General features: G+C 41.5%; 58 protein-coding genes and 1 tRNA gene (2 of these 59 running past the window's edge). 41 read left to right on the top strand and 18 right to left on the bottom strand.

The features are described 5' to 3' along the window. A protein-coding gene (locus AC2Q9J_RS14230) for a hypothetical protein (protein WP_499040934.1) crosses the window boundary here: on the bottom strand, positions 1-467 show its start. 658 nt of this gene lie to the left of the window's left edge; 467 of the gene's 1,125 nt are visible here — the first part of the coding sequence; the start codon lies at positions 465-467; its stop codon lies off the left edge, out of view. A gap of 53 nt (positions 468-520) precedes the next feature. After that, entirely contained in the window at positions 521-1,570 is a 1,050-nt protein-coding gene (locus tag AC2Q9J_RS14225) for a hypothetical protein (RefSeq protein WP_499040932.1), read from the bottom strand. Positions 1,571-1,706: 136 nt separating this feature from the next. Here AC2Q9J_RS14225 and AC2Q9J_RS14220 point away from each other — a divergent pair, with 136 nt between their 5' ends. Then, positions 1,707-2,261 (top strand): hypothetical protein, encoded by a 555-nt coding sequence (locus AC2Q9J_RS14220; RefSeq protein ID WP_499040930.1) that lies wholly within the window; start codon positions 1,707-1,709, stop codon positions 2,259-2,261. A 240-nt stretch (positions 2,262-2,501) separates the two neighbouring features. Here AC2Q9J_RS14220 and AC2Q9J_RS14215 read toward each other — a convergent pair whose 3' ends face one another. Next, positions 2,502-3,296 carry a DUF817 domain-containing protein gene (locus AC2Q9J_RS14215; protein ID WP_499040929.1) on the bottom strand — a complete coding sequence of 265 codons (795 nt, stop codon included), beginning with the start codon at positions 3,294-3,296 and terminating at the stop codon, positions 2,502-2,504. 174 nt (positions 3,297-3,470) lie between these two features. Between AC2Q9J_RS14215 and AC2Q9J_RS14210 the strand changes: the two genes are divergently transcribed. The 4 genes from AC2Q9J_RS14210 to AC2Q9J_RS14195 all read left to right on the top strand — a co-directional run bounded on the left by AC2Q9J_RS14210 (position 3,471) and on the right by AC2Q9J_RS14195 (position 7,573). Further along, positions 3,471-5,540 (top strand): penicillin-binding transpeptidase domain-containing protein, encoded by a 2,070-nt coding sequence (locus tag AC2Q9J_RS14210; protein WP_499040927.1) that lies wholly within the window; start codon positions 3,471-3,473, stop codon positions 5,538-5,540. Between the two features lie 304 nt (positions 5,541-5,844). Further along, the gene (locus tag AC2Q9J_RS14205) at positions 5,845-6,279 is read left to right on the top strand and encodes a DUF4181 domain-containing protein (RefSeq protein ID WP_499040926.1); all 435 of its coding nucleotides are present in this window, start codon (positions 5,845-5,847) and stop codon (positions 6,277-6,279) included. A gap of 298 nt (positions 6,280-6,577) precedes the next feature. Then, entirely contained in the window at positions 6,578-7,057 is a 480-nt protein-coding gene (locus AC2Q9J_RS14200) for a DinB family protein (RefSeq protein WP_101801888.1), read from the top strand. Positions 7,058-7,207: 150 nt separating this feature from the next. Next, positions 7,208-7,573 carry a hypothetical protein gene (locus AC2Q9J_RS14195; RefSeq protein WP_472484073.1) on the top strand — a complete coding sequence of 122 codons (366 nt, stop codon included), beginning with the start codon at positions 7,208-7,210 and terminating at the stop codon, positions 7,571-7,573. Between the two features lie 334 nt (positions 7,574-7,907). Here the strand turns inward: AC2Q9J_RS14195 and AC2Q9J_RS14190 are convergent, their stop codons facing one another. From AC2Q9J_RS14190 to AC2Q9J_RS14180, 3 genes are all read right to left on the bottom strand, one after another. Next, complete coding sequence (locus AC2Q9J_RS14190; protein WP_101801886.1) at positions 7,908-8,297, bottom strand: VOC family protein; 390 nt, start codon at positions 8,295-8,297, stop codon at positions 7,908-7,910. Positions 8,298-8,424: 127 nt separating this feature from the next. Beyond that, positions 8,425-8,697 (bottom strand): hypothetical protein, encoded by a 273-nt coding sequence (locus AC2Q9J_RS14185; protein ID WP_281863964.1) that lies wholly within the window; start codon positions 8,695-8,697, stop codon positions 8,425-8,427. A gap of 24 nt (positions 8,698-8,721) precedes the next feature. After that, the gene (locus AC2Q9J_RS14180) at positions 8,722-8,883 is read right to left on the bottom strand and encodes a hypothetical protein (RefSeq protein WP_158241158.1); all 162 of its coding nucleotides are present in this window, start codon (positions 8,881-8,883) and stop codon (positions 8,722-8,724) included. 314 nt (positions 8,884-9,197) lie between these two features. Here AC2Q9J_RS14180 and AC2Q9J_RS14175 point away from each other — a divergent pair, with 314 nt between their 5' ends. Further along, positions 9,198-10,052, top strand: coding sequence for a glycerophosphodiester phosphodiesterase (locus tag AC2Q9J_RS14175; protein ID WP_499041073.1), 855 nt, complete (start codon positions 9,198-9,200; stop codon positions 10,050-10,052). A 354-nt stretch (positions 10,053-10,406) separates the two neighbouring features. Here AC2Q9J_RS14175 and AC2Q9J_RS14170 read toward each other — a convergent pair whose 3' ends face one another. Further along, positions 10,407-10,748, bottom strand: coding sequence for a hypothetical protein (locus AC2Q9J_RS14170; RefSeq protein WP_499040923.1), 342 nt, complete (start codon positions 10,746-10,748; stop codon positions 10,407-10,409). A gap of 593 nt (positions 10,749-11,341) precedes the next feature. Between AC2Q9J_RS14170 and AC2Q9J_RS14165 the strand changes: the two genes are divergently transcribed. Both AC2Q9J_RS14165 and AC2Q9J_RS14160 read left to right on the top strand, forming a co-directional pair. Further along, positions 11,342-11,968 (top strand): YdeJ family lipoprotein, encoded by a 627-nt coding sequence (locus tag AC2Q9J_RS14165; RefSeq protein ID WP_499040921.1) that lies wholly within the window; start codon positions 11,342-11,344, stop codon positions 11,966-11,968. Positions 11,969-12,125: 157 nt separating this feature from the next. Continuing rightward, positions 12,126-12,905, top strand: a complete 780-nt coding sequence (locus AC2Q9J_RS14160; RefSeq protein ID WP_101801881.1) for a 2-keto-4-pentenoate hydratase — start codon at positions 12,126-12,128, stop codon at positions 12,903-12,905. Positions 12,906-13,027: 122 nt separating this feature from the next. Here AC2Q9J_RS14160 and AC2Q9J_RS14155 read toward each other — a convergent pair whose 3' ends face one another. Together AC2Q9J_RS14155 and AC2Q9J_RS14150 are read right to left on the bottom strand one after the other, a co-directional pair. Next, a complete protein-coding gene (locus AC2Q9J_RS14155; RefSeq protein WP_101801880.1) occupies positions 13,028-13,744 on the bottom strand; it encodes a 3-ketoacyl-ACP reductase in 717 nt (238 codons plus the stop codon). A 161-nt stretch (positions 13,745-13,905) separates the two neighbouring features. Beyond that, positions 13,906-14,412 (bottom strand): hypothetical protein, encoded by a 507-nt coding sequence (locus AC2Q9J_RS14150; RefSeq protein WP_499040918.1) that lies wholly within the window; start codon positions 14,410-14,412, stop codon positions 13,906-13,908. A gap of 252 nt (positions 14,413-14,664) precedes the next feature. Between AC2Q9J_RS14150 and AC2Q9J_RS14145 the strand changes: the two genes are divergently transcribed. Then, entirely contained in the window at positions 14,665-15,342 is a 678-nt protein-coding gene (locus tag AC2Q9J_RS14145; RefSeq protein ID WP_499040916.1) for a type 1 glutamine amidotransferase domain-containing protein, read from the top strand. A 3-nt stretch (positions 15,343-15,345) separates the two neighbouring features. Next, a complete protein-coding gene (locus tag AC2Q9J_RS14140; RefSeq protein ID WP_341202286.1) occupies positions 15,346-15,630 on the top strand; it encodes a putative quinol monooxygenase in 285 nt (94 codons plus the stop codon). 491 nt (positions 15,631-16,121) lie between these two features. Here the strand turns inward: AC2Q9J_RS14140 and AC2Q9J_RS14135 are convergent, their stop codons facing one another. Beyond that, positions 16,122-16,439: a DUF4190 domain-containing protein gene (locus tag AC2Q9J_RS14135; protein ID WP_499040914.1), complete on the bottom strand. Its 318-nt coding sequence runs from the start codon at positions 16,437-16,439 to the stop codon at positions 16,122-16,124. A gap of 45 nt (positions 16,440-16,484) precedes the next feature. Beyond that, positions 16,485-16,781: a DUF4190 domain-containing protein gene (locus AC2Q9J_RS14130; protein WP_499040912.1), complete on the bottom strand. Its 297-nt coding sequence runs from the start codon at positions 16,779-16,781 to the stop codon at positions 16,485-16,487. Positions 16,782-17,118: 337 nt separating this feature from the next. Here AC2Q9J_RS14130 and AC2Q9J_RS14125 point away from each other — a divergent pair, with 337 nt between their 5' ends. Then, entirely contained in the window at positions 17,119-18,336 is a 1,218-nt protein-coding gene (locus AC2Q9J_RS14125; RefSeq protein ID WP_499040910.1) for an aminotransferase-like domain-containing protein, read from the top strand. A 404-nt stretch (positions 18,337-18,740) separates the two neighbouring features. Here the strand turns inward: AC2Q9J_RS14125 and AC2Q9J_RS14120 are convergent, their stop codons facing one another. Then, positions 18,741-19,229, bottom strand: coding sequence for a DUF2975 domain-containing protein (locus AC2Q9J_RS14120; protein ID WP_499040908.1), 489 nt, complete (start codon positions 19,227-19,229; stop codon positions 18,741-18,743). Between the two features lie 345 nt (positions 19,230-19,574). Between AC2Q9J_RS14120 and AC2Q9J_RS14115 the strand changes: the two genes are divergently transcribed. The 11 genes from AC2Q9J_RS14115 to AC2Q9J_RS14065 all read left to right on the top strand — a co-directional run bounded on the left by AC2Q9J_RS14115 (position 19,575) and on the right by AC2Q9J_RS14065 (position 30,643). Continuing rightward, a complete protein-coding gene (locus AC2Q9J_RS14115; RefSeq protein ID WP_499041071.1) occupies positions 19,575-21,179 on the top strand; it encodes a DUF2075 domain-containing protein in 1,605 nt (534 codons plus the stop codon). 646 nt (positions 21,180-21,825) lie between these two features. Further along, complete coding sequence (locus AC2Q9J_RS14110; protein ID WP_499040906.1) at positions 21,826-22,215, top strand: hypothetical protein; 390 nt, start codon at positions 21,826-21,828, stop codon at positions 22,213-22,215. Further along, the gene (locus AC2Q9J_RS14105; RefSeq protein ID WP_499040905.1) at positions 22,212-23,342 is read left to right on the top strand and encodes a hypothetical protein; all 1,131 of its coding nucleotides are present in this window, start codon (positions 22,212-22,214) and stop codon (positions 23,340-23,342) included. The genes AC2Q9J_RS14110 and AC2Q9J_RS14105 overlap by 4 nt, the downstream gene beginning before the upstream one ends. Before the next feature lie 142 nt (positions 23,343-23,484). After that, entirely contained in the window at positions 23,485-25,026 is a 1,542-nt protein-coding gene (locus AC2Q9J_RS14100) for a RelA/SpoT-related domain-containing protein (RefSeq protein ID WP_499040903.1), read from the top strand. Next, on the top strand, positions 25,026-26,165 hold the full coding sequence (locus AC2Q9J_RS14095) for a DGQHR domain-containing protein (protein ID WP_499040902.1): 1,140 nt from the start codon (positions 25,026-25,028) through the stop codon (positions 26,163-26,165). Before AC2Q9J_RS14100 ends, AC2Q9J_RS14095 begins: the two co-directional genes overlap by 1 nt. A gap of 228 nt (positions 26,166-26,393) precedes the next feature. Further along, positions 26,394-27,191 (top strand): hypothetical protein, encoded by a 798-nt coding sequence (locus AC2Q9J_RS14090; protein WP_499040900.1) that lies wholly within the window; start codon positions 26,394-26,396, stop codon positions 27,189-27,191. A gap of 15 nt (positions 27,192-27,206) precedes the next feature. Continuing rightward, a tRNA-OTHER gene (locus AC2Q9J_RS14085) sits at positions 27,207-27,306 on the top strand. A 397-nt stretch (positions 27,307-27,703) separates the two neighbouring features. Next, the gene (locus tag AC2Q9J_RS14080) at positions 27,704-28,210 is read left to right on the top strand and encodes a YecA family protein (RefSeq protein WP_499040898.1); all 507 of its coding nucleotides are present in this window, start codon (positions 27,704-27,706) and stop codon (positions 28,208-28,210) included. Then, on the top strand, positions 28,194-29,027 hold the full coding sequence (locus tag AC2Q9J_RS14075) for a hypothetical protein (protein ID WP_499040897.1): 834 nt from the start codon (positions 28,194-28,196) through the stop codon (positions 29,025-29,027). The genes AC2Q9J_RS14080 and AC2Q9J_RS14075 overlap by 17 nt, the downstream gene beginning before the upstream one ends. A 44-nt stretch (positions 29,028-29,071) precedes the next feature. Beyond that, a complete protein-coding gene (locus AC2Q9J_RS14070) occupies positions 29,072-29,554 on the top strand; it encodes a tetratricopeptide repeat protein (protein ID WP_499040895.1) in 483 nt (160 codons plus the stop codon). A gap of 384 nt (positions 29,555-29,938) precedes the next feature. Beyond that, positions 29,939-30,643 (top strand): CBS domain-containing protein, encoded by a 705-nt coding sequence (locus AC2Q9J_RS14065; RefSeq protein WP_499040893.1) that lies wholly within the window; start codon positions 29,939-29,941, stop codon positions 30,641-30,643. A gap of 465 nt (positions 30,644-31,108) precedes the next feature. Here the strand turns inward: AC2Q9J_RS14065 and AC2Q9J_RS14060 are convergent, their stop codons facing one another. Continuing rightward, positions 31,109-31,678: a hypothetical protein gene (locus AC2Q9J_RS14060; protein WP_499040891.1), complete on the bottom strand. Its 570-nt coding sequence runs from the start codon at positions 31,676-31,678 to the stop codon at positions 31,109-31,111. Positions 31,679-32,089: 411 nt separating this feature from the next. On the opposite strand from AC2Q9J_RS14060, the gene AC2Q9J_RS14055 reads away from it, so the two are divergent. Then, complete coding sequence (locus tag AC2Q9J_RS14055) at positions 32,090-32,593, top strand: hypothetical protein (protein WP_499040889.1); 504 nt, start codon at positions 32,090-32,092, stop codon at positions 32,591-32,593. Next, positions 32,586-33,248: a hypothetical protein gene (locus AC2Q9J_RS14050; protein ID WP_499040888.1), complete on the top strand. Its 663-nt coding sequence runs from the start codon at positions 32,586-32,588 to the stop codon at positions 33,246-33,248. The genes AC2Q9J_RS14055 and AC2Q9J_RS14050 overlap by 8 nt, the downstream gene beginning before the upstream one ends. Before the next feature lie 434 nt (positions 33,249-33,682). Here AC2Q9J_RS14050 and AC2Q9J_RS14045 read toward each other — a convergent pair whose 3' ends face one another. Then, the gene (locus AC2Q9J_RS14045) at positions 33,683-34,843 is read right to left on the bottom strand and encodes a hypothetical protein (RefSeq protein ID WP_499040886.1); all 1,161 of its coding nucleotides are present in this window, start codon (positions 34,841-34,843) and stop codon (positions 33,683-33,685) included. Between the two features lie 376 nt (positions 34,844-35,219). On the opposite strand from AC2Q9J_RS14045, the gene AC2Q9J_RS14040 reads away from it, so the two are divergent. The 8 genes from AC2Q9J_RS14040 (at position 35,220) to AC2Q9J_RS14005 (ending at position 45,801) form a co-directional block, all read left to right on the top strand. Further along, positions 35,220-36,629, top strand: a complete 1,410-nt coding sequence (locus AC2Q9J_RS14040) for a Wadjet anti-phage system protein JetA family protein (RefSeq protein WP_499040884.1) — start codon at positions 35,220-35,222, stop codon at positions 36,627-36,629. Between the two features lies 1 nt (position 36,630). After that, the gene (locus tag AC2Q9J_RS14035) at positions 36,631-37,236 is read left to right on the top strand and encodes a DUF4194 domain-containing protein (protein ID WP_499040882.1); all 606 of its coding nucleotides are present in this window, start codon (positions 36,631-36,633) and stop codon (positions 37,234-37,236) included. Continuing rightward, on the top strand, positions 37,205-40,549 hold the full coding sequence (locus AC2Q9J_RS14030; RefSeq protein ID WP_499040880.1) for an ATP-binding protein: 3,345 nt from the start codon (positions 37,205-37,207) through the stop codon (positions 40,547-40,549). The genes AC2Q9J_RS14035 and AC2Q9J_RS14030 overlap by 32 nt, the downstream gene beginning before the upstream one ends. Further along, complete coding sequence (locus AC2Q9J_RS14025; protein ID WP_499040878.1) at positions 40,497-41,774, top strand: Wadjet anti-phage system protein JetD domain-containing protein; 1,278 nt, start codon at positions 40,497-40,499, stop codon at positions 41,772-41,774. Before AC2Q9J_RS14030 ends, AC2Q9J_RS14025 begins: the two co-directional genes overlap by 53 nt. Positions 41,775-41,936: 162 nt before the next feature. Beyond that, positions 41,937-42,833 carry an SAV1803-related protein gene (locus AC2Q9J_RS14020; protein ID WP_499040876.1) on the top strand — a complete coding sequence of 299 codons (897 nt, stop codon included), beginning with the start codon at positions 41,937-41,939 and terminating at the stop codon, positions 42,831-42,833. 184 nt (positions 42,834-43,017) lie between these two features. Further along, complete coding sequence (locus tag AC2Q9J_RS14015; RefSeq protein WP_499040874.1) at positions 43,018-43,452, top strand: hypothetical protein; 435 nt, start codon at positions 43,018-43,020, stop codon at positions 43,450-43,452. A 590-nt stretch (positions 43,453-44,042) separates the two neighbouring features. After that, positions 44,043-45,401: a PQQ-dependent sugar dehydrogenase gene (locus AC2Q9J_RS14010; RefSeq protein ID WP_499040872.1), complete on the top strand. Its 1,359-nt coding sequence runs from the start codon at positions 44,043-44,045 to the stop codon at positions 45,399-45,401. Positions 45,402-45,618: 217 nt separating this feature from the next. Next, positions 45,619-45,801 carry a hypothetical protein gene (locus AC2Q9J_RS14005; protein WP_101803582.1) on the top strand — a complete coding sequence of 61 codons (183 nt, stop codon included), beginning with the start codon at positions 45,619-45,621 and terminating at the stop codon, positions 45,799-45,801. A 98-nt stretch (positions 45,802-45,899) separates the two neighbouring features. Here AC2Q9J_RS14005 and AC2Q9J_RS14000 read toward each other — a convergent pair whose 3' ends face one another. Then, positions 45,900-47,429 carry an FAD-dependent monooxygenase gene (locus AC2Q9J_RS14000; RefSeq protein ID WP_499040871.1) on the bottom strand — a complete coding sequence of 510 codons (1,530 nt, stop codon included), beginning with the start codon at positions 47,427-47,429 and terminating at the stop codon, positions 45,900-45,902. Positions 47,430-47,902: 473 nt separating this feature from the next. Between AC2Q9J_RS14000 and AC2Q9J_RS13995 the strand changes: the two genes are divergently transcribed. Continuing rightward, positions 47,903-48,220: a hypothetical protein gene (locus AC2Q9J_RS13995; protein WP_499040869.1), complete on the top strand. Its 318-nt coding sequence runs from the start codon at positions 47,903-47,905 to the stop codon at positions 48,218-48,220. A 261-nt stretch (positions 48,221-48,481) separates the two neighbouring features. Further along, positions 48,482-48,793: a hypothetical protein gene (locus AC2Q9J_RS13990; protein WP_499040867.1), complete on the top strand. Its 312-nt coding sequence runs from the start codon at positions 48,482-48,484 to the stop codon at positions 48,791-48,793. A gap of 282 nt (positions 48,794-49,075) precedes the next feature. Here AC2Q9J_RS13990 and AC2Q9J_RS13985 read toward each other — a convergent pair whose 3' ends face one another. Together AC2Q9J_RS13985 and AC2Q9J_RS13980 are read right to left on the bottom strand one after the other, a co-directional pair. After that, complete coding sequence (locus AC2Q9J_RS13985) at positions 49,076-49,975, bottom strand: oxidoreductase (RefSeq protein ID WP_499040866.1); 900 nt, start codon at positions 49,973-49,975, stop codon at positions 49,076-49,078. A gap of 105 nt (positions 49,976-50,080) precedes the next feature. After that, the gene (locus AC2Q9J_RS13980; RefSeq protein WP_499040864.1) at positions 50,081-50,374 is read right to left on the bottom strand and encodes a hypothetical protein; all 294 of its coding nucleotides are present in this window, start codon (positions 50,372-50,374) and stop codon (positions 50,081-50,083) included. A 446-nt stretch (positions 50,375-50,820) separates the two neighbouring features. On the opposite strand from AC2Q9J_RS13980, the gene AC2Q9J_RS13975 reads away from it, so the two are divergent. From AC2Q9J_RS13975 to AC2Q9J_RS13950, 6 genes are all read left to right on the top strand, one after another. Beyond that, positions 50,821-50,910, top strand: a complete 90-nt coding sequence (locus AC2Q9J_RS13975; protein WP_499040862.1) for an SEC-C metal-binding domain-containing protein — start codon at positions 50,821-50,823, stop codon at positions 50,908-50,910. Next, positions 50,911-51,354 carry a hypothetical protein gene (locus tag AC2Q9J_RS13970; protein ID WP_499040861.1) on the top strand — a complete coding sequence of 148 codons (444 nt, stop codon included), beginning with the start codon at positions 50,911-50,913 and terminating at the stop codon, positions 51,352-51,354. Between the two features lie 3 nt (positions 51,355-51,357). Further along, the gene (locus AC2Q9J_RS13965; protein ID WP_499040859.1) at positions 51,358-52,656 is read left to right on the top strand and encodes a tetratricopeptide repeat protein; all 1,299 of its coding nucleotides are present in this window, start codon (positions 51,358-51,360) and stop codon (positions 52,654-52,656) included. Positions 52,657-52,763: 107 nt separating this feature from the next. Beyond that, positions 52,764-53,219 carry a hypothetical protein gene (locus AC2Q9J_RS13960; RefSeq protein WP_499040857.1) on the top strand — a complete coding sequence of 152 codons (456 nt, stop codon included), beginning with the start codon at positions 52,764-52,766 and terminating at the stop codon, positions 53,217-53,219. Positions 53,220-53,777: 558 nt separating this feature from the next. Beyond that, positions 53,778-54,104: a hypothetical protein gene (locus AC2Q9J_RS13955; protein ID WP_084242849.1), complete on the top strand. Its 327-nt coding sequence runs from the start codon at positions 53,778-53,780 to the stop codon at positions 54,102-54,104. A gap of 207 nt (positions 54,105-54,311) precedes the next feature. Next, a complete protein-coding gene (locus AC2Q9J_RS13950) occupies positions 54,312-55,490 on the top strand; it encodes a M20 metallopeptidase family protein (RefSeq protein WP_499040855.1) in 1,179 nt (392 codons plus the stop codon). Between the two features lie 874 nt (positions 55,491-56,364). On the opposite strand, the gene AC2Q9J_RS13945 is transcribed toward AC2Q9J_RS13950, so the two are convergent. Next, positions 56,365-57,357 (bottom strand): MsnO8 family LLM class oxidoreductase, encoded by a 993-nt coding sequence (locus AC2Q9J_RS13945; protein WP_499040854.1) that lies wholly within the window; start codon positions 57,355-57,357, stop codon positions 56,365-56,367. 221 nt (positions 57,358-57,578) lie between these two features. Here AC2Q9J_RS13945 and AC2Q9J_RS13940 point away from each other — a divergent pair, with 221 nt between their 5' ends. Further along, positions 57,579-57,671, top strand: the beginning of a protein-coding gene (locus AC2Q9J_RS13940; protein ID WP_499040852.1) for a hypothetical protein. 705 nt of this gene lie beyond the right edge of the window; the window shows 93 of its 798 coding nt (coding positions 1-93); it begins with the start codon at positions 57,579-57,581; its stop codon lies off the right edge, out of view.

Raw genomic sequence — 57,671 nt, 5'->3', positions numbered from 1 at the left:
TTGGTATTCGCAACTCCAGTGAAACCCAACTCTCCGATAGCAGGCAGAACAGGTTTTAGCTTTTGAAATTCTTTGTCTGCTTCTAAAGCAAAATGATAGTCATCTTCAATTACCGTAAAATTAGAAGGGTCAGTTACCACTCGGAAACTGATGTCTTTATTATTTGTCGGTGATACGATCACTTCATCCGGTGCGCCAACTACAGCCCAGTCATCTTCGACAACATCCACTTCAAAGCCATATTTTTCTTCCGCATAATCTTTCGCCAATTGCTCGGTCTCAGTCAACTCAGGTTCCGGTTCGATTTCTTCCGATGCTTCCTCAGCTTTGGTTTCATTTACTGTGGTTTCAGTCTCAGTTTTATTCGATAACGGAGTTTCCTTCGAATAGAAAAAACTAAAGGCAAGTGCGATTGTTGCGATAAAAAATCCGGCTATACATAAGAGGACTATCATTTTTTTGTTCACAGTTTTTATCCCTCGATTCTACAATTTAACATTGGCGGTACAGAGAGCGATTACTATTCATTCAATAAAAACGCAATCAGCTCATCCACATCCTCATATTTCATCCGCTCTTCATATCCAATTTCCAGGCTGTCACCCGACAGATCGTCTGCTTCCAGAGAAATGGTTTCCACCCGGATTTCTGGTTCCAGATGCGTTGCGATAAAGCCAAAGATTGTTTCCAGGTCTTCCGCAAAATAAAGGTTGCCCGAAGTGAAGCCATCTTCCTGGTACGTAATTGTTATATGAGCAGATGTGCATTCGGCAGTTTCGCTTACTTCTATACAGTGTAACCAAGGGTCTTCGTCATTTCCGTGCTCTTTGGCAAATTGATTGCCAAAATAGAAACGCTCGTTTTCAATAGCCGCTGCTTCATCTTGCAGCTGGCGCACCAATTCATGGGAAACTATTAGGGGATGGTATGTCTTTAAAATGGTCAAAAACTCTTCTTTATTTTTAGCTGCAGCGAGTGATTCCATGAAAAGATCCAGGGAATAGGAGGAGGATTCATCGGCGATAACAATATTATCAATGTCGGCCTGACTCTCCACGATCAACTGGTAGAGGGCGTAGTAACGGTCCAGTCCATCTGCCGCAAACATTTTAAAATTTATACCTTCATGATCCATCAAGATTAAAGAAATGGATTCGTAATTATAATTCAACCGAATATCGGGATGCTCTTCACCTGTGAAACCCATTTCCTCGATAACCGGAATAACGGTTTTTAATTTCTGAAATTCTTTATCTGCTTCCAGTGCGTATGAATAATCATCTTCGATTACTGAATGATCGGAAGAATCAACAATGACATTAAAGCGAATATTTTCATCTGTTTCAGGGGATACGATGAATTCAGGCGATGCGCCCATTCCATACGTCCGTGTCTCGATAATATCTATTTCAAAGCCATATTTTTCTTCTATATAATTTTTGACGACATAATCAGGTGGAGCATTGCCCATCAACGGAGAGAATTGAAAATAGAGATAGCCGATACTGACTGCAATCAAGGCAACGAACAGGCCAACCACACTTAGAATAATTTTCATCGTTTTGCTCACTATTATCCCCCTCCAGCTCTACTCTAATTAAACCACAATTCTGTATATTGTCATGGATTTTTTTGGTAATATTAACTGAAAGAAACGCGGCTTTTAAAAAGGCGTTTGAAAACGGAAATCAGGAGGGGGAGTAGCGATGCGGAAACGGTTTTTGATGGTCCTGGCTGGACTCGCTGCAGTATTTGCCGTCGGCTATCTTGCCATGTGGTTCATCGTGAGCTATGAACCGACACCCAATCAAGGCGAAGTCGAGGAAATGGTGCACGAACGGGATCTGGTGGAATTCGGGGAAGTCGAAGGGGCGTTTCTGCTGACTCCCCGAAACTATGGCTATTACGACAGTGAAAATATTTATGTGGTGGAGCAGTATTTGGATAAAGGCGGAGATTATGCCGACCAATATGCCGTCATTGAAAAAGGCGTGGCATTAACAGACGCTGATGAACTGGCTATCGCGGAGCTTGCCGCTAAAGAGACATTTCAGAATGATTATGTCGAAGATTTTCAAGTGCTTTCGAAACACCGTGTGACTGTCTATAAAAATGAAGAAAAGACCGAGGAGCATTGGTTTTACAAAGTTACCTATGAATATGATGGGAAATACTTTTTGACCTTTGTCCTTCCGGAACCCGCCATCGACAACAGGTTCAACTTTTTCGCGGAGGGTTACGAACAATTTCTGCATTTTTAATGGAATAAAAGAAAGCAGCTGTGACCATCCAGATCTTTTACTAGATGAATGGATTTATACGGGGATATTTCAGGCAAAAAAGTTTATACGTCACTATAACGCCGCTATACGACAACATAAGCAATCTATACGGCACTAAAAATCGGCTATACGACACCAAATCGAACCTATACGACATCGCCACCACCAAACCCCCACAAAAAAGCAGCTGCGGCGATCGCAGCTGCTTTCTTTTGGAGTTTACTCCAGTTTAAATTCACTCTCACCAACAAGCTCCCTCTCCCCAAGCCCGCTCTTCACCCGCTTCAGCTGGGCGACAATGATGATGCTGATGATGACCAATAGCGCCCAGGAACTGATCTTGCCGATGTGGACGATGGTCCAGGCGGCTTGCTGGTCGGGGTATTGCCAGGCGCCGAAAAAGGTGGTGATGTTTTCGGCGATCCAGATGAAGAAGCCGATCAGCACGAACGCTATCAGGAGCGGCATCTTGAAGACGCGGTCGAGCAGGCGGAACGACACGAACGTCTTGAAGAACACGACAACCAGCAGCGCTTTCAGCACCCAGCGCACATCATACGAGAAATGATGCGTGAAAAAGTTCAGGTAGATCAGCGCGCTGATGCCGCCGGCGTAAACGGCTTTCGGCCAGTGGATCATCTGCAGATCGAGTCGCCGCCACGACTGGATGATGTAACTCGCGACGCTTGCGTACATAAATCCGCTGTAGAGCGGCACGCCGAACACTTTGCTGTAGGCCTCCTCGGGATAGGCCCAGGAACCCATATGCACTTTGAAGATTTCGAGTGCCAGCCCGATCAAGTGAAAGACGCAGATCGTCTTCAGTTCGTCTTTCGTCTCGAGGCCGGACGCCAGCATGAAAACCTGTCCGAGAAGGCAGGCGATCAGCAGGAAATCATAGCGGGGCAAATAGGGAATCTCGACAAATTTCGAAACGGCCAGCGTAGCGAAGATGATGAGCGGGAAGATGCAGGCAAGCGCTTGCTGCCACGTAAAATGGATCAGGTATTTCACGGTTCGGCACCTCCGGTTTTATTTGCGTGCTAAAGCTCTTAACTTAACAGGACGAAAGTATGAATGGCAGGTTTCGGGGCAGAAAAATAAAGGATTATCAGAATTTACAGAGAACTTATATTTATATAGAATATGGGTAATGTCGCTTGAGCACAATTGAATGGAGGGAAACGGATGGACAAAAAACTTCTCGGGATTTTTGCATTTATACTTTTGATCATTCTCCTTGCAGGCTGTCAGGAAGAACCGGAAGAAGAAGCGACGCCGGACGAAGCGAAAGCGGAAGAGACGTCGCAGGCGGAAACGCGGGCGCAGCAATACATCGAGCTGTGGAATAACCAGGAATTTTCGAAGATGTACGGTTCCTTCCTGAACCAGGGTTCGAAAGACGTCTACGGTTCCCAAAGTTTTGTGGCATGGCAGGAAGAGATTTATGAACAGCTCGGCGTCAGTGATGTCAATGTGACCTATACACCACCGGAAGAAGCGGTGGATTATACGACGGATATGCCGGCGGATTTCGATATCCACGTCGAAATGGAGACGATGGCGGGGCCAATCGAATTCGACCAGACGCTGACGCTCTTGTACGAGACCCATCAGGAAATGGAGGATTGGTTCGTTGAATGGAACCCGACATATATTTTGCCGCGTCTTGAAATGGGCGATGAAGTCGAGGTGCGTTTGACCGAACCGAAGCGCGGTGAGCTCGTCGACCGCAACGACAAACCGATTGCCGTCAACAGCGATGCCATGATGGTCGGCGTCGTGCCGCAGAATTTCAATACGCCGGAGCAGAAGGAAAAACTTGCCCGGGCACTCGAGATCGATGTATCGGAAATCGAAGCCGCCATGAATAAAAGCTGGGTGCAGCCGCATTATTTCGTGCCGATCAAACAAGTGCCGTCGAGCGATCAGCTAACGCTTGACCGCGTCTTCGCGGTGCCGGGCACGAAACAGGAACCTTCGGCTTTCCGTGAATATCCGTATGGCGAAGCGCTGGCGCATCTGTCCGGTTATATCGGGCCGATTACCGGCGAGCAATTAGAACAATTGGAAGATCAGGGCTACGGCCCGAATGATATGATCGGCCGCCAAGGCTTGGAGCGGGCGCTGGAAGAACGGTTGCGCGGCAAACCCGGCATGCAGGTCATCGCCCATAAAACGGCATCAGGCGCAGATCCTGTAACACTGTACGAAAATGATGCAGGCGAAGGCGAAGTCATCAAACTGACGATCGACGCCGAACTGCAGAAATCGATATTCGAATCCATGGCGGGTGAACCTGGCGCCAGTGCTGCGGTCGACCCGGAAACCGGTGAAACGCTGGCGCTCGTCAGCTCACCATCCTATAACCCGAACGAATTCGTGAAAGGCATCACCGGCTCGCGCTACCAGGAGTTGAATGACGCCAAGAACAAACCGCTGTTCAACCGTTTTGCCGCTTCCTATTCACCAGGCTCGGCAATCAAACCGGTGACCGCGGCAATCGGGCTTGAAACGGGAGCCATCGATCCGGAAGAAGGCATCGACATCGAAGGCAAACGCTGGCAGCTGAACGGTTCATGGGGCGGCTTCCATATTACGCGCCTTCACGATGACGTCAAAAATCCGGTCGATTTACACAAAGCATTGGTCTATTCGGACAATATTTATTTCGCGCAAAAAGGGCTGGATATCGGCCGCGAAGACATGATCGACGACTTCAAGGACTTCGGCTTCACGGAAGATATTCCGTTCGTGCTGAACCTGCAGCCGTCACAGATCACCAATAACGGCTCGCTCGGTTCCGACGGCCAGACAGCGGACACGGCTTACGGCCAGGGGCAGATGCTCGTCAACATCCTGCATCTCGCGGCAATGTACGAGCCGCTCCTGAACGGCGGCACGATGTACGAAGCATCGATCTTCCTGGAGGAAGATGAGCCGACCGTTTGGAAAGAGGACCTGGTAAGCGACGACCATGCGGAGCTGTTGCAGACAGCGATGCGAAGCGCTATCACTGACGGCTACGCGAAGTCGGCCAATATCGGCGAAGTCGCCGTTGCCGGCAAAACAGGCACTGCTGAACTCAAGATGCGCACAGGTGACGCAGGCAAGGAAAACGGCTATTTCGTCGGCTACGATTCCGAGAACCCGAACGCCATCATCGCGATGATGATTGAGGGGATCGAAGACGAGTCGAACGGCAGTGATTATGTGGCCGGCAAAGTGGCGGGCGTGTTGAAGGCGCATAAGGAATAAAGACGAGAGGGAAGAAGCGGCTGCGGCTGCTTCTTTTTTTGAGGGTTTTTGGTGAGTTGGGCATAAAACGGGTGAAGTTGGGCATATTCGGGTCAAAGTTGGGCATAAAAGGAGTAAAGTTGGGCATATTCCGCATGAAGTTGGGCATAAATTTTTTGGTGGCAGCACCTGCCGTTTGTTTTCAAGATGAGATAAAACTTAATAATAGAATGACTGTATAAATCCTCCTCTTTTACCATTTTATTCAGAATATTTATGTTAAGCTTGAATTAGACGAAATAAGAGATAAAGGGGCAATTTATTTATGTATGAACAAGGAGGAGACCCGGATTTTTGGTGGAAATGGCTATTGCTGATGGCAGTTGTAATTCTTTCGCTTATGGCATTCAACTTCATCACAAGAAAAATATTCAAAGTGGAGCGGCAGAAACTCTTCTCCTATAACCATATAAATGAAAAACATAAGAAAGTTGATTGGACGATCAGGCTTTCGACGATTGCTCTTCTGATAATAGGATTCGCTATAAACAGCACACGGAATCCAACCGAGTGGTTCTGGTTTTTCCAAACCTGGTTTATTCTGCTTCTTTTTATCTTCAGTTCGCAAACAGCGAAAGCAATAATGGAGCATAAGTATGCGGAAAACAGAAACAGATATAAAGTGACAATCAGTGAAAGTGTTTTTATTATGTTCATTTTCTTAACGTTATACCTGACTGATTTCTGGGGATTATTATAATCTGTGAATGATGTTAAGGGTTATTCACCAGTCAAAACCCAAATGGATGCTTTTCGCAGGCGAAAAGCGAAAGTGCGAAAGACCGAAAACTGCCCTGGCCCAAGTGGCCCAGGGCAGTTTATTGCGAGTTGGGAGTAAAAGCGGTGAAGTTGGGAGTAAACACAGCAAAGTTGGGAGTAAATCGCATGAAGTTGGGAGTATTCGGACCAAAGTTGGGAGTAAAGCAAAATAGAGGAATATCTAGCTCACACAAGGAATAGATTATTAACAACACATCAACTTCAATTGGAGGTCTCTCATGAAAATGCTGTTTCATTACAATTGGAAAGTCAGGGAAGAATGGTACGCATGGTGCGAAGGAGTCAGTGAAGAGGAATTGCTGAAGAAACGGACAGGGGGCGTCGGCAGCATCCTGGAAACGCTGTTCCACAACATTGACGTGGAATGGAGCTGGATCCGCGTGTTAAAAGGGGAAGATGATTTCAAGGAAGACTTCGAAAGCTACCGAAGCTTGGAAAAAGTGCGCGAACTGGATGCCCGGTTCAAGCCGGAAGTCGAGGAGTTTGTCGCCAATTGGGACAGCAGCATGGAAGACCGCGTGCTCGTTTCCACCGGCAAAGACGGCACCAAATACACCGATCCGTGGGGCGAAGTGATGCGCCATATCATCGCGCACGAAATCCATCACATCGGCCAATTATCGGTCTGGTCACGGGAACTGGACCGCGAACCGGTGTCAGCGGATTTGTTGGGCAGGGGATTAAGCGATAATCAATAAAGCAGGGGGGCAAAGAGTGATATCTTTGTCCTCTTTTCATATGCAAAAACTTGACGCCCATCAAGGGAATCACCGATAAACAGGCATAAGATGAAATTAAAGAACGGAACGTTTCCACGAATACATAAAAATAAGAAAGGAAGGATTCACATGTTCAGTTTATCTTTCATTCCAACATTAACCCAGGACGTTTCGTTCTTGTCACTTATGCAGGGAAATTTATGGCTGTTCATCCCGGCGATTGTCGTGCTGTGGCTGTCGTTGCTCATGCGTGTGAGAAAAGTGCTGGCGGCACAAGTGCTGCTGCTGATCGGAATATTCATTGCGTGGAATATCGCTTCCGAAGCTTTATTCATCGGTATGATGGTGCTGCAGACAGCACTCTCCATTTGGATGCTGATCCGGGTGGTCATCGAAATTGAATGGTCCTACTCGCGCCGGCTGGAGAAAACGCATTTCATCCCGCGCAATATCACAAAAGGAGGGAACGCCGGCATCCGTGATTATCGGTTCTAACGTTAAAACGTCTGAGCAGTTGTTAGCTGGAAAATTATTAAGGTGTAGAGAATTTGCCAATTTCTAAATTTATTTTCAGATTTTCTTAAACTATAAAAAGGATCCTGAGATATGGAGTAAAATAGCGAAGACTCCCAAGGGAGTAGAAATGGAGTTGGTTTTCCAACTCCATTTCGGCGAAGTGTTGAGATCCACTCGGGCGAAGGGGACCTAGCCCGAGTTAGCTCAGCGCAAGCCCCCAGGAAAGCGAAGCTGTTTTACGCAATATCGTTTTTTACGTTACTTTATTCAAAAACTAAAACGCCCGGACACAAAAGTGTCCAGGCGTTTTAAATCACTCCTCCAACAGCTCCATCACCGCAAAATAATTCTCTTCATCATCCGCAAAATTGAAGCTGCGGCCGATGCCCATATTCACCAGCTCGCCGGTCACCACGCCACGTTCCTTGAAATCCGCGTACAGCTTGTCGACATTGTCCGTATAGAACATCAGCGAAGGCGTGCCCAGATTCAGCTCCGGTGACATCTTCGAAATGACTTCCTTGTCATGCAGAACAATCGTCGTCGCTGAATCCTCCGCCGGCGCAATCTCGATCCACCGGATGCCCATCTCCTCCGAACCCTCATCCGCAATCACCGTGAATCCAGCCTTCTCCGTCCAGAATTTCACCGCCTTGTCCTGATCCGCCACATACACCATCACTTGCCCAAGCTTTTTGATCAACCCAACCACTCCTTCGACAAATATCTTCTACGAAATAAAATTCGGGATGCCAATGCCAAAAACCTTCTATGAAAATAAAAAACGTCCGGACAATAACTCATGCCAGGACATCAACAAATTTTGCTCATTAATTCTCTCTCACCAGAGCCTGCTCTGCCTTATACTTATCTTCTTTCTTCACAAAAAAGTCGTATTCCGTAGTATCCACAATCGCGTTCCGCACAAACTGGTCGGCCATATGCGTGGATGAATCGTATGTTTTAGCAGTTATTTTCAATTTCGCATCAAAGTCGATCCCTGCGCCGTTCAAACGGCTCGACGCCCGGTAATAGCTGTCTTGCCCAAAAGCCGTATAAACCAAATGCTTCTTCTTGAAAAATAAAAACCTGATCAAATCCATCCGATCCATCCCCTCCCGGAATATCTACCGTCTGCGCAGCTCCTCAGCAATCTGCTTCAGATATGCATTGCGTTCCTTCGTCAAATTCAGCCACATGACAATTACAAATATCGCAATTACGATTGGCAATAAAGAAAGTAAAAGTCCTATAACCGGAAATATCGTAAACATCGCGTCACCCATCATCAATCATCCCTCCTTGTACTTACTATACGGCTATACTTGGAAAATGTTTCAATAAAAAGAAACTCCATCAGTTTAATAAAATGATGTGAGGTTACATAAAGTTGAACAAGATTTTATGGTTAATTTCATGTGCAAATCCAGGAATACAATATTGTTTATTTATTACGATAATCGGAGTAGTGTTTATAAGAACAATAGAAAAGCAGTAGTTTAATAAAATATTAAAAAGAAGATTCTCTCTGTTTTGGCTTTCAAAATAAAACGAGGAGATGAATTCTTTGAAAAAAATTTCGTATAGTCTGGTTATTTTATTGATGTTGAGCCTGGTATTTTTACTTTATTTGAATTTAAAATTTGGAAATGGCGAGCGCTCTACTCTCAATTCCAATGAAATTTTGAATGTGGCACACCGGGGTGCTTCCGGTCATGCTCCTGAGCATACATTAGCCGCATATGAATTGGGAGAGCAGATGAAGGGCGATTTTATAGAAGTCGATTTGCAAATGACTGAAGATGGAGTTCTGATTGCCATGCATGATGATACGGTCGATAGAACAACTGATGGTTCCGGATTTGTTAAAGACATGACATTGGCAGAAATTAAGCAGCTTGATGCTGGATCCTGGTTCAATGAAGCTTATCCGGATAAAGCGAAACCGGAATACGCAGGGCTTACAGTACCGACCTTGGAAGAAATTATTGGGGAGTTTGGCAGAGGGTCGAGATACTATATCGAAACCAAGGCTTCGAATGTATATCCGGGAATGGAAGAAGAGTTAATGCGGGTTCTTGATAAACATAAACTGATTGGAGAAAATGCTCGATCCAGTAAAGTTCTGATTCAATCTTTCAGCGCTGACAGTCTATTGAAAATGCATGAATTGGATCCGGAAGTTCCTTTGATCCAATTGATTTCCTATTCAGGACCGGCAACGATTACTGATCAGGAGATATCAGCGATTAAAGAATATGCACTTGGCATTGGGACCAGTTATACGAGTATTGATAAAGAGTACGTCGAAAAAATTCGGGAAAATGAATTGTTGATTCATCCTTTCCTCGTGAATTCAAAAGCTGACATGGAACGGTTGTTGGATTGGGGGGTCACTGGCATGTTTACAAACTTCCCGGACCGTTTGGATGAAGTGCTGAAAAACAGAGGGGATTAAAGAGATTTAATAGTAAAAAACCCGAGTGGCATTGCCGCTCGGGTTTTCAGCATGTTGAGAGAGAAAGCTAGGAAACCGACATTCCACAAAACAGCTCCGCTTTCCTGGTGGCTTGCGCTGAGCTAACTCGGTCTCGTTTCACTTCGCCCGAGTGGATCTTGCACTTCGTCGGCATTCGCCTGCTCACCTGGGAGTCTTCGCTGTTTTGTTCCATGTCTTAGAACCGCTTTCTATAAAGAAATAATCTAGCTATTTTTGTTTTCCAAGAGAAATAACCATGTGTTTTTTTAGATATAAAATGTAGCAGTAAGAAGCACCCTGCGGAACACGTCCGTCTGTCTCTTCATCGCTGCGCTAGCTTACGGACTGCTCCTCCGGCGTCCCCAGCCTGTCCGTCAACGTTCTGTAAATATCATCAAAATGCTTTTCTTCATAAAACATCTCCGTATAAGATGCGGAGCGGATAATCGCTTCCTTATCGACCTTCACGACTTCGATCTGCACTGAATTGCTCTTGCCGGTCTCATTAATCTCACGCCGTTTCTCCTTCGCAAACGCATCAACGTCACGCGGTTCGTACTGCCGGAAGGTCTCCACCACTTCATTGAAAACTGAAATCGTATCTTCTTCACTCTTGAACAGCCAATAATAATCCTTCTTCGCACTCGAAAGGTGCAGATTCAATTGATAATGCATATATACTCCTCCTTCGGGAATAAAAAACGTATTTTCAGTATGTTGTTCTATACCCGATTCTAAAGCGGGAAACCTTTTATATGAAGAGAGTGGGTTGAGCACATTCGTAAGATAGAGAGGCGAAAACATAAGATAGAAAGCTGAAACCGTAAGATAAGAAATCAAAAACGTAAGATAAAATACGAAAACCGTAAGAAAGAAAAGAAAATCAGAAGACTTCGTTCGAGAAGTGAAAACACCTATTGGCCGAAACACGGGCGGGGCCACCAGCCCCGCCCACAGCAGTCCGCCACGGCGGACTGCGACCAATCAGCTCTTTGCCCTGGAGCGAGGGGATGAAAATTGGGAGTCGTTAAGTAAAATGCGCTATCCGTGAGGAAAAACAATTTATACGACACTAAAACAGATCTATACGACACAATAATCAAGCTATACGACAACAACCATATTCTATACGTCATCACAAATCACAAATCCATCTTGAACCCTCCCTTGATTTGGGTTAAATTGGTAGAAAGGTGCTCACTCACCGACACAAGACCATACATAATTCATTGCACCAATAACAATATTGGGAAGGAACGAAAAAACACATGAAAAAGATGACGAGAGCCTTTTATTTCAGCGCAGCAATCGCCCTGTTGGCAGGCTGCGGCAACGATCCGGAGCCGGAAGTGACAGATTCCACTCCGAACGCTGCAACTGAAACGCCAGCAGAGGAAGCAGATGAAAACGCGGCAGCTGACCAAGATGAAAAAGAAGAAACAGACGACTCCGAGCCCGAAGAATCCGAGACGGCAGACGAAGAAAACACGGATGCTGAAACAGCGGAATCAGCACTGGACGCCTACTCCAGCGAACAGATCGAATACGCCAGAGTGTGGCTGCAGCTTGGGCCGAACCAGGAACTCGACGGCTTGTACGTGAAGCAAATCCCGGCGGGCACGCCGCTCAACCCCGATGATGAGACGAGCGGCGTTTATCCGGAAGACGTCATCCAGCTGGCCGGTTCGCGTCTGGTCGATGGATCCGTGACATACAGCGGCAACGGGGACGGCACGATTAATGTCTATAATGTGCCGCTGCGCTGGGACGGACAGTATCCGGCGGGGGAGGATTTCTATGAAGAAATCATCAACGACACCGAACTCGTGGCGATTGATACGGGAAATGATGAAGACGTCATACGGTTGATTGAACTGCAGGAATCCCAGCAGTAAACAAAAGCAACTCCAATCAGTAACAAAATATTTAACGCGAAATATTCTGCCAAATTAACACTGGACTCTCACCGGGAAATGAGGGATAGTTTATAGTTAAATGATGCATCCAGTAGAAATGATCATTTTTAAACCTTACTGAATTGGAGATGTGAAAATGACGAATCTTGTGAAGGAAGTTTCCGAAAAGATTACAGAAGCACATGAAGCGGGGGAGGCCACAGAATTTATCCGCCATCAGTATACGGTGGATGAACAGACGGCTTATGCTGTACAGGATGCAGTGGTCGATGCATTAAGCGCGGCCGGGCAAGGCGAGCTTGCCGGGTATAAGATCAGCATGACCAGTGCGGCGACGCAGGCGATCGCGAATACGCATGAGCCGGCATATGGAACGTTGCTGAAGTCGCACGTGCTAAAAAGTGGGGAGACGGTTTCACTTCCAAGCCTGTTTTCGCCGCTGATTGAAACCGAGATCATGTTCATCTTAACGAAAGATCTTTCTGCAGGAGCAGACGAGGAAGAGGTTTTACGGAAAAGCAAGATTGCCGCCGGTATTGAAGTTCCGGATTCCCGGTATAAAGACTGGTTTCCCAATTTCTCTTTGGCTGACTTGATTTGTGATAACACAGCGGTCGGATTGGTCGTAATTTCAGAACCTGTGTACCCGCCATCCTTCGAGGAATTGGCGAATATCCAGATGGAACTGTTTCACAACGGCGTGAAAATCAGTGAAGGAACGGCTTCTGCCGTGCTGGACAATCCCGCTTCAGCTGTTGCCTGGCTGTCCCGGAAGCTGGCGGCCAACGGGAAAGCCTTAACAAAAGGCATGGTGATTTCATCGGGCACATTCATCTCGCCGCTCGCCGCCGAAGAAGGCACATATACGGTGAAATACTCCACTTTGGGCCAAGCGGAAATCACTTTTTCAGCATAATAAAATCGCTTGTACATACTACAGAACTTTGCAGGGCTCTGCATTTATGTGCGCAAAAAAACACCTCCGAATCGGTACAAGTTTCGACTGTACCGGTTTGGAGGTGTTTTATTTATTTGAGATTAAGGATTCGTCGACCAAAGGCCAGCTGATTTCAACAGCACGCGCGGGTGCAGCTTCAACTGGGCAACCATCATCTGCGCCATATCTTCCGGCTGCATGACTTTGTCCGGATTGCCGTCCGTCAAATTAGACTCGATCGCGAGGTCAGTCGCAACAGTGCTTGGCGTCAAGGCAGTCACACGGATATTGTGCTTTCTGACTTCCAGCATCAACGATTCCGTGAGTCCCATCAAACCGAATTTCGATGCGCTGTATGCGCTTGTTACCGGCGCGCCTTTTTGTCCTGCAGTCGAAGCGATATTGATAATCTCGCCAGACTCACGCTCGATCATTTGCGGCAGAACGGCACGCGTCACATAATAAACGCCCATCAGATTCGTATCGATGATCGCTTTCCATTCTTCCGGCGACAGTTCCATGAACTTGCCGAATTTGCCGATGCCGGCGTTGTTGATGAGAATATCGATCGATCCAAGTTCTTCTGTTATATGTTCAACTGCTGCGTTGACCGCTTCCATATCCGCGACGTCCGCCACAGCGAATACCGTTTTCACGCCGTATTGTTCAAGCTCCGCAGCCACTTTCTCCAAATTTGCCGCCGTGCGTCCGACAAGTCCGACGTTGATGCCTTCTGCTGCGAAAGCGATTGCCGTAGCCCGGCCGATCCCTTTACCGGCTCCTGTAATTAATGCGTTTTTCCCTTTTATATCTTGCATAGTGAACAGCTCCTCTAATTTCAATCAGTTTCGTCCTCTAGTGTAGCAAAGAAGGCAGGTGGAAATCCAAGTTGAGAACTTGAGAGGAATAAAAAAGACAGCAGGGTGGGGGTCTGCTGTTAGTGGAAGGTGATTTAATTGTTCATATATGGTGGAAGAAATTATTCAATCAAATTATCTCCCTCATCATAAAAGGTTAAATCAACCGGAAAAGCTCTTTCCACCTCACTTGGTATCTTCGCGGATTGCAAAAATCTTTGATCATCCGATATATCGAATGTAATATCATACTCCCCGCTGAGAGCCGTTGCTAAAACATGGTCAACCGTCAAATCAGGATTTTCGCCGTATAATATCAAGTATTCCCCTTTATTGGTTTCAATGACTTGATAAGAAGAGTTAAGGAAACCGGAGCCATATCCTGCATGGTCGATCTTAAACTTTCCATTCAATCCTTTCAACAAGCGTGCATAACCGAAATCACCATCATCCAATTGAAAAAAGATGATATGGGAAGTGGTATCCGCTATTTGTTTCACCTCTAATACTTCAGGATTAAGCTCTTCGCTGGGTGGCCGGTTCAGCCAGGTATCCAGATTGGCTTGAATGGCTGCTTCATTATCTTCAATATAATATTCATTCGTATAATAAATAGAAAACCCTATCACCGCTACAGCAATTATAGCAGCGAAGAGCAGTATTATTTTTTTCAGATGAATGCCTCCTTTAGTAATGAACTTAACTTATGAGCGATTCTATCCTGCTCATCTGAAACACTCCTATATATGAATTGTAAGCATAATAACCAAATAAAGGAAGTGAATTATTATCAGTATTCTTAATACACAGTTTGTTTACACATGAAAAATTCGGGAACACTACCAGACAAGTTGATTTTTAATTTAAGGGAGGAAACATAAATGGCTAAAGTATTAGCAGTCCTATCAAGCGGACACAAAGACGAAGAGAACAATTACGAAACCGGCTGGTGGGGTGAAGAATTGTTTGCACCGATGGAGATTTTAGAAGATGCGGGGCACGAATTGGAACTGGCTTCACCGCTCGGCGGCAAACCGACAATCGACCAGGCGAGCCTGACGGAAGAAACGGATCCACAAGGGAAGTACAAGAAAATGTATGAAGCGGGCTTGGCTGACAATACCAAAAAGCTGTCGGACATCAATCCTGAAGACTATGATGCAGTGTTCATCGTAGGTGGCCACGGTGCCATGTTTGACCTGGCGAAAAACGAGACCTTGCACAAGATTATCAATGGCATCTACGACAACGGCAACATCGTGTCGGCCGTCTGTCACGGACCAGCTCCGTTAATCTGGACAAAACGTCCGGACGGCAAAAGCATCATCGAGGGACTTGACGTAACGGGCTATCCTGAAAACGTTGAACCCGAAGGTCTTCCGGCTTTATTGCCATTCAGCCTTGAAGAAGAAATGGATAAAGTGGGGAACTACTCAGCAGACCAAAAAGTGGTCTGGGGCAATGAGCAATTGTTGACGGGACGCGACCCGTTTTCCGCTGAAGAGCTGGGCAACGAATTGGTGAAAGCACTGGATAAACGCAGCAAAAAGGAAGACTGAGCGATGGACCCAATCGTCGTTACAGCCATCCTGAAGCCCAAGGAACACATGGAAACGCAGCTATTGGCGGAACTGAACAAAGTTCAGGAAGCGTCGCGCGCTGAAGCCGGCTGCCTGCATTATGTGCTCCACCAATCGATTGAAGACGACACTTTTGTCCTCCACGAAACGTGGCAGGACATCGACGCCCTGCAGAGCCACATCGGCTCCGCCCATTACCAGGAATACCGCACGAATACGGCGGATCTGGTGGAAAAGCGGGAAGTCTTTAAGCTGAAGGCACTTTAAATCAATAAAACCAAATGCAGAACTCCGCGAACGATTGCGGAGTTCTGCATTTTTTGTTGTCAGACGGAAGGGAGGGGCGAGCGGATATGAGAGTGCAAAAGTGGAGTGGATTCTCTTATATGACATTAAAAATGGTCTATACGATAATAACCGGAGTCTATACGACAACATCATCCGGCTATATGACAACAAATCCCCGCTATACGAAAACAACCCCTTTTATTAGCCGAAAAACGGGCGGGGCTGCAGCCCCGCCCAAAGCAGTCCGCCCCGGCGGACTGCGACCATTCAGCTTTTCATCAGAGCGTGGAGCTAAAAATGGATTCGTTAGATACCAAGGCGAAACCGTAAGATAAGACCACTAAACCGTAAGATAGAAGATGAAAAACGTAAGATAAAAACCGAAAACCGTAAGATAAAATAAAAACAACACCGCCAGAAGACGGTGCTGAATCAATTTTTTAATTTGCTTCCATATAAAATACCCAATATCAAAAAGTAGACCTGAATATTATTACACCCATTATCATAAACAATTGTATAAAAATCCCGACAATACTGAAATTGAGGCCCGCAATTGCTATACCTCTGCCGCCTTCTCCTGTCCACGCCATCTCATTAATGGCTTTTTTGTATAACACGATACCGAAGATGCCGATAGCTATCCCGAAAAAAGGTAAAACGTATGAAAAAATATCAAAAAATAAACCGAAAAATGGCAGCGGGATTGAAAGCAGCCCTACTATTAAAGTGGCTACAGCTTTGCCATTAGTCACCGAACTATTATCTGGAGGTGTATTATCGACCATTTTTATTCTCCTTAATATTTTAATGGAACAGCTTTAAAAGCGGAATTACATAATCGCCATGTCAAAGAATGCTATAGACGAAAACAGAAACCACATCAATACCATAAACAGCTGTGTAAGAATCCCGACGATACTGCAGATCAAGCCGGAAATTGCCAGTCCTTTGCCACCTTCACCAGTCAACGCTATCTCGTTTCTCGCTTTTCGGTAGACCACCAAGCCGATGATCCCGAGAAACAGCCCCAGCAATGGGATCAGGATTGAAAGGATCCCCAATGTTAACGTAATGATCGAATTGCTGTTGGTCTCCAGCTTCCTGCTATTGTAATTTTCTTCAACCAATTTAATCTCTCCCCCTCGTTCAACATTCTATTTCTTTTCAAAACTTCTTCTATTCATTGTACCAATAATATCCATCTAATATAGGGGAATTTTGAATTTTCATTCAAATAAAAACGCCCTCTTCAACGGAAGGAGCTTCAATTTGAATTCTATAAAAACTGCTGTGAACAGCTGCATCGGTGATTTCATTTCAACTCGAAAGCTTGTACAATGTGAGGAATAGCAAATTATACTGCTATATTTGCAATGCCCATTAAATGCATGCCACTAGTGAAGAATGCAATCTTATGAATCGAATGGAAATATGAAAAAGGATTTTCGGATGGAGGAATAAAATATGCAACATAAATATGCAAGAAGAGCCAATGCACTGGAGCCATCTGAAATGCGCTTGATCTTATCTTCTTCAGAACGGCCTGAATTGATTTCGTTTGCGGGCGGACTTCCGGCCTCGGAGCTGTTTCCCATTGAAGAATTGAAGGCAGCAAGCCATGCGGTCCTGACGGATCAGGGAGCTGCGTCTCTGCAATACACATCCACGATGGGGTATATCCCGCTACGACAAGCGGTGATGGAAAGAATGGAAGCCATCGGAATCCAATCGGATTTGCAGCAAGTGATGATCACATCAGGTTCCCAGCAGGCGATTGACCTGACAGGAAGAGTATTTTTGGATGAAGGCGATACCGTCATCTGCGAAAGTCCGACGTATCTTGCGGCCATCAACGCCTTTAACGCCTATCATGCAAATATCGTAGACGTGGAAATGGATGAAGACGGCATGAAGATGGATGCGCTGGAGCGGTGCCTGCAAGAAAATCCGCAGGCTAAATTCATCTACACGATTCCGGATTTCCAGAATCCGACGGGCAGAACACTTGCACTTGAAAGAAGAAAGCGGATGATTGAACTCGCCAATCAGTTCGATGTGCTGATTTTGGAAGACGATCCATACGGCGCCATCCGTTTCTCAGGAACCCCGATTCCGCCCATCAAACAATTTGATACAGAAGGACGCGTCATTTACCTCAGTTCATTTTCGAAAATCTTTGCACCTGGCCTGCGTTTAGGCTGGATTTGTGCAGAAGAAGAAATACTCGAAAAGTACGCTGGTTTCAAAGAATCCGCTGATATGCATACCGACGGCCTGGCGCAGCAGATGACTGCGAAGTATATGGAACTGTATGATCTCGATGCCCATATCGAAACCATCAAAGCCGTCTACAGGGAAAGATATGAAACCATGTTGGATTGCATCGCTAATTATTTCCCTGAAAATATTTCATTCAATAAACCAGAAGGCGGATTATTCATTTGGGCAGAGCTTCCTGACTCCATGAATGCCGGTGACATCGCGTTGAAGTGCATGGAAAATAACGTGGCATTTGTACCAGGTGCACCATTTTACGTCAAAGGAGCACAAAAAAACACGATGCGCCTGAACTTCTCCAATTCTAATCCGGAGCAGATCAAAGAAGGCATGAAGCGCATTGCTGAAGTGCTGCACCGTGAATTCAGTTCAGTGAATCGAGCTATTGAAGAATTAGTCAAATAAACGCTGTGACTCCAGCAGTGAGTCATATTGAAAGAGCCCCTTCCGCAAAGAAGGGGCTCTTTCTGTATAGATTTATAATATCGCTTCTGCGATCACTTTATCCAGCTTCGCCATGAAAATTTTCCTCTATATAAGTTGAAGTAAATAACCTGTAGCAGCCGATATTCCGCAAAACAGCTTCGCTTTCCTGGGGCTTGCACTGAGCTAACTCGGTCTCGTTCCACTTCGACCGAGTGGATCTCAGCACTTCGCTCGAAAGGGAGTTGGAATGCCAACTCCCTTTCTACTCCTCTGGGAGTCTTCGCTGTTTTGCTCCATACCTCCGATCACTTTCTATTAAGAAATACATGCTTAAGTTTTGCGGCTGATAACATGATACACCCTTCTCTACTTCGCGAATCCTGCTATACAATCATCTCATTATCCGACCGGATCCGAATTGCATCCTTTAACAGCTTCTGCAGCAATCCAGCAAAAACCGCAACGACAATACATGCAAAAGAGCCGAGGGCACCCAGCGTGATAATGTGGGTAATGTCCTCACCCCGAATCAGCGCAATCGTCGTCAGTTCGCCGAGTACGATAAACGCGATGACCGCATATGCGCAATACCGGATGAACTTCAGCGACTTCACCGCCATTTCCGAAAACGCCTGGTTCCGGTCGATGTAGGTCAATAACTTGAAAGCCTGGTACATAGCAATAAAGATGGGGATGAAGAACACATAAGCCGAGATCAAAAACGGATACTGCAGATAAGCCGTCTCCGGATGCAGCTTTGCATCCATTGCTGCCATTCCCGGCAACCCGAATACACACAAGGCAAGCACCGCACCGGCAATCAGCAGCAAGACCACTTTCAGGAAGAGCGTAGAAGCTTGTTTGCGTGTCATAGGAAACACTCACTCCGTTCGTTTGTTGGTAAGTAGAATATAGCATGTTATTTATTGAATATCAATAAATAAATGTTGATTTTTAATGCTTTTCAGCAAGATGAAAGAATTTTAGAGATTTCTACATAGAACGAGGAGAATACTTTATCACTATAAATTACTGTGAACAAGCTATAAAATTTTCCAAAAGAAGACAATTAACAACCAAATAATGCTAATATTAAGACATTAGTATCGCTGAGATGTTTTAACCAAAATTTTAAAAGAAATTGTAAGCGCTTGAATTATATATCTGACAGCAATCATTGAATCTGCTGCATCCAGAGAGGCTGAATATCTATGGGGATGACCGAACTAAAAACCTGGAACTTTGATAAAAACACCTTGGAAGGTATCAAGAACGATACTTACTTTGACTATCCGGTGGTTTATTTCTTGAACAACAATACGACGGTATACATCGGCGAAACGGTAGCCTTTAAAAATCGGATGAAGTCACACTTGAGTAATATCGAGCGAAAGAAATTAGAAAAAATGACGCTCATCATCCATGAAGAATTTCACCGGTCGGCTACATACAATATCGAAACCAAACTTATCAATTACTTCTTGGGCGATGATCGCTACAAGCTGCAGAACAAGAGTCAGACTGCGCAAAGCGTCACGCACAACTACCACAACAAGGAATTCTACGACAAAGAGATATTCAATGATATATGGAAAGAACTATTGAAAAGGAAGATGGTTAATAATCCTGCTCACGTAATTGAGAACAGGGATATATTCAAGCTTTCTCCTTTTAAAGAGCTGACGATGACGCAACTTGAGCTAAAAACGAAGATTCTGGAAGTTTGCGAAGAGCATATCGATGACGATGAGACATTTGTCTTCATGGTCCAGGGCGAAGCCGGTGTTGGGAAGAGTGTAGTTCTGAGTTCCGTGTTCAACAGCATCCAGGAGCTGGCGGCTGATAAAAACTCTAACCTTCATAATACAAAGAATTATCTGCTCGTCAATCATTCAGAGATGCTGAAAACGTATAAAAACATCGCTGCCAATGTGAAATTTCTCAAAAAGAATAACTTCGACAAGCCTACAAGCTTCATTAACAAACATAAGAATGCTGCTAAAAAAGCGGATGTTGTCCTGGTCGACGAAGCGCATTTATTGCTGAGCAGAGCCGATGCGTTTAATGGATTCAATGAAGATAATCAGCTGGAGGAAATCATCAAGCACAGCAAAGTCGTCATCGTCGTCTACGATGAAAAACAGGTCTTAAAACTGAAAAGCTATTGGGACAAGGAGCGGCTCAAGAAAATCGTGTCAGGCAATCAAAGAGAAGAGCCCTATGTTTTAAGAGAACAGTTCCGCATGAATGCAGGAGATGATGTAATCAACTGGATCGATAATTTTGTAGAGAAGCGAATTATGGAGCTACCAAAAGATAAGCTGTATGACTTTAAGATATTCGATTCCGCAAAGGAAATGCACGATGCCATAGTGGAAAAGAATGAAGAACACGGCCTCTCCAGAGTGGTTTCTACATTCGATTATGAACATAAGAAAGATGGCGAGCAGTACTACATCAGAGAAGACAGTCTCGAAATCCCTTGGAACTCAACCGATACCAAAAACACCTGGGCAGAAAAGCCGGAGACAATTAAAGAAGCGGGATCTATCTATACGATTCAAGGCTTCGATCTGAATTATGTAGGAGTGATATTGGGTCCATCCGTTACTTATGATAGGCAGAATGATTGTCTGAAGATCGTTACTGAAAGGTACAGCGACACCGAAGCTTTCAGAGGTAAAGAAGGCATTGAGGATGTTGAAAGAGCGAAAGAACAGATCATATTGAATTCGATTAATGTGTTGATGAAGAGAGGGATAAAGGGGCTTTATGTTTATGCGAGTGATGAGGGGTTGAGGGAGCGGCTTTTAGAGTTATAACAGTAAAATATTATATTCTATAAGACAGGAAGCGGACAAACACCTCGATAGCGATTTCGATTTCTAAATTGTCGATTCTCACTCTCTCCATGAAATTTATTAGAAGGTCGTCAAAGAAAAATGCATCGGAATATGCACCGACTTAAGTCATAAAAAGAATCGACGATAACCTTCTAAGGTACATAATGATTGAAGTCAATGACTTTACGATACTATGAAATGATTCGCAGCAACTGAGCCATTCATCCAGAAGATGCCCTAATTGGCTGCACACATATTGTTCAAGGAATTGAAATGATATACGTCTATATCATTATCTGAAACGCATTAACCTATAATCCAAAAACGCAATCGATTCAATTATATTGGAAGAACTTTAAAAAACAAAAAGGCTAGACCATCGAAACCAAAAGGGAAGTACAAAATTGATCTGTTTGGTCAGTAGGTGAGTAATAAGTAAAAAACGCTGATGTAACGGAGAATGAAGAGTTGATATTTTAAATGCATAGACTCAAGGTTAAATAAGAATCTAAAACAAAAAATTCTTGAATAAAAAACATCTTAAATAATTACTATGATTAAGCATTAAAAAAATTAATGTAAGTTTACATAGCTTATGTTAAAAATAGAAAGGATTTTATTAAGAATGGACTACCGAACAAAAAATTTGCCGCATCAATGTCCTCCAGCTGAGGCTAAAGAGCACTTAGTTGAAAATGTTTATAGGTTAGTCAAGTCCGAAAACTTGATCGAAAAAGATTTCTTATCTAATTTAGAAGAAAGTCCTAAAAGAAAGCCCAAAAAAGGACAATCAATTTGTGATCTTCATGCAATATCCTTTTTTAAGTCTAAAAGTGCTGTTATAAACATCCGAAATGGTATCGAAAGTTTCTCTCAAAGAAGAATAGCTATTGGGTCTCTTCAATCTAACTCTGGGGTTCAAACACATGATATAGATGGACATATAAATTTATGGGCTTACAAAACATTTACTTTTAGTGACAAATTCTCGGTGATTAAGGAGAATAAAGTATGATTTCTTTAAATGCTAATGAAATATACCAAGAAAGTGTTATGAAAAATGTATATTTGTACTATGATATGCCTCTTACATATATAAGTGAATACCGTGCTAAAAAGTATATTTTTCATTACATTAATACAGACGAAAATTTTATAGACAGTTGGCTATTCTCGGAAATATCACCTGAAGATCATTATAAATTGCATAATTTACAAGTTAATTTGAGAACGATACTTGATAATTTATATATGAAAAAAAGTTTATATTTAATAAAAACAAATTTTGAAAATGAACTTGATAATATTAACTTATTGACGAAGAATAATTTCAATTTGAGTTACTTTCCTAAAGAAGTTTTTGAAATTAAGTATGATTACTTAAGAAATGAGCAACTTTTAAAGGTTCCTGTTATTACTGGAGATACTATAACTTTGGCATTAAAGGATGAGAAAAATAGGCATTCTATCGACATCGGTAATTTATCAGAAATATTAATTAAATTTAAAAAGTTTTATGAGTCGATTTCTCCGGGAAGCCTTATTGTAAATGCATTACCAGCATCTTCTTTTGGAATAGAGGTTTCTGCAATACAAGACGATATGGATAATATAAGTTTATTCGCAAATGATTCTTTATCTGAAGTTATTGCAATGTTTGAAAATACAATAAATGTTGATTCAGAAGATTTGACTAGAAATATTGAGTCAATAGCTCAAAAGTACAGTAGAAATTCATTAATAAAATATAATGCATTTTTAAGTAGCCTTAAAAGTAAAAATTTCAGTTTAGATTTGAAAGATCAGAATAAAAACACTCTAATTAATTTCCGGAATGAAGACTATATAGTGATAAAAGAAATTGATAAGTTTATAAGTAGAAAATTATTAGAAGAAAAACAGGTAGTGATAATAAATGGCATCTTACAATCAATTAATATCAATACAAAAACATTTTCAATACAAGACGACAAAAATGTTTTCTACTCAGGTAAAATCGATAAAAATTATATTAAAACTATTACTTTCCAAGTACCTAGTATTGTAAAAGTCACTTGTGAGATGGAATCAAAAATAAATTCGAATGATGAAGTATTCAATAACTACACTTTAATTCAAATAGATGAGATAGAAAAAGACTAACTACGAAAGTAGCTACATTATCCAGCAATTTTTAAAATTAGCCTTAAATAAAAGAAAAATAAAGAATTAAAAACTTATCCGATTTAGAGTGGGAATATGATCATAGGAACTGAAATTCTTTCTTAGAAGGGGGAGAAGGTAAATGGAATTGCTAAATAACGAAGAAATAGTAAATGAAATAAGGACTCTCTACGATGCAAATTTTAAAAGCGAATATATCACTGCGAAGAATGAATTAGAAAAAATCTTTGAAGAAGTTTTAAAACTAAATAGAAATAAACATAACTTGTCTTTCGTTAACTCTGTTCACGAAGGTGATTATTATAAATTTTCAAATAGAGTTAAAAAGGAAAATAGTATAGGTGAAAAGTTAATTAGAAATAGCGATTTACTCGTCTTAAAAGAAAAATACGAATTAAATACAAGAGAATTAATAAAAGAAAAAGAGGAGGAACTTAAAGTTTTTTTAAAAGAATATCACGATATAATCGGAATAAAAATTTTAGGTGAACTAATTGTAGATTCTGTTAACATTTTTAATTTGATTAAAGAAAACTTGAAATTATTAGAGGATAAAGGAGTAACTTTGGCAGGTATAGATAAACAACCGAAAGAAATGAAGAATGGTCTACCAATTTATAAAATTCAAGCTCGATACAAAGATGAATTTTATTTTGAATTACAAATTAAGAGTCAACTTCAATCTGCTTGGGGTGACATGGAGCATCAACAATTCTATAAAAATTATGATTATAGTTTAGTGAAGAATTCAGCCAAAAGTATGATGAATAGAGTCGGGAAATTAATAGAAGAAGTAGACCATGTCTTATATAGTATCAGATCTGCTAGTAATAATAACCCGAGTGAGGAAGCATACTTTGCTTTTATTACAATGGTTCAAAAAGAGTATACAGAAAAAATAAGAGAAGTAATCAAAATTTCACCAGAAAGAAATTTAATGGAAATTTCATTGATTTTATTTAAAATTAAAGATTATATATCACCTAGATTCGATCTAGTGAATGACCAAGATTTACTAGAGCTTAACAATACAGTCAACATAGATGATATAAACTCCTATATGAAAAACTTTATGAAATTAAAGAAAACAAATTTCAGCATGCAAATTCTAGAAATGATAATTTTAGTTTGGATGAGAACAGTTGATAAATTCAATAATACTGCCGAATCTTACATAGATGCTATTGAATTATTTTTCAATTATTACAAAGAAATAATAATAGATACATTTGAAATTGATGAAGAGCAAAATGAATACATTTATTATTATGTTGACCAAATATTAAGTTTAGTTTCAGATGAGAAATTATTTTTTGAACCTGAGAAATTTAAAAGTATTATAGAGTATCATAAACTTTCATATGAACTCTATACTGAAAATAATGATGAAGATGAAAAAGAATATATATCTGAGAATACTGTGAAAATAATAACTGTTTTATTTGGCGTCTATAAAATAGAAAATAGTTTTGAAAATATTCACCTAATTTCTGAAGATCTGCTTACAGAATCTACATTATTAGTAACTCATTTTACGAATATACAAAACAATATTAATAGACTTAGATTGAGAAACGAAAATAGATATAATGAATTGAAAGAGATAATAGAAATAAATAAAGAAATTATTGATAAAGTTTTGAAAAAAGGAGGGGAAAGTTAATGGATTTAATTGCTCATAAATACTTCCAACATGACCAAAAGTATTATAGTTTAGTAATGAAACTTGAAGACATAAAAAGAACTTCTGAAGTACTAATATATGGAGAAAATAAATATGGATATCAAAGAAGATTGAATGAAAAGCATTACACAGATATAAAAAATACATTAATAAAAAATAGAGAAATCTTACCCACTTCAATTATTTTAAGTGTAAATGAAGAGGATATAATCAACTATGTTGAAAAACATGAAAGTTTTCATAACGTAGTATATCTAAGAATTCCAGATGAAAAAATATTTAGAATTGTAGATGGACAACATAGAATTGAAGGTTTATATGAGGCCTCACATCATAACGTTGATTTTCTAGACTTTTTGTTAAATGTAATCATCTTAATAGTTCCAAGTGAAAAGCGAGTGACAGAAGTACATGTTTTTAATGATATAAATGCAAAGGCAAAAAAGCTTCAAACTGATCTAACCCTGTTAGCTATCCATAATTACCAAATATTAGGTCAAAGTAAAATTTCCGATATTAATGAATTAATTGATCATATAAGTGTAAAGGTGGCTTATTTCTTAAACGAACCAGCAGACGAGGTAGGATCCCAAGTGTGGGAAAAAGCAATAAAATTTGGGTTTAATAATAAAAACGCATCTATTGGGATTGTGGGAGTAGCTGCTTTTAGAAATTCGATAAAAAATATAGTTAAATTATATATAAAAGATAATAATCCGTATTATGAAATAGAGGATATGGAGGAAGTAATACAATTAGCAAATAAACATGCGATGGAAATTGCATGGTTTATAAAAGAAACTTGGGAATCTATTGAAAATAAGTGGCCACTCTGTTTTGAGATACAAAGTGTTAACGATTATAATCAAATAGTAGAGTACTTTTATGATAAAAGTTATTATATTCAAAAAACTACTGGAATAAATGCTTTGCACAACATTCTAGTAGAATCCCTTGAAAAATTCGGTTTCACTATTGATACAATTAATGATTTCACAAAAAATATTAACGCTAGTAATCTTACCGAAGAAGATTGGGTGGTAGGCGGAGTATTTTCGGGCCTTACTTCTCAATCAGGATTTAAAAAAGCTACAAATATTATTAAGGGAATAATTTAGAGGTATAAAATAACACTAGTAAAACGTGTCTTCGAGAAATCGTGTCCTTGAAAAAGAAACAATTTTAAACCAATTTAAAAACACAATATAAATTATACTTTATACTTATCCACACTGGTTACATCAACATTTCGAGTGTGGTTTTTTCATTTTTTAGATTTAAAAATTTATAAGAATTGTGTTGGTCTTTAGAAATTGAAATAATTAGATTAGAAACGGAGGGGAAATATGAAATTTACTTATCCTTGTTATAAGACGTTAATAAAGGAACTAGGATATCTCGATTCAATAATCGAATTAAATGAAGTATCAAAAAGAGATTTTTTATTTCATTCTGGGGATCAAGGTGACTTTAGTCAGTTTTTAAAAGAAAAATCTCGAAAATATAAAATAAGAGTCGATTTTAACGATGTCCCTCAAGAATTTAATGCGATTATATCAAGAAGTTATATCACTCAAGTTTCTCAGTGTTTCGAAGAATTTCTTATAAAATTTAAAGAGGAATGTAAAAAGATCAAAGGAATTTCGTGGGTGGAACAAGAAAAAGAATCGAGACTTGAAACTGCTTTTAAATCTATTGCGAAGAGTATGAAAAAAGAAGAGGTTGTAGAGTATAATATTTGTAATTATTATAGACTAATTCGTAATTCCTCTTTGCATAGTAAAGATATAAGAAGTCTAGAGAAAGTTAATAAAGAACATCAAAGAATATTAGAAAATGGAGAAGTAAAAATAAAATATACTAATTTAAATGCCCCAAATGGATTTCAAGAAATTAGTTTCGATGATTTTCTTCTATACTCGAGAGCTGTTAAGAATCTAGCATTGCAGTTTTGTGAGCTAGCTTATCCCAATGTAGAAAACATTGTAAACTTAGTAGATATAAATAAATACGCAAAGTATTCAAATAAACCGGGGAGGATAGAAAAAGCAATTAAAACTGAGTTGAAGTCTACCTATGGAATACAAGAAAAAGACGCAAAATTAGTGCTAAAATTAGTTGAAGGAATAACGAAACAAAGTTAAAATTAGTTTATATTTATCTGGTTCGCTTAGTGGTAAAGCACCCCCCTCCATTGCTTCATGAAAAGTTCGTGAGTCAATGAAGGGGGAGCCTGTGGTTCGAATCCACAGCCAGATATTAATTTCCTTTAACTTGCTCACTATACGAAATCGTTGTTCTCGATACTTCGACGCGATTTTATACATGAAAAATCTCGGTTCTGGGAAAAAATTCAAAACGAATTTGACAATACACTACAATTGTAAAATCGCCTCCCTGTGTCAAACCCATTTCAATTTATTAACTACAATTGCATTACAAAATAGCCGAATTCATTAACCTCAAGGGTTGGCGAATTCGGCTTTCGTGTTTTATCTAAGAAGTAGAGTATTCCTAATTGCTCGCGACACAGGGACAATCTGGGGACTGTTGGAAAAGGAATACCCAATTCTCCGGGGAACAGTAACACACCCCCTTGCCACCCCCGAAAAACCCCGCTACGATTAAAGAAAAGTTGATGAATCGAGGGGATGACATGGTCGGACGAAATGATCCGTGTCCGTGTGGGAGCGGGAAGAAGTATAAGAAATGCTGCGGCCGGGAAGAAGCGGTGGATCTGCAGCAGGTGATTGATGCGGAACTGGAAACTATTATGATGGGATTTGCGGAACAGGGGCTGGAGCCGAAGGAGTTTCATGAATTGAATCAGCGTTTCGACAAGTGGCAATCGGTTTTATCAGACGTTTTTAACACAGATATGATTGAAGCGATGGCTTTCGAATCGTATGTGTTCCATGACCGTGTGGAAATATGGAAAGACTATCTCGGCCGCCAAAAGAAAACGCAGAAACGAAAGCGGGTACTGGACGTGCTGGAATTGTGGCAAGAGCCCTTCTACATGCTTGTCGAAGTTCAGGCAATCGAGAACGGGATTCTTCAGTTGCGTGATAAAGTGACGGGAGAAATCCATCAAATGGTGAATACAGGGTGGGGCGAAAAGGGGCGAATGGCTTTTCGGGGTCTTTTTGAGGAGTCTGCGTGACGGCAAGCCGGCTATGCAGCCAGCAGAAGGGTTGATTACAATTCCGGCTTTTCAGCAGACAGTCATTGAAGAACTGGCTGCCCGTCTGAAAAAAGGGGTCAGCGATCCGCTGGACTTGTACCGCTCTTTTGTGGAATCGATTCCAAAGCTGGACCTGACACCGTTTCAGGAAGAAGTCATGGGGCTGGTCAGCGGGTTTATTGATGACTACGGCTTGAAAAATGAAGCGATCGAAGGCATTGCGTTTGCGTTTCTGAAGGAAGTGCCTGTGAAGGCGCGGAAACCGGAAGGCGTGGCAGCGGGAATACTGCAGGCGGCAAGTGATTTCGGACTGTTTGAAGAAATTTACTTGACTCAGCAGATCATCGCGGAAGAGCTCGGAACAACCGTTGGCACCCTGTCGAAATACAGAGACATGGTCGGCAAGTTTGTGATCGAACGGGTGGACAAGGATGAAAATGCTCAACCTATGGATCAACAACAATATCGGCAGCCCTATATCATGCCGGAAGTTGTCACAGAGATGGGGACTGATCCCCGGCTGACGGAGCGGGGGCTGTGGGAAACGTTGATGCGTATGACATATGCGGATTCGGAAGCTGAAATGAATAAAATCCTGCAGCAGCCGAATCAGAAATTCACGCCGAAAACGGATGCGGAACGAGCCCAGCAGCTATGCTACGAAGCGTTTGAAAAGGACGGCAAAGAACGCGAACGGCTGGCGCGGGAAGCGCTCGAACTGGATCCGAAAAGCGGCGACGCGAATTTGCTGATGGCGGAATTTGTGGAGCACGATGTTGAGAGCTGCATTATTTAAATGCTTTGAACACCGGCTACCGGACCTTCGATAACAGTTTCGACGTGCTCTGGGGCTATGTGCCGAACCGGCCGTTCCTGCGGGCTTTATTTTCATATGGTGCCTGGCTGATGGAGCAGGGCAGATACGACAAGGCGATTGAACAGCTGACGGAGATCATGGATAAGAATCCGCTCGACCACCAGGGCGCGAAATGGCTGCTCCTGAGCGCTTATATCCATGCGGGAAAATGGGAGCAGGCGGGTGAATTCATAGACGGCTTTGCTCTGGAGGACAATACAGGAATCGGCATGTATTTCCACTATCTATCTGATCTGCATACCGGCGTTCTGAAACCTCACGAAAGGAGCCAAATGAAACAATTCATCAAGAAGCGCAATCCGCATCTTTTCAAACTGCTGAAAGAAGGCAAGAAGCCGGGTGCTTTTCCGAGGCGGCTCAGTCTGCAGGAGGGGAATAAGGATGAGGCGCAGCTAATTTATTGGTTGATTTATGGGATTTCGGAAGTTGATGGGTTTATGGGGTGAGGGGCACGTGGGTAACTCACAACAATGTGCAAAAAACTCTTAATCATACTGCTAGTGCATAACAATAGAAATCGTCTCCTTGGGAAAGAAAAAATTCTAAACGATTTTAACTATTCACCGCAATTGTATACAAAAAATACTCCATCCCTGTGAATATCTAGTTTCAGGAGAAGGAGTTTCACTGTTTATGCAAAAATTGAAATTGTCATGAATTGCGCTGCTCACAGAGAAGCGCAATAATTAATTCAAAGTTTAAAGTAGACGTCATTGATTCTGATAAGGGATGAAAAAGCTAGCATATTTACTTGGTTTGGAGAAAAAAGGAGTTTTACAATAAAAATGACCTAAGCAATCAAAACTTCAATGAGACAGGAGAGAAGAGAGATGGAAAATTCCAATAGATTCCTTGCTGCCTTCAATCGAATTGAACAGTTTATGAACAATGGAAATTCGAGCGAAAGATATATTACTTTCGCCCAGTTAGTGGAAACTCAAGCAAAAAGTAACGTCGCCGTAAAACGAAATGTAGATCGATTACACAAATTTGCAAAACTTCGAAATGCCATTGTCCATCAATCCACTAATGGAGCTTATGCGATAGCTGAGCCTCACCAATCAATTGTCGATGAAATTGAAAAAATTGAAAAAGAATTAACAAACCCACCAAAAGTATTAACTCATTTTAAGAAGGAAGTGGAAACATTTAAGCACAATAATTCAATTGTTGAAGTACTAAAGGTAATACGAGAGAGGGACTATACTCAGTTTCCTGTTTATCAGGAAAAAAAATTCATTGGCTTATTAACTGAGAACGGCATCACGAAATGGCTAGCAAGAAATATTGAAGAAGATATCATTTCTCTCGAAGAGACTAACCTTATAGATATCCTGGAATTTGAAGAAGAGGTAGATAACTATATTTTTATTGGAAAAGAACTAACTGTATACGAAGTTGAGGAGATATTTAAAGATTTTCCTCATACGAGAGAGAGGCTGGATGCTTTATTAATTACTCATTCAGGTAAAAAAACAGAAAGTTTGCTAGGCATCATTACAACCTGGGATATCCTTCAATTTTATAAATCATAAATCGCTCCCCAACTATATTAAATAGATAAACGACAATACAAAGAACCTTCAATAAATCAGATCCCAAGGAAAGAAACAATTCTAAACGATTCTGACTATGCACTACAATTTATAATAAACAGACTGCCTAAGCTATAAAATTAGAGGTTCTTTCGGCGCATGCTGCATTTTATTCAAGCTTATAAATTGTTTGAGAGCTGTGTCGTTCCTGGGGTAGTGGAATTAACAGAAACTTAATTGCTGGAAACGCAAGGCTTAAAGAAAGGGGGTATTTCTGTTGAAAAAGATAATGAAATTATTATGAATTGTACCGACTCCAAGGCAGCGGAATTCAAACCGACCGCACTTGCAGCATTTCAAAATGCAGTCGGCTTCATCTATATGTAATATTTATATATTAATAATCTCCTTCTAAGAAAGCAGGTGGTTGTTTCTATGCTTTGGTTAAATGAATTTGAAAGTATATTATCTTTCCTTTATGAAATTATTAAAGTAAATTCTATTGATCTTTGATAGATACTTAATTAAATCTTCTGATGTCTCTAAAGAAATTAGATGAGAATTGATTTCGGGTGATGTTCTAAAAAATTTTGATTCTTTTTTAAGCTCAAATACAATAGTAGATTCTTGCTTAACTCTTTGTCTAGCTTCTTCTCTCAATTTATTCAAAAGTGTTTCCCATCTCGTGAACTGTGTAGTAAGTTTCTTTAATTTGGATTTATTTTTAGGATTATTGTTATTAGTATCGACTAATTCATTTTTGTAATTTTTAACAATGTAAAAAGATTCGTTAATTGCATCTATAAAAGCTTCAAAATCAACATCAGGCTTTATAAGTGTTTGATAAAGTATCTCATACTTGTCATTAATGTCATTTTTAGATTTTAGTGTTTTATCAAAATTGTCGATTTTATTCTGTATAGTTTCGCCTGCCTTTTTTTCTATTATTTTTCCAACTTCTTTTTTGCTAAATTCAAGAACTTTTTCCTTCGTGATGAATTTACCAGCAAATTCACCCAACTTATTCAGCTTCAAATTACCTACCTCCAAATAGTTTCCGAAATTTTTTGTAAAATAATCTTTATTTGAATAATAACACTGTGCCGATTGTATTATAAGATGTCATCCATAATTAATTTGTATATAATAAATGAACTTGGGATTAGGGAATTAATACCCGATGTCAAACTTAATTCATTTCAATAAAAATCGCGTTCCAAGGAAAGAAACAATTCCAAACGATCTTGTCAATGCACTATAATTTATAATCCATGCATAACCATACTTGCTGCATCAGTATTGTGTGTAGCTTCTTTATTTTTATTCATCAGTATAAATTGTTTGTGAATTGTTCCGCTCCCAGGGAAGCGAGATGATTAATTCTGAAAATTTTTTTGAAGATTTTACCTTTAATGGTACGATAAAAAGAAAAATGGGGTTTGAGATTTGAGAGAAGTAATAATAGCTTTAATAAGTTCATCTATAACGATTGTTATCACTAGTTTCTTTAATTATCATTTTCTAATTCGAAAAGAAACTAGGATGCAAGCCAATTCATATAAAGTAGAAATTTTACAGAAGTTATACATGCCCTTAATGAAAGAAGTTAATAAGGCTTATCATCCTCTAGATGGTTACTTAGGATTGAATGGTGAAGAATTCCATGCAGTTGATAATATTATAAAAAATAATTATCAGTATGTAAGTCCAGACTTAGCTTTGATTCATCAAATGTTAATTGAAGAATATTATCTTATCGGTACAGGATATCCAGCCAACTTTCTAGATGAAGAAAAATACTTAAGAAACCATTTAGAGTACAATTTTAATTTCTATAGAAAAGAGTTAGGGTTACCGTATAATAAAGTTGAAATGAAGAAAGCATTAACAGAAGCACCAATAAAAAACGGCAAAATAAAAGAGCACAAGCTGGTGAAGGATAATGAGTGACAATCGAAATTATGCAGTATTCTATGTAGTGATTGGAGCACTGATAATAATTATCCTTTCTTTAGTCTTCACCTTGTATAATGAAGGATTCATAATCTTTCCTCAATGGGTAATAGAAGCTATAATAGTTGGTTTGTTTACTCTTACAGGTGCAGGAACAGGAGCCTTCTTAGCTGGACAGTTTACTTTAAAGTCAGTTAATAACCAAATCGAACATTCAAAAGCAGAAGCAGAAAGAACTAAAGAAGCTAATAACAATAATGCTTTGCGAATTTTAGACTACTTACTTGAAGATTTATTTGGAGTTCTAAGCTATGCAGTTATCCCTTTCAAAGAAAGGATTACTCAGCCGATATTATTGAAAAAATCTATCAATGAGTTAGATGAGCCTATAAAAAAAATTGAGACTGTTTTACAAAATACGGAACTATTAGCAAAAATATCTGATGAATATATCATAGAAATTCCTAGCAAGATTAGAATGCAGATTTCACATTTAAAAAATATTCTTAAATCAGTTAATGAGCATAATTTCACGTTTACAGAAGAATACGTTAAAACTATCTCAGAAAACTTAGTTTTAGTAAATGAAGGACTACAAACCGTAAGAGATAATATTAAAATAATCACGGAAAACACTTCAGCAAATCGCTGAGGTTTTTTTTTGCGCAAAATTAATCACTGAGGAATGAAAGATGGAAAAATATAAGATTAAAAAAATTGAAGAATTAAACGGTGAGCTAATTATAAAATCACCTCCCTGGGAAAGAAACAATTCTAAACGATTTTGACAATACACTACAATTTATACTCTATACATAACCACACCTACTGCATCAACATTTCAATTAAAATCGCTTCCCTGTGTAAAAAACAATTCTAAATGGTTCTGAATATGCACTAAAATTTATAATTTGTAAACTAACTGATCTATAAAATCAGCATTTCTAGCGGCGTTGTTGCGGTCTATTCAAGCTTCTAAATTTGTGGGCTTGTGTCTGGTTCTAGGAAAGCATAAGAAAAAAAAGCCGCACATTGAAGTGCGGCTTTCAGTATTTAATTTGAAACAGGTAAATCAATTTTGGTTGCTTAGTTAGTTATTTCAAATTCAATATTTTGTGCATCTGTTAGTGTTTCATAACTCTCAGTTACCATTGATTCACTTATAACGATTCGAACTTTTTCTACTTTAGCTGGATCGGTCTTAATCACAACTCCAACTTCACCGGTTTTGCTTACGGTTCCGTAATAATCTGGGTCTTGTGCTTCATCATAATCAATGAAGTCTTTCCAATCATATGCAACGTCAATTTTTTCTTGTTTACCTTCTGAAAACAAAACGATTTCATTAATTCCATTAAAAGTAATGTCTTGGTCAGAAGTATTTTCTGCTGTGTATGCAATATAGAAATAATTGAATTCAGATCCTATTGGTTCGTCAGTATACATATTATTTATGTTAAACTGCTGATCTTCTGAGACATTCATTGCTTTCTTGAACGACACTTGATCCAATGTAACGTTTACAGGACTTGCATCATATTTTTTGTTTTCAGTCACAACTGATAATACTTCGGAAGTTTGCTCAGGCACTTCTTCTTCTATTACTTCGGTTTCTTCTGTTTCTGACCAAGAGTCACTTCCTTCTGAGCTGAACATATCCTCTAATTGAGAAATGTTAGCAAAAATAGCTTCCTCTAAATTTTCATCATCCACGATTTTGAAGTTACCTTCTTCGTCTTTCTCCAAGTTAAATTCAACAGTACGTGTAACAAGTGGAGCATCTTCTGCAGTCATATATTTGACCATGATTTTTTCGGTCATTTCTTCCATAGCCTTTTCAGATTCTGCAGTTTCTTCATCAAAAGCACTGGCAAAAGCCAAAGGCATGATTTCAGCCATTGTACTGGTTAGAACACTTCCCATATCAACGGAAGTAATTTCAGCTTTTATAACGGCTTTATTGTCATCGGCTGATACTTCTTCAAGCTTTTCGAACTCGTATTTATTTGAAATGTTTTCAAATATGCTAGCTGCCAGTTCTTCATCAAATTCCTCGTCTGATTCCTGATCAGTAACCAGACTTTCAGTACCGCCTTGAACATACGAACCTGCTTTTTCAAACTCATTCTTTTGAATGGCGGACAAAAAGTCATCTACGGTAGTAGTGGGATTTGCCGAACCACAACCTGCTAATAATACTGAAACTAGACCGATAAATATCAAACTAAATAAACTTTTACTTCTCATTTTTATTATCCCATCTCTCTTTTTTACTATAATGTATAACAAATAGTACCACTTTTTGGATAGAAATGGAATGTTATTTGTGATTTTTGTAATTGTATATTAATTAGGTAGAAGATCATTTTGAAATTAAGATCCATAAATACTCAAAAAATAATACGTGTATTTTTGTAAATACGACAGGTATTAGTCATACACAAACTTCTTTAAGTTTAACGTAGAGAGAAGAATGGCTTCACGAGAATGACCACAAGTTAACAAAACATGGAAAGGATAGAAGCACAAGTGCGTTAAGGTAAAAAAATCCAAGTAGATGCTGTTAAAAAAGTCTTAAATGGTATAATACTCCTAATAAGTCAGAATAGTTAGGAGTTTTAACTTGGAGCTATTTGCTGTTTTACCAGACCGTTTTTTTACATTATTGGTTGGCAAGCATCGAAATATATATGCAGAAGCCGTCTTAGAATTGTATGAACAATTCAAACTAAGTCGTGTCGGAATCGATTATGAAATTATGCGTGATTTGTTTCAGGAGTTAATAGAAACAAAAGAAGAGGGCGGCATTTTTTTCGAAGTGGAAGAAGAGGGTGTCGTTGAAACACGGGAAAGTGAAAATTATCGATCGAAAGCAAATGCGTTGCTGAGAAAATTACAGCAGTTGGCTTGGATTGATGTTGAAACGAGAGATAATTTCAGGCATTCAATTGTACTGCCGCATTACACGATAAGAATGCTTGGCGTAATGCAGGAATTATGTGAAGCACGAAGTGTAGAATTCCAGGGATATGCGTTAAATACATATAATCTTTTAATCTCAGAAGAGATGGAAAGACAACCCAGTCTGGCAATCTTTCAAGCCGAGTCTGTCACCGGTCAGTTACTGGAAGAGTTGCGAATCCTCATCAATAATATGAAAAATCAAATGGAACAAGTGGTTGCCAAGCAAACCTTGCAGGAAGTCCTTGATCACCATTTCGATATATACATGAAAAATATTGTTGATCGCAGTTATCACCGTTTAAAAACGTCTGACCATGTAGCAAGGTATCGAAACCGAATAATTGAAGTGGTTCAAGAATGGCTTTTGGACAGGGAATTATTTGAGACGGCGGTAGTAGATGCTATGGAAAATGGCACATTTGAAGATAAAGAATCTGCGGAGCAGAAATTGCGTCAAGCTTTGCAGTTCATAGAAGAAGCATATGAAAGTCTGGATGAATTATATGAACAAATCGATATACGCCATCATCAATATCTAAAATCATCTTATGATCGAGCACGTTATTTAACTCAGCATAATCAAGGGATCGGCCAGCAAATTGCTAAACTCCTGGAGAGTCGAAGCCTACTGGAAGGGGAGTGGGATAACGCCATGGAGGAAGTTCTTCAACTTCACACAACACAGCTGCTGTCTGAGAGTTCATTGCTTACCCCGCGTGGTAAAAAAGCCGTACATGAACCAATGAAGCATACCGTAATTGCTGTATCGGAAGAAGTGAAAAATGCAGTCCGTACAAAAAACCTGAAAAAATTAGAAGCAGCGATTACCAGAGAAAAGATTGATCGTTATGTATTGGACCGTCTGGCTGATAGAAGTGAAATGGGAATCGCAGAATTAGTGCCACGTACAATCGAAGAGTATGTTTATCTGCCTTTCGTTTACTTATATGGTTACGAAAAGAAGTCTTCTTATTCTTTGATCAGGAAACAGGAAGACCGAATATTGCACATCGGCCATTACAGATTCATAGACCGCATGATAATTCGAAAAGCCGGAAAGGGGAGTTAATATGTTCACCAATCTATCTGACTCGGAGCATAAGGAACTGCAAACACTTGTGAATCACCTATTGTCAGTGAACTTTATTGTAAAAGAAATTGATAAGATCGGTTATTATATGGCGAAACGGCACAAAGAAAAGCTTGAACAGTTTTTCGGGTTTCTGGGTTGGAAATTTGTCTTCGATGAGCGTCTGGAGGTTGTTTTGGTGAAATCTTCCAAAGGCCTGCATCAGCGCCGTCTCACTAGGGACGAAAGCGTCTGGCTGCTTATTTTACGGTTGATTTACCAGGAAAAACGGGAGGGTATTTCATTGGCCAGTTTTCCTGTGGTCACTTTGTATGAAATCAAAAGGAAATACGAAACATTTCGACTGCCGGAATTGCAAAAGACAAAATTACGTGACTTTGTCCGGTTATGTATCCACTTTCAATTACTGGAACCGCTTGACCCGGATTGGCATTTTGAGGATTGCCGATTCCGTTTATTTCACACCTGGGTTTATATGGTGGAAGCAGAATCTCTTGAGAAGGTAAGTTTAAAGATTGACCGCTATGTTACAGACGAAATGGAGGAATCTGCAGATGAAGTGGCTGAAGAAACTGAAGCTCGTTAACTGGCATTATTTCAAAGATGAAGAAATTCAATTTGGAAAACAGACCATGATTACCGGCAGTAATGCCGCCGGAAAATCCACCATCATTGATGCCCTCCAAGTACTGTTTATCGCAGATGGGAGAATGATCCGTTTTAATTCATCTGCCCATGATGACGCCAAGCGATCAATTCTCAGTTATTTGCGGGGGAAAATCGGTAGTGACGACAAACAATACCTTAGGGAAGAGGATTTCACCACTTATTTGATGGCAGAATTTTTTGATGAAGTTAAGAAAGAGTGCTTTGTTGTGTTAACTGTAGTTGATGTCTACAGAGACGATACAACGGATCAAGAATTTTTTATTGTCAATAAATGCAGAATTCAGGATCTTGAGTACATGCATGAAAATGGTAATTTGAAAAATCGCGATGAGTTCCATCGATACATCGACCGGCTTGAAAATCGAAATAGTTCAGAACGTACAAAGGAAGGATATCAGAAGGCTTTGCTGCATCGGATGGGCCAAGTGGATCAGCGCTTTTTCCCGACGTTTTCCAAGGCCTTGTTATTTAAACCTATCCAGGACGTGCGTGATTTCGTTTATGACTATATTCTGGACGAAAAAGAACTGCAATTGGATATTATGAAAGAGAATTTTGAAGTTCATCAGCAATATAAGAAGGAATTGGAGGATTTGGTAGTCCGGCAGGAAGCATTGGAAAAAATTAAAGGCCTTCATGAGCAATACATCAAATACGGAGAAACAGCAGAACAACAGGAATACGTCATCAGCCACCTGGAACATCTGTTGCAGAAAGAGGAATACGATGAAGCGCAGCAGAGCCTTCAAGCTCTTGCAGATAATTTAAAGAAGCAGAGGGAAGAGAACACTTTGAATGACTTTGCACTGGTAGAAGCTGATGCAGCAAGAAAAGAGGCATACCAGGCACTACATTCCAATGAAGCTAAAAAAAGACAGGAAGTACTGCTTGAAGCGATTACTGAAGATCAAAAGAATCTTAGTGAACAAAAAGCGGAATTGGTAAGTTTGATAAAGATATTAAAAGGTGAATCTAAAAAGGTTTGGAATTTAAGAAGTTTACAAGAAAACATACACTTGAACTGGGACGACTTAACTCTGCGTAAGATTGATGAAGGCTATAAAAATTTAATGGTTGGAGTCCAGTCCCTGGAATCAGGAGAGGTTCCTAAGATAAATCTGACAATAGTGGGGGAGGAATTAGCCAGTCTTTACAATCGCTTTGTCATTGCCGGCAGTGAAGCGTCGAATAAGATAATTGAGTTGAAGAACGAGAAAGACAGACTTGAAAAGGAAATCCGTGACCTGGAAAATAAAAAACGACCATATCCGGAATCTGTAAAGAAATTAAAAAGAGCATTGGAAGAGAAATTATCCGGAAAATCAGCTGTCTGGATTTTCTGTGAAGAAATGGAAGTGCAAAACGAAGAGTGGCGAAATGCAATTGAGGGATATCTTGCTACACAGAGATTCGATTTATTGGTGGAACCTGCATACTTTGAAGAAGCGCTTCAGATATATGAAAAGGAAAAATGGAAGCTTGGGCTAGAAGGAGCAGGTTTGGTTAACAGCGAAAAAGAACGCATGTTTCTAGGAACCATGAAACCAAATACACTGGCTGGAGAAGTTCACTCTGAAAATCCAGTAATTCAGGCACGAATCGAACATTTAATGGGACGGATAGTAAAAGCAATTTCCGAAAAGGAATTAAGCAAGCATCCGGCAGCGGTAACTCCTACTTGTATGCTTTATCAGAACCTTGTTGCGAGGCAGATGAAAGAGGAACGATATCGTATTCCTTATATTGGATTGAAAGCTATTCCTAAACAATTGGAATTGAAAAAACAGCAGCTTCAAGAAGTTGAAGAGTATTTAAGCGAGCATCAACAGTCTGAAAGCCTATTTGAACATTGGCAGGAATTACTTAAGGACTCACGCGCAGTTTACAAAGAAATGAATGAGAAATGTAGTCTGCCACAGTTTATTTCAGATATCGAGTCCCGTTTAAAGAATAACCAAATTGAATTAAGTCAGCTTGATAATGAAGGTATAAAGAAATTAGAGGGGAATTGTAATTTTTGGGAGCTTAGAATAAAAGAATTGGATGAAAAGAAAACAAATTATAACAGGAACATTGCTGTCCAGGAATCTCAACACGCAAATCTAGAAAAAGAACTTATACGTAAGGAAGCTCTCCTTGTGCAAGCTATTGCTAAGATAAACGAGTGGGCAGATTTAAATAGTTCTGTTATGAATATGGAGGCAGAGAGACGGTGGAGAGATGCTGAAAAACAGCAAAAGCCGACAGGGGAGAAAATAGAAAATTGGAAGAGAAGTCAAACTGGTAACCGTTCTCTAGCAAATGGAGAGTTTAGACAGCTGGAAAATCACAGGCATGATTTTAATATTAAGCATCATTTTAATGGACAGAGAGACTCGACAGATAATGAGGAGTATCAGTATCTTTTTGACCAGATCAATATAGATATCACTGACTATCAAGTCAAATTGGAAGAAGCATTGAGGCAGTCGGAAGAGGAGTTCGCTTCCCATTTCGTATACAAAATGAAGGAAGCGATCGAAACAGCAAAAAGGCAATTTTTCTTGTTGAATAAATCTCTGAAGCAGTTTCCGTTCAATGAAGAAAGTTACCAATTCGATATCAAGCCAAGTGATAAATACAAACGTTTTTATAATGTGATCATGAATCTTTCCACTATCGATAAATCCAGTTTATTTGATTTGACGGATGAAGAACAAAATCAGGCTCTCCATGAGCTATTCGAGATGCTTACGAAAGGTGAAGAAAATGAGCAGCAGGAATTTACGGACTACCGCCGTTATTTGGATTTCGATTTGATTATTTCTTCTCCTACTGGAAGTAAAATAAGATTTTCAACGGTTCTTAAGGAAAAGTCAGGCGGTGAAACGCAGACACCGTTTTATATAGCAATTCTTTCTTCGTTCAACCAATTGTACCAATCTTTAAAAACAATGCGTTTGGTCGTCTTTGATGAAGCTTTCAATAAAATGGATGAAGAACGAATTCAAACAAGTCTTCGGCTCATTAAGAATATGAACTTTCAATTGATTGCTGCGGTACCAGATGAAAAATTGGCCAGTATGGCGAAAGAAGTATCCACAATCGTAATCGTCAATCGTGTGGGCTATGAATGTTTTACAGATATGATCGAATACACTGAACAGGAGATAGGAGAGGGGTCAACTGAGCAAGGAGATGAGCAAATTATATCAGTCCAGCATTCTTTACTTGCTGCTGAAGAGGTATGAAAAAAGCAATGCATTTAAAAATAATTCTGCCGTAATACAGCGTGTGCAATTCGCTATGAAAACTTTAAAAGATCCACTTTCAAAAGATTATTCAGATGAAATGGATTACAGAAAAAAAGAGGCGATTCACGAGGCGGCAATGAAACTGCAGGAATTGAAAGTTATTGAAATCAAATGGCAAAAATTTATGGAAGGCAAGGAAATAGAAAAAATCTATCTGCAACCTGAAAGTATTGAAACTGCATATCACCATGCCGGTATTACCCCAAGAAAAAAGTTGCTCGAAAATGCCCGAGAGCAAATCCTGCCACTAGCATCACACCCATGGGATTGGGTCCAATCATTTTGGAAGTATTACGATGAAGCTTTGGAGAACTACCAGACAAAGGGAATGGCAGTTGAAGATCCAAAGGGTTTGGAAGATCTTGTTCAGACACTTTTGTTCTTACCTAGTGCTGCCGATGGAATCATGAAAAGAGTCTTAAGCCACCAGTTATTCAATGATACTAAGTATTTTGAACGGAATGTCCAAGGAAAACTCATTGCCGCATTAAAACGATTTACAGAATTGGAATTGGATACAGATAGAGAATTTTTAGACAGTGTAGGCATTGTAGAGAATCCTTCTATTACTCTATTGTCCGGCCCTTTGATTATCGAAAATAATGGTAATACAGTGGATTTTTCAAACTTCCATGTAGGTATAGGCATATTTTTCGAAACAATTCAGGGTATGACAATTAAGGAATTAACAGCTGACTCTATTTTATTGATTGAGAATCTGACCGCATATAATCTATACCTTCGGCAAAGACTGATGGAAAAAGTTCCTGATGTACTAAAAAATCCGGAAAAGGTTCTTGTAATCTACACAGGAGGATTTCCACATCATGCATTGCGTAAATTACTCATTAAACTTAGAGATTTTCAAATTCAGTCACCTAATTTATCGTATAACGTATTTCACTGGGGAGATATTGATTACGGAGGAATTATGATATTCGAACATATAAAAGAAACTTATTTTCCTGAAATTTCTCCAATATTAATGGATGTGGCTACTTATGAAAAGTATGTGAAAGAAGGTTTACCATTCTCGAAAGACTATAGGGTTAAACTGGCTTCTATAAGAAATAATAAAAAATATGAAATATGGGGGCCAGTTATACAGAAGTTGTTGGATAAAGGAAGAATATTGGAACAGGAAGGAATTGTTATTGAATAGAAAATAGGTTCTCAGGGAAGGAAACAATGATCGAGACTGTGATCCGTGCGCGGGATGTGAAGATCGAGCCGCTGAAACTGCCGTTGATGCGAAGGCTGAAGAAATGGTATAGAGGTAGGTAGTTAACTGCTTTTTTATAACTAAGATTAGGAGTAATTATCAATGGACAGTTATAAAGAGTACTTGGATTTATTATCAAAGAATTATGACGAAGCGATTGAGTTGTTACTTCAGAAATACGGTCCTGCACAAGATGATTATTTCAGAGAATTTTCATACCAGAGGTTTATGAATGGAGAAATAAAAAATATTACAAAAGGTAAATTTACAAGAACAAACGAAGGTCTATATTGCCACCATATAGATGAAATCAAATGGTTAAAAATTTCTGACCAAATTTTTGTGAAGGAATATAAGATCCCTTTTGAAAATCAAAGAAGAAACAGATTAGTATATTGTGACTTGGTCGAGCATACTATTTTGCATGTATTGATAACAAAAGAAACTTCCTTTGAGTATGGCTATCCAGGCTATGAAGTGTTTTTAAAAAGGCTTATAGAAGAATGGTACCTTGATGAAAGAGTTCCAAATCCTGAATGGATGAAGAAGTGTTACATAAAATCATTTCTAGAGCCGCAAAAAGCGTTTGATTTGGTAAAAGAAATGCAAAAAGTATTAGGTGAAAGTTATTTTAATGCCTTAGAGAATTATTATGGTGAAAAAAAGAAAAGAGAAGAACAGATACAACAGTGGCAAGAACAGCGAATGCAAAGACGTTTAGAAGATAGGTCACGTTGGATAGAGAATGCAAAACAATTACATCATAAGAGTTCTAGAGGTGAAATAGTTACAGCTAGCTATTTTATATGCATAGTATATAAAAACCTAATGGATTCTTTTACTAATTCCATCACATTCAAAGAATATGATAATAAGATGAAGAAATATACGAAAGAAAAAGTGTTGGAAGATCTCTTGGTGTATATAGAAAGTGGAATCGGATCTGATGGGAAAGAAACTAAGGATAAAGGCGCTGCCCAAGACCAGAGAAATTTATAAACGATTTTGACCATACACTTAATTTTATACAATATATATATAGCCCAGGAAATCTCAATATTTTAGTTATGGTATTTACTTTGTATTTATCCATATAAATTAATCGGGAATTGTGGTGTTCCATGGGGAGCGGAATTAAAGGGAACAGCTTTTTAGTAGAAGTAACTTTAGGGGTAATGAATCCATGAAATCTTTTTCAGTTAGAATCATAAGCACAATTATATCGGTTCCTGTTTTAATCATAATTAGTGGTATTCTGGATTCTTTTGTTTACCCGGAACTGCGCACAGGTAACGAAAATCTGGCTACCGCAAATCCTTATGCTATAATTTCTAATTTTATCCTAGCTTATATTTATGTTTGGCCAGTGTATTTATTTCTTGGCATCCCAGTTTCTTATTTAGTGGATTATCTCACGGGGAAAACAAAAATAAAAACTATTAAAAAGATTTATTGCTTCAAATTAGTATCGTATTTGTTTATCAGCCTATTGCTTATACTGTTATTGTATAACGTGGAATTTACAGCACGTTTTAATCTTATCGTTCTTCCGGTTCTAATAGGGTTTCATGTGCTTTATCTGCTTCGCAGGGAATTTAAGGAGAAATTAAATGAATGATAATTATAGGGCTTAATATAGAAGAAGGCTGGAGGTATGATCCCTAATAGGATCATTCCTTCAGCCTTCTTTACTATTGCTACCTTACTTAGCCCCAAAAGCCACACTCCTATAAAATCACCTCCCAGTGTCAAACCCAATTCAATTTATTTACTACAATTGCATGAAGAAGTTACCGTATCCGCAAAACATTAGCGGTAACGGCTACGGCTTTCGTGTATTTATTTGAGAACTTAAATTTACGTAATTGCGCGGGGCAAAGAGACACAGCATTAAGGATTTATATATTCGCAAGATTGACGCAGCATCACGCCATGCAGAGGATGCGCGACAATGACAGGCTGAATACATGACAACAGACGGCAGCTCCGGTTGTCGTCTTTTATTCAGCTTTTATTACAAGCGTTCAGTAAATGTCACATAAAAGTAATATTATTGTTTTATTTTTAGTATATCCGGGTACATTACTCTCGAAGGTGTTTCATGTTTTTAGTTTTGATATGAACGTGTGGCCTCATTTGATACTGGGTTTTAGGGTAAGGAACTCTAAGTTAGATTCAGTTACATATTTAAAAAAGGGAGGAAATACTATGACGAAATTTTCGTGGTCAAGACTGATGCTCTTGATGATGCTGATGTTTGTATTGGCTTTGGCAGCATGTGGCGGCAATGATGATGCTTCAAATGAAGAAGCACCTGCTGAAGAGGATGCAACAACAGAAGAAAGTGCTGAAGAGGAAGCTGGAACAGAAGAAAGTGCTGAAACAGAAGAAGGTACGGGAGAGGGCGCTGAAGAAGCCCCTGATGGCAGTGCAGAAACTGAACCAAAGGTTACTGAGTTTGAACCGGCATTTCCAGAACAAACAAGAGCACCTGCAGTAGAGACTGAAACAGAACTTAATGAGGAGATTATTGCTGAGGGTCTTGGCGTGACTTGGGGTATGGCAGAGTTTGAACCAAACCGCTTGCTTGTTACGCAAAGAGATACAGCAGAACTTCTTATTGTAAATGTTAATGAGTTCGCTGTTTCAGAACCAATCGAAGGTACACCAGAAGTAAATAACGCAGGTCAGGGTGGTTTACTTGATGTAGCCGTTGCACCTGATTTTGAAGATTCAAGAATGGTATTTTTGACGTATTCTGAAGATGCCGATGATGGTACTGTAACTGCTCTCGGTAAAGGTGTTTTATCAGAAGATGAAGCCTCACTGGAAAATTTTGAAACCATCTTCCAAGCGACACCAGCATATGATGGTGACTTGCACTATGGTGGACGTATCATCTTTGATGAAGAGGGCAACCTGTTCTTGACAACTGGTGAACGTTCAGATGATCCAATTCGCGAACGTGCGCAAGACTTGGATGCTTATTTAGGTAAAGTCATTCACATTACACAAGACGGAGAACCAGTAGAGTCGAATCCATTTGTCGAAGATGAAGACGCACTGGATGGGATTTACAGCTACGGTCACCGTAATATTCAAGGTATCGACTTCCACCCTGAAACAGGCGACTTATGGATTGTTGAATTCGGTCCACAAGCTGGGGATGAATTGAATATTGTTGAACCAGGCAATAACTATGGATGGCCGATTGTTTCTTATGGTATCGAATACTCTGGTGAATTGATCAATGATGGTATTTCAGAACATGAAGCGCAAGGGTTTATTGAACCAAGATATTATTGGGATCCAACAAGTGCGCCAAGTGGCAGTTCATTCTATGATAACGACGCAATCCCTGAATGGGAGAACAACTTGTTCATCGGCGGTTTAGCATCGAGCTATATTGCGCGTGTCGTTATTGAAGGTGACACCATCGTTGGAGAAGAACGTCTATTAACTGATGAAGGCGAGCGTTTCCGTGATATTCTCGTAACTGAGGAAGGCGCGCTTATTGCAAGCACTGATGGCGGTGTGATTTATAAGATTACTGCAGCAGGTGAATAATTTATTATTCGCTAAAAGCGCACAAGCTTATGTCACTGTCATTACCTTAAGGTAATTGACAATATTAAAGAAGCAGGCATTCATGGATTTCCATGAATGCCTGCTTCTTTTTTGCTGCCTGTGCTGAGTTTGAAATTCTATTTTAAAGAATCCCGTTTGTCCCCTTTCACGGCGGGTATACTTTATACGAAAGATAATTTGAGGAGGGATTTTTCTAATGAGCCAAACTTTTGACGCATTGAAGGAAAAAATCAGCAATGCTGACGCGGGAGAAGCGAAAGAAATCATCACACAAGTCAAGCAGGCATACGACGATGGACAGCTTGACGAAAGTGAAAAGAACGAATTGATGGATATGGCAAAATCCAAACTTGGCGGAGGGCTCGGCGGCTTATTCTAGGAGCCAGCAGCCTAATTGAAAATAAGCTTCGGCATCCTTATTGAGAGGTTGCTGAAGCTTATTTTTTTATGGTTCAGATTCTCTTCAGGGTGGTGGCCTCACTTCACTTCAAAAGCCACAATCCCATAAGTCTCCAAATACGCTTTCAACACACGCAGCCACTGCTTTTCAACCGCAAGCCCCACATGGCCATCCGGCCGGATCAGGTACAGCGCGTCTTGCTTGAATCCGGCATCTTTCATCTGCGCATTCCATGGAAACTCATGGAGCTCGAGCGACTGGGAGCGGGCAAAGTCGATGAGCTCAGGCTTCGCTTTGCCATATACATGAATTTGCCAGTCGACTGAGCGCAGCGGCGCGAAATTATCGCCTCTAGCGGTTTGGATCCACGGTAGGCGCATGCCGCCGTAAACTTTGCCGGCTTTGCCGTAGCTCAAAGGGCTGTCGCGGTAATTGATGTGAATTTGGGATAAGATTTTAAATGCGTTTTTTTGCGAGAACGGGAATTTGAATACCGCTGGCAGGCCGAAAGGTACGAAATATTGACGCAGCAGAGTGCCGCGCAGTTTTTGGCTGACGATCGTCGAGAATGCTTTGTCGGTCGTCGCGATCAGCCGGCGCGCAAAGCTGATGCGCTCTTTTTCGTAGGTGTTCAATATTCTGGGAGCGGCTTTCCCTTGAATCACCGCTGCGAGTTTCCACGCCAGATTGATGGCGTCGCCGATGCCGGTGTTCATGCCTTGTCCGCCGGCCGGACTGTGCAGGTGGCCGGCGTCGCCCAGGATGAAGATGCGGCCTTTGGCGAATTGCTCGCTGACGCGGTAATGGACGCGGTAGGTCGAAAACCAGTTGACCTTGGCCGCGGTGACACGGATTTTATTTTCAATATAATCGCTGATTTCATTGTACTGGAGATTGTTGCGTTCGTTGAACTTCTCGGGCACGATGCCAAGGATCCGCTTGGTTATGACGTTGCGGACGGACATATACAGCATGAAACCTTCATCGTCCATGTACATGTCCATCTTTTGCATATTTTCTGCCGGCTTCGCGGTTTCGATGTCGGCGACAAAGAACAATTGCTTGTATGTGCCGCCGGGAAATTCAAGTCCCAGTCCTTTCCGGACCATGCTGCCGGCTCCGTCGCATCCGCATAAATAGGTGAATTCCGCTGTTTCTGCCGGCTGGTCCTGCTGCTGGAGAACGGCGGTTACGCCTTCTCCTTTGTCTTCGAAAGAAATCAAAGAGGTGTTCCATTCGACCTCTACGCCGATTTTATTTAACTCGTCCACCAGAATCTCTTCGTGCTCGTCCTGCGGCAGACTCAGGATGAACGGAAACGGACTCATGCCTTTGCCGAAATCATGGAATTTCACCGTGGCTTTCACTTCGTTGCCATCACTGACATCCAGCGATAAAATCGGATGCCCCTGGATGATGTTGCGTTCGGCCAGGCCAAACTGGGCGTACTGCTCCAATATGCGCGCATGCACGGCAAGCGCACGGGAAGCAGTGCCGGTTCCTGCATTTTTATCGATGATCCGGAACGGCACGCCTTGACGCGCCAGCCCATAGGCAAGCGCCAGGCCGGTGGGGCCGGCTCCGACGATTAAGATTTGTGGGTTCATCATAGCGACCTCCTAATGAGTATCACGCCTGTTGAATAAGAAAAGTTCCTGTACAGCTACTATATCCTTAATCGGTGGGTTTCAAGCAAATGAGGCTGAAAAATTAAAATTAGCGCACTGTGTAAAAAATTATACACGATTCCATTGATAATCCATGCATTGCCACAATACCGTCGTGTGTGCGGTTTTTCAGTTTATTCCTTCGTATAAAGGAAGTGAAAATTAAAGTTATTTTTAAATACAGAAGAAAAAGGGGACCGTTTATCAGTGATTTACGATAAAATTGGTCAAAAGACTAATATTTGGATAATCACTAGTCGGCTGATATTACTGGAGATTGGGAGGATGAGGGTAAGCTGAATCCTCATGCAATGATGGAGTTCTATGCTCACTTTTTACAACAAGAACGTAAGGTGGTGCGTTAGATAAAATACCGTTATTTTTAATTAATCGAGGGCTGAGGGAGTTTTTAGATGATAAAGGTTTGTTTTGCTATTAATACTATTTTAGTCTTTATTCCTTTTCATCCGATTGTAGTTTTGGTTTTTTATATGAGTGGCTCGATGGAAACATCTAATCAGTATTATATCGATAATTTGCTTTGGCTAATTCCTATCACATTACTGTCAGCATCCATACCGAACATATTAATTGCTGCATATTTTATGCTTGTGAAAAAACAGCAATTAATATGGCGCGACTTTTTAATTGCAGAAGGATATGTAATTTTCATTCAAGGGTTATTACACGTTGCAGTATTGTTATTTGGCATGTATGGACCCAACATCTAGTAGCGGGAAATTCTTTTATTCCTTGGTGGAATCCTAATTTTGAGTCATGATCCAGTATTTCACACCGACATTGGTAGACAATTAAAGTCATGTCCCTGTGACAAAAAATTCTATATACACAAAAGTAGTGTATGAAGATATCCGCCGACGTCAGTAGTAAGATGTATTTTTCATGAATTTTCATGTTTCTTCCAAACAAGTCATCTCTGAACGCTACACAGGGAATAGTTCAAATCAGTAAGTTAAAGCGGAGGAATTACTATGACGAAACTATTTATTTTGGTGAACACTCTTTTAATTCCTTATCATGCCGCAGTAGTATTTGCGATGGCTATGAGTATGGGCCAAGCGCATACCAATCAAGAAATTGTCAATAATCTATATTGGATAGTTCCGGTGAATCTAGCATTAGCTTCCATTCCAAATATGTTGATTACGTTGTATTATTTCATTCAAAAGAAAAACACAAATCTTTTGATAGCCCTTTTAAAAGCTGAGGTATATGTGGTTCTAATACAGATCTTATTACATGGTGCCTTAATATTATTCAGCATATATGGACCGGATATTTAAATAGCAGCTGTATTTTTAAGCATTAGAAATAACTTTCATTGAAAAATCGTGTCCCTATGTAAAACATAATTCCAGTTATACCAAAATCTTGCATGAAGAATCCGCCGACGCCAGTAATGGAGCGGATACTTCATGCATTTTCATGTCTCTTTCATAATGGCTCGTGACACTGGGAATAATTGGGGACTGCTGGGAATGAATATTTGAAAAGCGTATGCAATTTTCCGGAAGGAGATCGCACACGCTTTTTGGGTTGCATTGACCATTTTCATTTTGAATCCGCTATTTGCTGAAATCAAAAGTTACACCGGACAGCTCCTCCGAAACTTGCCAAAGTTTCTGGCGGAGGGCTTCATCCTTCACGGCCGGATCAGGTTCCTCCAAAGCCGGATAGCCTCTCCGGTTGCCTTTGCCATCCGGGCCGATGTATTCGCCGCCTTTTATGGCGGGGTCCGTTGCGGCATAGACTGTGGGAAGTGCTCCCATTGCGGCAGGCTGCAGGTAGCGGTGCATGAGCCCACTGAAAATTCGGGGCATTTCACGGCCGCCCAGTTTAAACAGATTGGTCGCAGAAATTCCGGGATGACAAGCAAGGCTGAGCGTCGATAAGCCGTGCTGCTTCAATCGCTTATCGAGCTCTGTTGCAAACATCAAATTAGCCAGTTTACTTTGGCCATAGAACTTCATTCCTTTATAGCCCTGAGAGCCGTCCAGGTTCTCAAAGTCGATGGCGGCTTTGCGGTGTGCCAGACTGCTGAGCGTTACCACCCGAGAATTTTCTGTGCGGATAAGAAGTGGCAAGAGCAGGCCGGTCAAGGCGAAATGCCCGAGATGGTTGCTGCCGAACTGCAGTTCAAAACCGTCTTTTGTCTTCGCATATGGAGGCGTCATAACGCCGGCATTATTGATCAGCAAATCGAGCGAATCAAAGCGGCTGATGAACGCTTCTGCAAAAGCATGTACGCTGTCCAAATCGGCCAAGTCGAGGTTCATGACTTCGACAGTTGCCCCGGAATATTCTTCTTTGATTTCCTGTTGGGCTGCTTTTCCTTTTTCGATATCACGGACAGCCAAGATGACCCGTGCACCTCGCCCGACGAATATCTTAGCGGTTTCAAGTCCGAGTCCGCTGTTCGCCCCCGTGATGATGGCCGTTTTTCCTGTCATTGTCTGTTGTTCCATAAGTTCAGCTCCTGATGTGATCGATTCTTTTTTCTATTGTGCCATTGTGCAATTGCTTAAGCAAGAAAGGGCGATGCCGCCGGCTTCTGCTCACCGTCACACCGCTCAAGTCATAGCCTTTTTGTTTTTCAGCTCCAATAAAATAGGCGTGATATTCAGTAATATCGACAGGCTGGTCAACACCCATAGGGCTGCTGACATGATGGGTACGACGTCCATCAGAGCCGACCAGTCCTCCGCCTCGACCCAATCGGCGACCATGCCGTAATCGGCGACGAGTGTCAATGCTGTAAACGATAAGCCCATGGCCATCGCCAGTCTGTAATCTTTGCCTGCCGCAAACAGGCCGAGATTTATAAAAGTGGCAATTATTGCAATAACCCCGAATATGAACCACATCGCCATTCCTCCTTTTTATTAGTAATAAAGACGGAACCGCACAGGAAATAGTTTCTATTCAACTGGCTATTTTTTGAGGAAAGCGAAATGCTTGGAAATAAAAGAATCGACGATAAACACGAAAAAATCGACGATAAACCCATGAAAATCGACGATATAATGAGCAGATTCGAAACTATTCTCAATAATTTTTGATAAGACAGTGAAATGGGGGCTCAGGAAGAGCCTCGGTGCAGGGATTTTTTGTTTTTTATTGTAGTGAAAATTTCTATGAGCGGTTTTCGGGGTTCTATGATCATTCAGATGATTCTATGATCATTCAGCTCTTTGGCCATCGTCTCCGGAACATATAAAAGCGGCGGAGTTTACAAAACATCAAACTGCTCTTGCCACCTTCAGCCAACACAGCTACGATTAAAGAAAAGCTGAAGAAATGAGGGGATGACATGGTCGGAAGAAATGATCCGTGTCCGTGCGGGAGCGGGAAGAAGTATAAGAAATGCTGCGGCCGCGAGGAAACGGTGGATCTGCAGTAGGTGGTTGATGCGGAACAGGAATCCGTGCTGGTGGATTTTGCGGAGCAGGGGCTGGAGCCGAAGGAGTTTCATCAATTGACTCAGCGTTTAAGCAGCTGGCATTCGGCTTTAGCGAAGGTTTTTGACCGGGATACGATTGAAGCGCTGGCATTTGAAGCGTTTATTTTCCATGACCGTCCGGATATCTGGCGGAACTATATCGCCCGGAAAATGAAAACACAGAAACGGCAGCGCATATTGGATGTGCTGGCGCTGTGGGAAGAGCCATTTTACCTGATTGCCGAAGTTCAGGAAGTGGAAAATGGCATTCTACAGATTCGCGATAAAGTGACCGGAGACATTCATCAAGTGAAGAACATTATTGATGCGAAAGCTGGTGAATGGATTTTTGGCATCGTCATGCACAGCCTGCGGGATGGCCAGCCGATATTGCAGCCGGCGTAGGGCTTGATTACCATTCCGGTTTTCCAGCAGTCAGTTGTTGAGAAGCTGGCAGCCCGCTTGAAAGAAGGAGTCAGCGATTCGCTGGACTTATACCGGCTGTTAGCGTCAGGGGCTGCGGACCTGGGATTATCGGCATTTCAGGAAGAAGTCATGGGGCTGGTCAGCGGGTTTATTGATGACTACGGAGTGAAAAATGAAGCGATCGAAGGCATTGCTTTTTCGTTCCTGAAGGAAGTGGCCGTGAAAGCGCGGAAAGCGGAAGGTGTAGCGGCGGGAATCCTACAGGCTGCAAGCGACTTCGGGCTGTTTGAGGAAGTTTATGTACCACAGCAGATCATCGCGGAAGAGCTCGGAACAACCGTTGGCACCTTATCAAAATACCGAGATATGGTCGGTGAGTTTGTGATAGAGCGGGTGGGTTATAATGACAGTGTCCAATCCCCACAGCCGGCGGTGGTGCCGGAAGTCGTTACGGAAATAGGGACTGACCCGCGGATTACTGAGCGTGGTCTGTGGGAAATGATGAAGCGCACCGCGAACGCCGGATCGGAAGCTGAATTGAACAAGATCCTGCAGCAGCGGAATGTGAAATATAAGCCGGCTACCGGTGCTGAACGGGCGCAGCTGCTTTGTTACGAAGCGTTTGAAACGGACGGCAAAGAACGCGAACGGCTGGCACGGGAAGCGCTCCAGTTGAATCCGAAAAGCGGCGATGCGAATTTGCTGATGACGGAATTTGTGGAACACGATGTTGAAAAAGAGCTTCATTATTTAAATGCTTTGAATACTGGCTACCGGACCTTCGATAACAGTTTCGACATTCCTTGGGGCTATGTCCCGAACCGGCCGTTCCTCCGTGCTTTATTTTCGTATGGCGCCTGGCTGATGGAGCAGGGCAGATACGACAAGGCGATTGAACAGCTGACGGAAATTATGGATAGAAATCCGTTCGACCACCAAGGCGCGAAATGGCTGCTGTTGAGCGCTTATATCCATGCGGGCAAATGGGAGCAAGCAAGTGATTTCATAGATGGCTTTGCCTTGGAGGACAATTCAGGAATCGGCATGTATTTTCACTATCTCCACGACTTGCATACCGGCCTCCTGAAACCTCATGAAAAGAGTAAAATGAAAGATTTCATCAAGAAGCGCAATCCGTATCTTTTCAAACTGCTGAAAGAAGGCAAAAAGCCCGGTGCTTTTCCGAGGCGTTTGAGTCTGCAAAAAGGAAATAAGGATGAGGCGGAGTTGATTTATTGGCTGATTTATGGGATTGGGGAAACGAATTTATTTATTGAGTAAGGGGATGGTGGCATCTTCCAATCTCAATAACTATGAAGGTAGTGTACTATTGAAATTACAACGATAAGTATCGATCAGAAAGTCGATAGATTTAAAGGAGTGGCATAATGGACCGATTAGTGAAGGAACAATTAGGCGAGATGCTCGATGTGTTCGAAAGTTTCCCGGATTGTAAAATTGAAAAGACTGAAGGCGACCGGCTGTTGATCGCGAGTCACAAACCTGTTCCGTGGAGTGATGCGCTCGAAAAGAGCGACGCGGAATCGGCGCATAAAATCGGCTCCATCAATTCGCACAAATTCGCGCTGGGTCTGTACATCGATTTCCCGCATGATTTCTTCGAATTTGATGAGTTGGTGAAAATCATAGATCCTGAAGCGACGCTGACTTATTATCCGCCGGGCGAAAAGACGTCCACGGTGAAAAGCTGGTGGCGATTCCGTTCCGATGAAAAGTTCGACAGCATCCACCTTGTGCTGCGGAAAACGGAATTGGATTATTATGATTTCAAGAGAGAAGACTGGATGGAATTGATGCGGCAGATTATCGGGGTTCATAAATGATCATGGCCGATGAAATTTTTAACTGAAAATAAAAGATGTGTCGGAAAAACGCTTCCTTTTGGGAGCGTTTTTTTGATTTATTTTGTGAGCTCGAGGCTGGCGCGGATAAACGGACGCTAGCCGCGGATAAATGACGTCTAGCCGCGGATAAAACCGGCTTAGGCGCGGATAAACAGGCTGCAGGCGCGGATAAACACCGATTTGCCGCGGATAAGCGGGGTGGAGGCGCTTAAATAGAAGCTGGTTGCCTCGAAAACAAGCATTTCTGAAGGAGTTTTCCTCAATCCACCCACTCATAAACAGAAAACTCCTCCAAAAGCATCCAAAATATGAGAAATTTAAAAGGGTGTCTCCTAAAAGATATGCTGTCAAACAGCCGGTCTTGATTAACAACCGCTCCAGCCAGCTTTAACGTGCAATAAAGGATGTGAACTATTTTTAATTATCATTTTATCGCTTTCTTAACTAAATGTTATAATTTTTTGATCTTTTGACTGGTAATCGAACATAGGTTCTGTTATAGTAAAAGCATATCACTATGGAATGGGGTGTATTTCGATGGTGCTTGCGATCAAAGAAGTGAACGGATATGAAAGAGGGAAAAAATATACTGAGGATCTTGAGATTTTATCCTGCTTCAAAAACGACGAACATCGGGTAGTCGCTTTAACTGACACGGACGGCAATGTTTTTTACTGGACAACTACAGTGGATTCGCCTGAATATCGAAACTTCCGGAGAAAAGCCACTTATACATTTAAAGTCAGTTATATTTCCACAATAGTTGGCCCTTCCAGTCCCAAGATTGTGATTGCAGAATTGAATGACGTAACAGCCAGTAACGCTATGTTTGGTAAGGCAGAACAATATAGATTACATGCTTAATATATATATTTATGAAGAACCTTGATGCGCTCAAGGTTCTTTTTGTTTAGCTGTATAAATGTTGGTCTTCCTGACATTCAGTGAGAATTTCAGGGCTGTTGAAAAACTATCTGTAAGAATAGCGGAATAAATAATTATATTATTGCATATTAATGCATGGTAAGCTTAACTATAAATCATACATATTTTATTAAAGGAGCCCAACCAATGACATTACAACAACAGATATTTGATTACATAGACGAGATTTCAAACGAAATTACAGACATCAGACGCCATCTTCATATGAATCCGGAGCTGTCGCATCAGGAAGTGGAGACGCCCGAATTTATTGCCAAGTATTTGGAGGAGCTGAATATTCCGGTGCGGCGGGGCGTGGGCGGCAGAGGAGTCGTCGGCAGGATTGAAGGCGGGAAGCCGGGGAAGACGATTGCGTTCCGGGCCGATTTTGATGCGCTTCCGATCCAGGACGCCAAGGATGTGCCGTATAAATCTACGGTACCCGGCGTGATGCATGCGTGTGGGCATGATGGCCATACGGCTGCGCTGCTCGGTTTTGCGAAAGTGATGAATGAGGTGAAGGATGAACTGGCGGGCACGATCGTGCTGATCCATCAATTCGGCGAGGAATTGTCGCCGGGCGGGGCGAGGGCGATGATTGAAGACGGTTGCCTGGAAGGTGTGGACGAGATTTATGGCGCGCATCTGCAGTCGCAGATGGAAGTCGGGCATGTGTACGGGGGGGACGGTTACCTGCAGGCGGCTGAAGATACGGTGAAAATAACGGTGAACGGTTCCGGCACGCATGTGGCGGAGCCGCATACGGGAACCGATCCGATTCTCGCTGCGAGCCATATCATGGTCGCGTTGCAGTCGATTGTCAGCCGGAATGCGGATCCGCTGAAAGAACTGGTCGTATCGATCGGCAAATTCCATGCGGGTGATGCGGACAATGTCATTCCGGAAAAAGCCGTTATGGAAGGGACGATCCGTGTGTTTGATGAGAATTTGCGGACGCTTGCGGGGCAGCGGATTAAGGATTTGGCTGCGGGTGTTGGCCAGGGGCTCGGCTGCACGGTGGACGTGGAGATTGGCAAGGGCTATGACTCCCTGCGGAATCATCCCGAACAGATGGAGCTTATTCGCCGGGCAGTCGGCAATTCGTTTGGCGACGGCGTCTACAAAGACATCGCTCCGATCATGCCGGTGGAAGATTTTTCTTATTATTTGCAGCAGGTGCCGGGCGCCTTTTTCTTTGTCGGGGCGAAGCCTGTGGGCGTTGAAAATCCGTTCCCGCACCATCACGAGAAATTCGATTTTCACGAGCCGGCGATGGCCATGACTGCGAAGGTTTTCGCGGCGGCTTATTTGGAATCGCAGAATTAAGGGCGGTGCTGGTGCGTGGGGGAAGGAATAGGTTGAGGTTAGGGAAAAATTAGTCTGAATATTTTTGGCAATAAAAAACAATTTGGTTCATAGCCATACCCGCTGGAGCAGCAGTTAGGTGTGGCTTTTACTTTTTGAATGCAGAAATAGAGGCAGGGTTGACTGGAGGTAAGTGCTGGATAAATTTGCGAAGTCGGAAATGGGCAGTTTGGAGGCTGGCGCGGATAAAGTGGAGCTAGGCGCGGATAAAAGTCGTTTTGCCGCGGATAAAACCGGCCTAGGCGCGGATAAACAGGCTCCAGCCGCGGATAAACAACGATTTGCCGCGGATAAGCGGGTGGCAAGGCATATAAAAGGAGGATGCTGCCTCAAATAGAAGCTTATCCGAGCGGATTTCCGGCAAAAAATCTCACCTCAATACAAAAAGTTAGCAAGATCTCTTCAAAAACACATAAAACTCACAGAAATGCCTCCACATACCTGCCTCCGCATAGCAGGGCATCCTAGACCGCCTGTCAAATCATCAAAAATTTCAAAGGCGCGCTGGGCGCCGAAGCAGCGGGGGGACTGATTGAAGAACTGAAGTTCATGTATCCGAAGCGGACGGCGCTGTTGGATGAGTTGGGGAAGATAGTGTAGAACTAAGCGGTGTCAGCCACAGGCTAGATACCGCTTAATTATTGCATTAAATGGGTAAACTGCGGGCCGAAATGATTTTTTAGATAGGGATATGAAATAGCCCGGCCACTTTATGGAGCTGCATTCAGTAGTTTATCTTCTGAATAATTGTGTCGAACCCTGGTAAACGCCTCAAAGAAAAACCGTATCCACATCCCAATTCAAGGGCTGCCGGACACGGCTTTATTAGGTTCACCTAAAATAACTCCCGCGCCAATAACCGATAAACATCCAACCGCTTCTCCTGCGAATGCGGGATGCTGCAGATCATGGCTTCTTCGAATCCGTATTCCTGCTGTTCCCGCTGCAATTGGTCCGCGACGTCTTTGGCGGAACCGACGAGGTGGATTTTGCGGCTCGCCTGGATTTGCATGCGGTCCATTTCGGTGAGCGCAGAATTCTGCGCCTGCTCCGGTGTCAGGAGCGGCATGATGCGGCCTTTCATCAACATGAGGCGCGCAATGTCCTGCGGCAAGGCTTCGTATTCCGCTTCTTCGGCGGTTTCAGCTGTCGTCACCAGATAGGATACCGAAATTTCGGGTTTCTCCATAAAGGCGGAAGGCGTGAAATTATTTCGGTACGCATCGAGGATTTCGTTCGACATGCTGCCCTGGAAAAACTGGGCAAACGAATAGCCGACGCCCATCCGTCCCGCTTCGAGTGCGCTGTTGCCGCTTGAGCCGAGCAGCCAGGCTTCCGGCAGCTGGATATTTGTCGGAGCGGCAAGGGTTTTATTGTACATATTATCTTCAGGCGTTTCGTCGTTGATCAGTTTCAACGCTGTGTCGAATTTGCCGTACATATCGTCCGTCATCGGCCGGCGCCCTTGCGACAAAGCATAGATGGAGCTGTGGTCGCCGCCCGGTGCGCGTCCCACACCGAAATCGATGCGGCCCGGCGCCAGTGCGCTCAAGGTTTTAAAGACTTCCGCCAGTTTTAAAGGGGAATAATGCATCATCATCACGCCGCCGGTGCCGATCCGGATCTTTTCCGTTTTGGCGGCCAGGTAAGCGGCAGTGACTTCAGGCGCCGAGCTGGAAAATGCGCCGGAGCCGTGATGCTCCGCCATCCACATCCGGCTGTAGCCTAAATTGTCGGCGAGGATTGCGAGCTCCACCGCTTTTTGTATCGCCTCTTCCGCCGTGTTGCCTGACGTCACGGGCGCTTGGTCCAATACACTTAGTTTCATCTATATGACTTCCTTTCTTTGCCTGCAGGTTTGCATATAGAGGAGTATAGCAGGATGATATTGGGAAATCATTTCTTCTGTCTCCAGGTTTAATTGCGATGGAAATAAAACCTGGACTTGTGAATCTTTATGAGCGGAAGTTCCGTATAATAAAATCGACGGAGACAATTGCGCATGTAAGAATCGATTTCTCTCCGACTATCCGCGAAAGGCATGATTGAATGTTTACCATCACATTTGTAATTTTCCTCTTTTTCATCCCGATCGCTTGGTTTATCTGGACCAGCGTGAGCATTAAAACTGGCAAAATCGAT

The organism is Planococcus sp. RAB007_Raresut (genome assembly GCF_057369535.1).
Note: the sequence above shows the minus strand (reverse complement) of the source record. Positions and strands in the feature narration are given on the sequence as shown.

Bases quoted from the DNA above. Each gene is read 5' to 3' on its own strand.
- AC2Q9J_RS14205 (WP_499040926.1), top strand. From the start codon at position 5,845: ATGTATGAACAAGGAGGAGACCCGGATTTTTGGTGGAAATGGCTATTG.
- AC2Q9J_RS14165 (WP_499040921.1), top strand. From the start codon at position 11,342: ATGAAAAAGATGACGAGAGCCTTTTATTTCAGCGCAGCAATCGCCCTG.
- AC2Q9J_RS14020 (WP_499040876.1), top strand. From the start codon at position 41,937: ATGGACAGTTATAAAGAGTACTTGGATTTATTATCAAAGAATTATGAC.
- AC2Q9J_RS14220 (WP_499040930.1), top strand. From the start codon at position 1,707: ATGCGGAAACGGTTTTTGATGGTCCTGGCTGGACTCGCTGCAGTATTT.
- AC2Q9J_RS14000 (WP_499040871.1), bottom strand. From the start codon at position 47,429: ATGAACCCACAAATCTTAATCGTCGGAGCCGGCCCCACCGGCCTGGCG.
- AC2Q9J_RS14115 (WP_499041071.1), top strand. From the start codon at position 19,575: ATGACCGAACTAAAAACCTGGAACTTTGATAAAAACACCTTGGAAGGT.
- AC2Q9J_RS14015 (WP_499040874.1), top strand. From the start codon at position 43,018: ATGAAATCTTTTTCAGTTAGAATCATAAGCACAATTATATCGGTTCCT.
- AC2Q9J_RS14100 (WP_499040903.1), top strand. From the start codon at position 23,485: ATGGAATTGCTAAATAACGAAGAAATAGTAAATGAAATAAGGACTCTC.
- AC2Q9J_RS14210 (WP_499040927.1), top strand. From the start codon at position 3,471: ATGGACAAAAAACTTCTCGGGATTTTTGCATTTATACTTTTGATCATT.
- AC2Q9J_RS14035 (WP_499040882.1), top strand. From the start codon at position 36,631: ATGTTCACCAATCTATCTGACTCGGAGCATAAGGAACTGCAAACACTT.
- AC2Q9J_RS14155 (WP_101801880.1), bottom strand. From the start codon at position 13,744: ATGCAAGATATAAAAGGGAAAAACGCATTAATTACAGGAGCCGGTAAA.
- AC2Q9J_RS14065 (WP_499040893.1), top strand. From the start codon at position 29,939: ATGGAAAATTCCAATAGATTCCTTGCTGCCTTCAATCGAATTGAACAG.
- AC2Q9J_RS13975 (WP_499040862.1), top strand. From the start codon at position 50,821: ATGGTCGGAAGAAATGATCCGTGTCCGTGCGGGAGCGGGAAGAAGTAT.
- AC2Q9J_RS13995 (WP_499040869.1), top strand. From the start codon at position 47,903: ATGATAAAGGTTTGTTTTGCTATTAATACTATTTTAGTCTTTATTCCT.
- AC2Q9J_RS14045 (WP_499040886.1), bottom strand. From the start codon at position 34,843: ATGAGAAGTAAAAGTTTATTTAGTTTGATATTTATCGGTCTAGTTTCA.
- AC2Q9J_RS14180 (WP_158241158.1), bottom strand. From the start codon at position 8,883: ATGATGGGTGACGCGATGTTTACGATATTTCCGGTTATAGGACTTTTA.
- AC2Q9J_RS14185 (WP_281863964.1), bottom strand. From the start codon at position 8,697: ATGGATTTGATCAGGTTTTTATTTTTCAAGAAGAAGCATTTGGTTTAT.
- AC2Q9J_RS14160 (WP_101801881.1), top strand. From the start codon at position 12,126: ATGACGAATCTTGTGAAGGAAGTTTCCGAAAAGATTACAGAAGCACAT.
- AC2Q9J_RS14090 (WP_499040900.1), top strand. From the start codon at position 26,394: ATGAAATTTACTTATCCTTGTTATAAGACGTTAATAAAGGAACTAGGA.
- AC2Q9J_RS14200 (WP_101801888.1), top strand. From the start codon at position 6,578: ATGAAAATGCTGTTTCATTACAATTGGAAAGTCAGGGAAGAATGGTAC.
- AC2Q9J_RS14140 (WP_341202286.1), top strand. From the start codon at position 15,346: ATGGACCCAATCGTCGTTACAGCCATCCTGAAGCCCAAGGAACACATG.
- AC2Q9J_RS14170 (WP_499040923.1), bottom strand. From the start codon at position 10,748: ATGCATTATCAATTGAATCTGCACCTTTCGAGTGCGAAGAAGGATTAT.
- AC2Q9J_RS14105 (WP_499040905.1), top strand. From the start codon at position 22,212: ATGATTTCTTTAAATGCTAATGAAATATACCAAGAAAGTGTTATGAAA.
- AC2Q9J_RS14050 (WP_499040888.1), top strand. From the start codon at position 32,586: ATGAGTGACAATCGAAATTATGCAGTATTCTATGTAGTGATTGGAGCA.
- AC2Q9J_RS14145 (WP_499040916.1), top strand. From the start codon at position 14,665: ATGGCTAAAGTATTAGCAGTCCTATCAAGCGGACACAAAGACGAAGAG.
- AC2Q9J_RS14125 (WP_499040910.1), top strand. From the start codon at position 17,119: ATGCAACATAAATATGCAAGAAGAGCCAATGCACTGGAGCCATCTGAA.
- AC2Q9J_RS14005 (WP_101803582.1), top strand. From the start codon at position 45,619: ATGAGCCAAACTTTTGACGCATTGAAGGAAAAAATCAGCAATGCTGAC.
- AC2Q9J_RS14175 (WP_499041073.1), top strand. From the start codon at position 9,198: ATGTTGAGCCTGGTATTTTTACTTTATTTGAATTTAAAATTTGGAAAT.
- AC2Q9J_RS14080 (WP_499040898.1), top strand. From the start codon at position 27,704: ATGGTCGGACGAAATGATCCGTGTCCGTGTGGGAGCGGGAAGAAGTAT.
- AC2Q9J_RS13945 (WP_499040854.1), bottom strand. From the start codon at position 57,357: ATGAAACTAAGTGTATTGGACCAAGCGCCCGTGACGTCAGGCAACACG.
- AC2Q9J_RS13980 (WP_499040864.1), bottom strand. From the start codon at position 50,374: ATGTGGTTCATATTCGGGGTTATTGCAATAATTGCCACTTTTATAAAT.
- AC2Q9J_RS14095 (WP_499040902.1), top strand. From the start codon at position 25,026: ATGGATTTAATTGCTCATAAATACTTCCAACATGACCAAAAGTATTAT.
- AC2Q9J_RS13985 (WP_499040866.1), bottom strand. From the start codon at position 49,975: ATGGAACAACAGACAATGACAGGAAAAACGGCCATCATCACGGGGGCG.
- AC2Q9J_RS14025 (WP_499040878.1), top strand. From the start codon at position 40,497: ATGAGCAAATTATATCAGTCCAGCATTCTTTACTTGCTGCTGAAGAGG.
- AC2Q9J_RS13950 (WP_499040855.1), top strand. From the start codon at position 54,312: ATGACATTACAACAACAGATATTTGATTACATAGACGAGATTTCAAAC.
- AC2Q9J_RS14195 (WP_472484073.1), top strand. From the start codon at position 7,208: ATGTTCAGTTTATCTTTCATTCCAACATTAACCCAGGACGTTTCGTTC.
- AC2Q9J_RS13955 (WP_084242849.1), top strand. From the start codon at position 53,778: ATGGTGCTTGCGATCAAAGAAGTGAACGGATATGAAAGAGGGAAAAAA.
- AC2Q9J_RS14120 (WP_499040908.1), bottom strand. From the start codon at position 19,229: ATGACACGCAAACAAGCTTCTACGCTCTTCCTGAAAGTGGTCTTGCTG.
- AC2Q9J_RS13960 (WP_499040857.1), top strand. From the start codon at position 52,764: ATGGACCGATTAGTGAAGGAACAATTAGGCGAGATGCTCGATGTGTTC.
- AC2Q9J_RS14030 (WP_499040880.1), top strand. From the start codon at position 37,205: ATGAAGTGGCTGAAGAAACTGAAGCTCGTTAACTGGCATTATTTCAAA.
- AC2Q9J_RS14010 (WP_499040872.1), top strand. From the start codon at position 44,043: ATGACGAAATTTTCGTGGTCAAGACTGATGCTCTTGATGATGCTGATG.
- AC2Q9J_RS14110 (WP_499040906.1), top strand. From the start codon at position 21,826: ATGGACTACCGAACAAAAAATTTGCCGCATCAATGTCCTCCAGCTGAG.
- AC2Q9J_RS14135 (WP_499040914.1), bottom strand. From the start codon at position 16,439: ATGGTCGATAATACACCTCCAGATAATAGTTCGGTGACTAATGGCAAA.
- AC2Q9J_RS13990 (WP_499040867.1), top strand. From the start codon at position 48,482: ATGACGAAACTATTTATTTTGGTGAACACTCTTTTAATTCCTTATCAT.